The sequence below is a fragment of the Gaiella sp. genome (assembly GCF_039915195.1).
Classification (GTDB): Bacteria; Actinomycetota; Thermoleophilia; order Gaiellales; family Gaiellaceae; genus Gaiella.
This window is the reverse complement of record NZ_JBDSNT010000032.1, coordinates 1-56,800: the sequence shown is the minus strand read 5'-3', so window position 1 is coordinate 56,800 and position 56,800 is coordinate 1. Positions and strand designations below refer to the sequence as shown.

Annotated in this window: 55 protein-coding genes (1 of these 55 cut by a window edge); 26 read left to right on the top strand and 29 right to left on the bottom strand. The window is 67.5% G+C overall.

The features are described from left to right. From ABIR74_RS03225 to ABIR74_RS03215, 3 genes are all read right to left on the bottom strand, one after another. Positions 1-361 carry the beginning of a M20 family metallo-hydrolase gene (locus ABIR74_RS03225; RefSeq protein WP_348175173.1) on the bottom strand. Its footprint begins 881 nt before the window's first position, so the window shows 361 of its 1,242 coding nt (coding positions 1-361); it begins with the start codon at positions 359-361; the stop codon falls past the left edge of the window. A 176-nt stretch (positions 362-537) separates the two neighbouring features. After that, the gene (locus ABIR74_RS03220) at positions 538-1,047 is read right to left on the bottom strand and encodes a GNAT family protein (protein ID WP_348175172.1); all 510 of its coding nucleotides are present in this window, start codon (positions 1,045-1,047) and stop codon (positions 538-540) included. Then, a complete protein-coding gene (locus tag ABIR74_RS03215) occupies positions 1,044-2,396 on the bottom strand; it encodes a gamma-glutamyltransferase (protein ID WP_348175171.1) in 1,353 nt (450 codons plus the stop codon). Before ABIR74_RS03215 ends, ABIR74_RS03220 begins: the two co-directional genes overlap by 4 nt. A 223-nt stretch (positions 2,397-2,619) precedes the next feature. Here ABIR74_RS03215 and ABIR74_RS03210 point away from each other — a divergent pair, with 223 nt between their 5' ends. After that, a complete protein-coding gene (locus ABIR74_RS03210; RefSeq protein ID WP_348175170.1) occupies positions 2,620-3,648 on the top strand; it encodes a lysylphosphatidylglycerol synthase domain-containing protein in 1,029 nt (342 codons plus the stop codon). A gap of 16 nt (positions 3,649-3,664) precedes the next feature. On the opposite strand, the gene ftsZ is transcribed toward ABIR74_RS03210, so the two are convergent. The 7 genes from ftsZ to ABIR74_RS03175 form a co-directional block, all read right to left on the bottom strand. Further along, positions 3,665-4,735 carry a cell division protein FtsZ gene (gene ftsZ, locus ABIR74_RS03205; protein ID WP_348175183.1) on the bottom strand — a complete coding sequence of 357 codons (1,071 nt, stop codon included), beginning with the start codon at positions 4,733-4,735 and terminating at the stop codon, positions 3,665-3,667. A gap of 382 nt (positions 4,736-5,117) precedes the next feature. Then, positions 5,118-6,137, bottom strand: a complete 1,020-nt coding sequence (locus ABIR74_RS03200; protein WP_348175169.1) for a ParA family protein — start codon at positions 6,135-6,137, stop codon at positions 5,118-5,120. A gap of 37 nt (positions 6,138-6,174) precedes the next feature. Next, positions 6,175-7,134, bottom strand: coding sequence for a cupin domain-containing protein (locus ABIR74_RS03195; RefSeq protein WP_348175168.1), 960 nt, complete (start codon positions 7,132-7,134; stop codon positions 6,175-6,177). Positions 7,135-7,194: 60 nt separating this feature from the next. Next, a complete protein-coding gene (locus tag ABIR74_RS03190) occupies positions 7,195-7,401 on the bottom strand; it encodes a hypothetical protein (RefSeq protein WP_348175167.1) in 207 nt (68 codons plus the stop codon). A 49-nt stretch (positions 7,402-7,450) separates the two neighbouring features. Then, complete coding sequence (locus tag ABIR74_RS03185; RefSeq protein WP_348175166.1) at positions 7,451-8,836, bottom strand: SDR family oxidoreductase; 1,386 nt, start codon at positions 8,834-8,836, stop codon at positions 7,451-7,453. Positions 8,837-8,924: 88 nt separating this feature from the next. After that, complete coding sequence (locus tag ABIR74_RS03180; RefSeq protein ID WP_348175165.1) at positions 8,925-10,145, bottom strand: hypothetical protein; 1,221 nt, start codon at positions 10,143-10,145, stop codon at positions 8,925-8,927. Between the two features lie 34 nt (positions 10,146-10,179). Next, complete coding sequence (locus ABIR74_RS03175; protein ID WP_348175164.1) at positions 10,180-10,935, bottom strand: DNA-formamidopyrimidine glycosylase family protein; 756 nt, start codon at positions 10,933-10,935, stop codon at positions 10,180-10,182. A 176-nt stretch (positions 10,936-11,111) separates the two neighbouring features. On the opposite strand from ABIR74_RS03175, the gene ABIR74_RS03170 reads away from it, so the two are divergent. Further along, positions 11,112-11,972 (top strand): MerR family transcriptional regulator, encoded by an 861-nt coding sequence (locus ABIR74_RS03170; RefSeq protein WP_348175163.1) that lies wholly within the window; start codon positions 11,112-11,114, stop codon positions 11,970-11,972. Further along, complete coding sequence (locus ABIR74_RS03165; protein ID WP_348175162.1) at positions 11,969-12,400, top strand: hypothetical protein; 432 nt, start codon at positions 11,969-11,971, stop codon at positions 12,398-12,400. The genes ABIR74_RS03170 and ABIR74_RS03165 overlap by 4 nt, the downstream gene beginning before the upstream one ends. A 5-nt stretch (positions 12,401-12,405) precedes the next feature. Here ABIR74_RS03165 and ABIR74_RS03160 read toward each other — a convergent pair whose 3' ends face one another. After that, positions 12,406-16,692 (bottom strand): DEAD/DEAH box helicase, encoded by a 4,287-nt coding sequence (locus ABIR74_RS03160; protein ID WP_348175161.1) that lies wholly within the window; start codon positions 16,690-16,692, stop codon positions 12,406-12,408. Between the two features lie 55 nt (positions 16,693-16,747). Here ABIR74_RS03160 and ABIR74_RS03155 point away from each other — a divergent pair, with 55 nt between their 5' ends. From ABIR74_RS03155 to ABIR74_RS03130, 6 genes are all read left to right on the top strand, one after another. Next, complete coding sequence (locus ABIR74_RS03155) at positions 16,748-17,320, top strand: HhH-GPD-type base excision DNA repair protein (RefSeq protein WP_348175160.1); 573 nt, start codon at positions 16,748-16,750, stop codon at positions 17,318-17,320. 3 nt (positions 17,321-17,323) lie between these two features. Beyond that, complete coding sequence (locus ABIR74_RS03150) at positions 17,324-18,385, top strand: phospholipase D-like domain-containing protein (protein WP_348175159.1); 1,062 nt, start codon at positions 17,324-17,326, stop codon at positions 18,383-18,385. A gap of 31 nt (positions 18,386-18,416) precedes the next feature. Continuing rightward, positions 18,417-19,337 carry a hypothetical protein gene (locus ABIR74_RS03145; protein WP_348175158.1) on the top strand — a complete coding sequence of 307 codons (921 nt, stop codon included), beginning with the start codon at positions 18,417-18,419 and terminating at the stop codon, positions 19,335-19,337. Between the two features lie 19 nt (positions 19,338-19,356). Next, positions 19,357-19,716: a cupin domain-containing protein gene (locus ABIR74_RS03140; RefSeq protein WP_348175157.1), complete on the top strand. Its 360-nt coding sequence runs from the start codon at positions 19,357-19,359 to the stop codon at positions 19,714-19,716. Between the two features lie 70 nt (positions 19,717-19,786). After that, positions 19,787-21,313, top strand: coding sequence for an amidohydrolase (locus ABIR74_RS03135; RefSeq protein WP_348175156.1), 1,527 nt, complete (start codon positions 19,787-19,789; stop codon positions 21,311-21,313). A 26-nt stretch (positions 21,314-21,339) separates the two neighbouring features. Further along, complete coding sequence (locus ABIR74_RS03130) at positions 21,340-21,690, top strand: helix-turn-helix domain-containing protein (protein ID WP_348175155.1); 351 nt, start codon at positions 21,340-21,342, stop codon at positions 21,688-21,690. Positions 21,691-21,785: 95 nt separating this feature from the next. Here ABIR74_RS03130 and pepT read toward each other — a convergent pair whose 3' ends face one another. The 4 genes from pepT to ABIR74_RS03110 all read right to left on the bottom strand — a co-directional run bounded on the left by pepT (position 21,786) and on the right by ABIR74_RS03110 (position 26,653). Continuing rightward, positions 21,786-23,066 carry a peptidase T gene (gene pepT / locus ABIR74_RS03125; protein WP_348175154.1) on the bottom strand — a complete coding sequence of 427 codons (1,281 nt, stop codon included), beginning with the start codon at positions 23,064-23,066 and terminating at the stop codon, positions 21,786-21,788. Next, positions 23,059-24,390 carry a M20/M25/M40 family metallo-hydrolase gene (locus ABIR74_RS03120; protein WP_348175182.1) on the bottom strand — a complete coding sequence of 444 codons (1,332 nt, stop codon included), beginning with the start codon at positions 24,388-24,390 and terminating at the stop codon, positions 23,059-23,061. Before ABIR74_RS03120 ends, pepT begins: the two co-directional genes overlap by 8 nt. A 120-nt stretch (positions 24,391-24,510) precedes the next feature. Continuing rightward, positions 24,511-25,602: a sigma-70 family RNA polymerase sigma factor gene (locus ABIR74_RS03115; RefSeq protein ID WP_348175153.1), complete on the bottom strand. Its 1,092-nt coding sequence runs from the start codon at positions 25,600-25,602 to the stop codon at positions 24,511-24,513. A gap of 79 nt (positions 25,603-25,681) precedes the next feature. Then, a complete protein-coding gene (locus ABIR74_RS03110; protein WP_348175152.1) occupies positions 25,682-26,653 on the bottom strand; it encodes a hypothetical protein in 972 nt (323 codons plus the stop codon). A gap of 72 nt (positions 26,654-26,725) precedes the next feature. Between ABIR74_RS03110 and moeB the strand changes: the two genes are divergently transcribed. The 3 genes from moeB to ABIR74_RS03095 all read left to right on the top strand — a co-directional run bounded on the left by moeB (position 26,726) and on the right by ABIR74_RS03095 (position 29,595). Beyond that, a complete protein-coding gene (gene moeB, locus ABIR74_RS03105) occupies positions 26,726-27,898 on the top strand; it encodes a molybdopterin-synthase adenylyltransferase MoeB (RefSeq protein ID WP_348175151.1) in 1,173 nt (390 codons plus the stop codon). Beyond that, complete coding sequence (locus tag ABIR74_RS03100; RefSeq protein WP_348175150.1) at positions 27,895-29,118, top strand: pyridoxal-phosphate dependent enzyme; 1,224 nt, start codon at positions 27,895-27,897, stop codon at positions 29,116-29,118. The genes moeB and ABIR74_RS03100 overlap by 4 nt, the downstream gene beginning before the upstream one ends. A gap of 93 nt (positions 29,119-29,211) precedes the next feature. Beyond that, on the top strand, positions 29,212-29,595 hold the full coding sequence (locus tag ABIR74_RS03095; RefSeq protein ID WP_348175149.1) for a Mov34/MPN/PAD-1 family protein: 384 nt from the start codon (positions 29,212-29,214) through the stop codon (positions 29,593-29,595). A gap of 52 nt (positions 29,596-29,647) precedes the next feature. Here the strand turns inward: ABIR74_RS03095 and ABIR74_RS03090 are convergent, their stop codons facing one another. From ABIR74_RS03090 to xylB, 3 genes are all read right to left on the bottom strand, one after another. Then, positions 29,648-29,977 (bottom strand): plastocyanin/azurin family copper-binding protein, encoded by a 330-nt coding sequence (locus ABIR74_RS03090; RefSeq protein WP_348175148.1) that lies wholly within the window; start codon positions 29,975-29,977, stop codon positions 29,648-29,650. A 70-nt stretch (positions 29,978-30,047) separates the two neighbouring features. Beyond that, positions 30,048-31,022, bottom strand: coding sequence for a Gfo/Idh/MocA family oxidoreductase (locus ABIR74_RS03085; RefSeq protein ID WP_348175147.1), 975 nt, complete (start codon positions 31,020-31,022; stop codon positions 30,048-30,050). Continuing rightward, positions 31,019-32,488, bottom strand: coding sequence for a xylulokinase (xylB, locus tag ABIR74_RS03080; protein WP_348175146.1), 1,470 nt, complete (start codon positions 32,486-32,488; stop codon positions 31,019-31,021). Before xylB ends, ABIR74_RS03085 begins: the two co-directional genes overlap by 4 nt. On the opposite strand from xylB, the gene ABIR74_RS03075 reads away from it, so the two are divergent. Beyond that, positions 32,487-33,125, top strand: coding sequence for an MBL fold metallo-hydrolase (locus ABIR74_RS03075; RefSeq protein ID WP_348175145.1), 639 nt, complete (start codon positions 32,487-32,489; stop codon positions 33,123-33,125). The genes xylB and ABIR74_RS03075 overlap by 2 nt on opposite strands. A gap of 5 nt (positions 33,126-33,130) precedes the next feature. On the opposite strand, the gene ABIR74_RS03070 is transcribed toward ABIR74_RS03075, so the two are convergent. Next, the gene (locus ABIR74_RS03070; RefSeq protein WP_348175144.1) at positions 33,131-34,240 is read right to left on the bottom strand and encodes a M20/M25/M40 family metallo-hydrolase; all 1,110 of its coding nucleotides are present in this window, start codon (positions 34,238-34,240) and stop codon (positions 33,131-33,133) included. After that, positions 34,233-35,231, bottom strand: a complete 999-nt coding sequence (locus tag ABIR74_RS03065) for a TIM barrel protein (protein ID WP_348175143.1) — start codon at positions 35,229-35,231, stop codon at positions 34,233-34,235. Before ABIR74_RS03065 ends, ABIR74_RS03070 begins: the two co-directional genes overlap by 8 nt. 235 nt (positions 35,232-35,466) lie before the next feature. On the opposite strand from ABIR74_RS03065, the gene ABIR74_RS03060 reads away from it, so the two are divergent. After that, a complete protein-coding gene (locus tag ABIR74_RS03060) occupies positions 35,467-36,546 on the top strand; it encodes a Gfo/Idh/MocA family oxidoreductase (protein WP_348175181.1) in 1,080 nt (359 codons plus the stop codon). A 75-nt stretch (positions 36,547-36,621) separates the two neighbouring features. On the opposite strand, the gene ABIR74_RS03055 is transcribed toward ABIR74_RS03060, so the two are convergent. From ABIR74_RS03055 to ABIR74_RS03040, 4 genes are all read right to left on the bottom strand, one after another. Continuing rightward, on the bottom strand, positions 36,622-37,839 hold the full coding sequence (locus ABIR74_RS03055) for a sugar ABC transporter permease (protein WP_348175142.1): 1,218 nt from the start codon (positions 37,837-37,839) through the stop codon (positions 36,622-36,624). Then, positions 37,836-38,642 (bottom strand): ATP-binding cassette domain-containing protein, encoded by an 807-nt coding sequence (locus tag ABIR74_RS03050; RefSeq protein WP_348175141.1) that lies wholly within the window; start codon positions 38,640-38,642, stop codon positions 37,836-37,838. Before ABIR74_RS03050 ends, ABIR74_RS03055 begins: the two co-directional genes overlap by 4 nt. Positions 38,643-38,711: 69 nt before the next feature. Continuing rightward, positions 38,712-39,773 carry a substrate-binding domain-containing protein gene (locus ABIR74_RS03045; RefSeq protein ID WP_348175140.1) on the bottom strand — a complete coding sequence of 354 codons (1,062 nt, stop codon included), beginning with the start codon at positions 39,771-39,773 and terminating at the stop codon, positions 38,712-38,714. Positions 39,774-39,987: 214 nt separating this feature from the next. Next, positions 39,988-41,238, bottom strand: a complete 1,251-nt coding sequence (locus ABIR74_RS03040) for an ROK family protein (RefSeq protein WP_348175139.1) — start codon at positions 41,236-41,238, stop codon at positions 39,988-39,990. 290 nt (positions 41,239-41,528) lie between these two features. Here ABIR74_RS03040 and ABIR74_RS03035 point away from each other — a divergent pair, with 290 nt between their 5' ends. Continuing rightward, positions 41,529-42,536, top strand: coding sequence for a membrane dipeptidase (locus ABIR74_RS03035; protein WP_348175138.1), 1,008 nt, complete (start codon positions 41,529-41,531; stop codon positions 42,534-42,536). On the opposite strand, the gene ABIR74_RS03030 is transcribed toward ABIR74_RS03035, so the two are convergent. Next, positions 42,533-43,102, bottom strand: a complete 570-nt coding sequence (locus ABIR74_RS03030; RefSeq protein ID WP_348175137.1) for a TetR/AcrR family transcriptional regulator — start codon at positions 43,100-43,102, stop codon at positions 42,533-42,535. The two genes, ABIR74_RS03035 and ABIR74_RS03030, sit on opposite strands and share 4 nt — an antisense overlap. A gap of 85 nt (positions 43,103-43,187) precedes the next feature. Here ABIR74_RS03030 and ABIR74_RS03025 point away from each other — a divergent pair, with 85 nt between their 5' ends. Genes ABIR74_RS03025 through ABIR74_RS03015 form a run of 3 tightly spaced genes read left to right on the top strand, consistent with a single transcriptional unit; the run spans position 43,188 to position 45,690 of the window. Next, positions 43,188-43,934, top strand: a complete 747-nt coding sequence (locus tag ABIR74_RS03025; protein ID WP_348175136.1) for a type 1 glutamine amidotransferase domain-containing protein — start codon at positions 43,188-43,190, stop codon at positions 43,932-43,934. 53 nt (positions 43,935-43,987) lie between these two features. Further along, entirely contained in the window at positions 43,988-44,521 is a 534-nt protein-coding gene (locus ABIR74_RS03020; RefSeq protein ID WP_348175135.1) for an NAD(P)-binding domain-containing protein, read from the top strand. Then, complete coding sequence (locus tag ABIR74_RS03015; RefSeq protein ID WP_348175134.1) at positions 44,518-45,690, top strand: low temperature requirement protein A; 1,173 nt, start codon at positions 44,518-44,520, stop codon at positions 45,688-45,690. The genes ABIR74_RS03020 and ABIR74_RS03015 overlap by 4 nt, the downstream gene beginning before the upstream one ends. Positions 45,691-45,750: 60 nt before the next feature. On the opposite strand, the gene ABIR74_RS03010 is transcribed toward ABIR74_RS03015, so the two are convergent. From ABIR74_RS03010 to ABIR74_RS03000, 3 genes are read right to left on the bottom strand one after another with little or no spacing between them, the layout of a single operon-like run. Beyond that, positions 45,751-46,470 (bottom strand): SDR family oxidoreductase, encoded by a 720-nt coding sequence (locus ABIR74_RS03010; protein ID WP_348175133.1) that lies wholly within the window; start codon positions 46,468-46,470, stop codon positions 45,751-45,753. A gap of 19 nt (positions 46,471-46,489) precedes the next feature. After that, positions 46,490-47,440: an ROK family protein gene (locus ABIR74_RS03005; protein ID WP_348175180.1), complete on the bottom strand. Its 951-nt coding sequence runs from the start codon at positions 47,438-47,440 to the stop codon at positions 46,490-46,492. Continuing rightward, the gene (locus tag ABIR74_RS03000; RefSeq protein WP_348175132.1) at positions 47,437-47,952 is read right to left on the bottom strand and encodes a nitroreductase family protein; all 516 of its coding nucleotides are present in this window, start codon (positions 47,950-47,952) and stop codon (positions 47,437-47,439) included. The genes ABIR74_RS03005 and ABIR74_RS03000 overlap by 4 nt, the downstream gene beginning before the upstream one ends. A 154-nt stretch (positions 47,953-48,106) precedes the next feature. Between ABIR74_RS03000 and ABIR74_RS02995 the strand changes: the two genes are divergently transcribed. From ABIR74_RS02995 to ABIR74_RS02985, 3 genes are read left to right on the top strand one after another with little or no spacing between them, the layout of a single operon-like run. After that, positions 48,107-48,328: a hypothetical protein gene (locus tag ABIR74_RS02995; protein WP_348175131.1), complete on the top strand. Its 222-nt coding sequence runs from the start codon at positions 48,107-48,109 to the stop codon at positions 48,326-48,328. Then, complete coding sequence (locus tag ABIR74_RS02990; RefSeq protein ID WP_348175130.1) at positions 48,315-48,707, top strand: nuclear transport factor 2 family protein; 393 nt, start codon at positions 48,315-48,317, stop codon at positions 48,705-48,707. Before ABIR74_RS02995 ends, ABIR74_RS02990 begins: the two co-directional genes overlap by 14 nt. Next, positions 48,707-49,408, top strand: a complete 702-nt coding sequence (locus ABIR74_RS02985) for an HAD family hydrolase (RefSeq protein ID WP_348175129.1) — start codon at positions 48,707-48,709, stop codon at positions 49,406-49,408. The genes ABIR74_RS02990 and ABIR74_RS02985 overlap by 1 nt, the downstream gene beginning before the upstream one ends. A gap of 36 nt (positions 49,409-49,444) precedes the next feature. Here the strand turns inward: ABIR74_RS02985 and ABIR74_RS02980 are convergent, their stop codons facing one another. Further along, positions 49,445-50,173, bottom strand: coding sequence for a GntR family transcriptional regulator (locus ABIR74_RS02980; RefSeq protein WP_348175128.1), 729 nt, complete (start codon positions 50,171-50,173; stop codon positions 49,445-49,447). A gap of 141 nt (positions 50,174-50,314) precedes the next feature. On the opposite strand from ABIR74_RS02980, the gene aceA reads away from it, so the two are divergent. The 5 genes from aceA (at position 50,315) to ABIR74_RS02955 (ending at position 56,538) form a co-directional block, all read left to right on the top strand. Continuing rightward, positions 50,315-51,577, top strand: coding sequence for an isocitrate lyase (gene aceA, locus ABIR74_RS02975; protein ID WP_348175127.1), 1,263 nt, complete (start codon positions 50,315-50,317; stop codon positions 51,575-51,577). Beyond that, complete coding sequence (locus ABIR74_RS02970; RefSeq protein WP_348175126.1) at positions 51,574-51,723, top strand: hypothetical protein; 150 nt, start codon at positions 51,574-51,576, stop codon at positions 51,721-51,723. The genes aceA and ABIR74_RS02970 overlap by 4 nt, the downstream gene beginning before the upstream one ends. Positions 51,724-51,849: 126 nt before the next feature. Continuing rightward, complete coding sequence (locus ABIR74_RS02965; protein WP_348175125.1) at positions 51,850-54,150, top strand: aminotransferase class III-fold pyridoxal phosphate-dependent enzyme; 2,301 nt, start codon at positions 51,850-51,852, stop codon at positions 54,148-54,150. 7 nt (positions 54,151-54,157) lie between these two features. After that, positions 54,158-55,660: a malate synthase A gene (gene aceB / locus ABIR74_RS02960; RefSeq protein WP_348175124.1), complete on the top strand. Its 1,503-nt coding sequence runs from the start codon at positions 54,158-54,160 to the stop codon at positions 55,658-55,660. Positions 55,661-55,686: 26 nt separating this feature from the next. Beyond that, positions 55,687-56,538: a GNAT family N-acetyltransferase gene (locus ABIR74_RS02955; RefSeq protein ID WP_348175123.1), complete on the top strand. Its 852-nt coding sequence runs from the start codon at positions 55,687-55,689 to the stop codon at positions 56,536-56,538. Positions 56,539-56,800 lie beyond the last annotated feature (262 nt).

Below are 56,800 nucleotides of genomic sequence, written 5' to 3'. Positions count from 1 at the left end.
CCTCGAGGGCCACGGGCAGAGCGAGTTTCGCATCCTGTACGGCTCGGACGACCTCGAGCGCGCAGAGCACGCCGAGTGCGCCGTCGTAGCGGCCGGCCTCGCGAACGGAATCGAGGTGAGAACCAAGGAGGAGCGTTTTCGCGCCCGGCACGCGACTCGGCAAGATCGCAGAGTGGTTCGCCGCCGAATCGACGCTCGCCTCGAGCCCGGCCGCACGAGCTCGGTCGAGGAACCATGCGCGCGCGTCGAGGTGAGCCGCCGAGAACGTCGTCCTGCGGATCCCACCCTCGGGAGTCCCGCCAAAGCTTGCAAGAGCGTCGAAGTCGGCGCGAAGGCGATCTGCGTCCACACGAATCTGCATCGCGTCGATGCTACAGCGACACCGGCGCACGCCGGCCGCCGCGCCCCTGCTCGCGTACCGCCACCCGGATGACACAGAGTCGGCACACCCGGTGACGGCTGTGCAACCACACTGTCTTCATGGAAGACAACGCTCGCTCTATGGAAGACAACGCTCGCCGGAAACGAACGTCCGGGCTAGGAGGCCTCACCGAGCCAGAGCGCCATCAGGATCGCGTCGACGGGACATCCGTTGCGCAGGTACTGCCCGCGCCGCACGCCCTCACGCTGAAAGCCGTACGCGTCGTAGAGAGCTATCGCCGGCTCGTTCCACGGAAAGACGTGCAGCTCGAGTTTCTGCACTCCCGCGCTCGCCGCCCACGCGACGGCCTGGTCGAGCAGCGCCCTACCCATGCCGCGCCGACGGTGGTTCTCCGCAACCATGATTCCGAGGTCGGCGACGTGCCGGCTCGCCGGATGCACGTCCCGCGAGAGCGAGAGGCGGGCAATCGGGCCGCCGTCCTCCACGGCAACGAATACCGCGGCGTCCGGGTGGCGTCGCACGGCACGCAGGTAACGGCGCTCGTCGGCGATGTTCCGCCATTCCTCGGTCGTCAGGAGCCACGAGCCCTCCTCCCTACCGATCGTGCTCGCAAGCTCGACGAGCGCTTGCGCATCTCCCGGCTCGGCAGGTCGAATCGTGATCACGGAACGACGATCCCGTGACCGCCCCTGCGTGGATCACCTGCTGCACCGAGTCGGCCGTCGGCAAGGCGTTCGACGGCCGAAACTCCGCCAAAGTACAGGTTCCGGCTCGCCCAGCAGTTCACAGTCTGGCCCGTCTCCTCCAACGCCTCCATCACTTCATGCGGCCAGCCGCCTTCGATCTGGACGACATCATCCTCGACGTGCAGCCGGGCGTGGTCGATCGCCGACGCGACGGACTCGCCTCCCGCGACCACGTGGTGGATCACCTGCATGATCGCCCCCGAAAGCCTGACGGAGCCGGCGCTCCCGACAACGAGACGCGGCTCACCGTCGGCGAGGACGAGTGTCGGAGCCATCATGCTCGGCAGGCGCTCGCCCGCAGCCCGTTCGCCCTGGCCGATCACATCGAGCTCCCCGAGCATGTTGTTCAGCTGGAAGCCCCGCGAGAATCGACCCGAGCCGGAACCGAGCGTCGAGGAGAGCGCGGCCGCGTTACCCTCTTCGTCGATGACGGAGACGTGCGTCGTCCCGGTCAGCCCCGGGCCGGCCGACCCCCCGTATCCGCATCTGAGAGCGTCGACGAGAGCGACGGCAAGTGCTACGTCCTCCCCGGCGCCCAACCCGTCGAGCGCGCGAAGCCCGCCCGCGACGACGCCACCACCGAGCGACGGTGGAGGGCACGTAGCAACGCGCATTCCGCGAAAGCTCGCCTCCGTGGGCCTCCGTTCGATAACGCGGTACTCCTCGATATCGGATGCGAGATCCGGTTGGAACTCCGCCACCGCTGCCGGGCCGACGTCGCGCAACCGCTCGAGCCCGTCGACCATCACTCGTGTCTCGGCGCGAGCGCGCGAGCCGTAGATCGCCCGGCCCTCTTCGGTGCGCTCGAGAATCGGGACGAGGATCTCGAGCAGGAACCGCTGTGGGCCGGTCATCTCGACGCCCGTCTCGGCGAGGGCGATCGCGGGCGTGAAGAGGTCGGCCCACGGAACTCGACCGTGCTTCTCGTGCGCCTCCCACAATCCCGGAACGAGGCCGGGAACCGCGACCGACGGCGAGCCGACGTGGAAGACCTGTGTCGACGCGTCACCGAAGTCGATGAGCACCTCGTCCATCTCGCCCGCTCGTCGAGAGGGAACGGCGAAGAAGCAGTCGAGCACCGTGGGTTCCCGGCCAGAGTCACGCAGAAGGAGAAATCCACCTCCCGACGGGCCTGTGAGAGGCCCCTCGGCGACGAACGCTGCAACAGCGGCGGCGACAACCGCGTCCACGGAGTTGCCGCCGCGTGCGAGCGCCCACGCGCCCGCCTCCGCGGTGTGGCGGTTTCCGGCTGCAACGGCGCCGCGCATCCCGAGAGGGTAGTGCCTGTCGGCGCACCACGTCCCGTTCTTCCGGTTCCGACGGCGATGGACGTGGAGACAGCGGATGTGTGTGGGAGATGTTCGGATTCGGCGAGCACACCCGCCGGATCGGGCGGCCCGGCGTCTGAAGACGTATGAGCACGCTCCTGCCCGAGAATCGTCACCGCGATCGTGGCTCCTCGCTCGGACGAATCCTCTCAAGGCGCGATGCATGTGTGCCGACTTCTGGAGTGCAGCCTTGATACGAGATCACCTCACCCGGCGACGCATCACGACGACAGGGATCTCCCTCGTGCTCCTCGCGATTCTCTGCCTTAGCCCATCGCTCCTCGGTGATCGCGTCAGCGAGGCTGTCGGCGGTCTCAACGCGGCCGACCCGGCGAGCCTCTGGATCGCAGCGCTCGCCTTTACGGGAACGAGCCTGTGCGGCGCGCTCGCCTGGCGCGCGGCCCTCACCGCGAGCGGGTCGCCGCTTCCCGCCGTCGACGCGTCAGCGCGCTACGCGGTCGGCTGCGGACTCAACGCCGTTGCCCCGGCACACGTCGGATCAGCCGTGCGCGTGGCGCTCTTCGGGCGTGTCACGAAAGGCGGCTGCTGGACTGTCGGCGGCGCGGCAGCCGCTGTCGGCGCCACACGCACCGTCTGGCTCGGCGTACTCATCGCAATCGGCAGCATGGGCGGAGTTCTTCCCCGTTGGCCACTTCTCGTCATAGCCGCAATCGTCGGCGGCTCGGCCTTCCTCGCGTACGGCGCGCAGCGGTTCACGCTTCCGAGCAAGCTCGACCAGCTGGTCGCCGCGTTCCGGTCGCTCGCTTCCTCGCCCCGTGACCTCGCGATCGTCGCAGGGTGGACGCTGGCGGGAGCGGTCGCGAAGGTCGCAGCGGCCACAGCCATAGGGTTGGCCTTCGGGATCGACAACCCCTTGAAGGCAGCACTGATCGTCGTGCCCGCCGTCGAGCTCGCGGCCTTTCTCCCCTTGACGCCGGGGAACGTGGGTCTCGCAAGCGCAGCCGTTGCGCTTGCGCTCTCCTCGCACGGCGTCGACTCGCAGACCGCGCTGTCAGCGGGGATCGCGTTCGGTGGTGTCGAGCTCCTCACCGGGATGGCGATCGGCGCAGCCGGCGCCCTGGCTCTCGCAGGACCGTGGGTCAGGCCATACGTTCGCGTTGCGGTCGCGAGCGGCGCGACCCTCCTGGCCGCGATTGCCTTCGGCGCGACCGTCGTGTTGCCCGCGGTCTAGCCGCGCGCCGACGCCCCTACTGCAGGAAGCTCGGCAGCTCCGAGTCGTTGTTCGCGCTCCGCGGGGCTGCGGCTGCGGTCGCACCGAACGACGGAGTGAAGGAGCGACGGTGCCCACCACCGAGGCCCGTGGCGATCACGGTCACCCACACCTGCCCGTTGAGGCGCTCGTCGACGGTGGCGCCGAAGATGATGTTCGTATCGTCGGTCGCGGCGCCTCGTACGACCTCGGCTGCCTCGTTCACCTCGAGCAGCGTGAGGTCCTCACCGCCTGCGATCGACAGCAGGATTCCCTTCGCACCGACGATCTCCGTATCGATCAGTGGCGACTTGAGCGCGCGCTCGGCCGCCTCACGCGCGCGGTTTGCGCTCTCCGAGTAGCCGATTCCCATCAACGCCGACCCGGCGCCGGACATGATCGTGCGGACATCGGCGAAGTCGAGGTTGATCAGCCCGGGCATCGTGATGAGGTCGCAGATGCCCTGGACGCCCTGGCGCAGCACGTCGTCTGCGACCTTGAAGGCATCGACCATCGACGTCGTGCGATCGAGCACCTCGAGCAGCCGGTCGTTCGGGATCACGATCACGGTGTCACAGGCGGCGCGTAGCGCCTCGACGCCGGCGTCCGCCGATTGGCGCCGCTTCGTGCCTTCGAACCTGAAAGGCGTCGTCACGATGCCGACGGTGAGCGCGCCGAGATCGCGAGCGATCTTCGCGACGACGGGCGCCGCACCCGTGCCCGTTCCTCCACCTTCGCCGGCGGTGACGAAGACCATGTCCGATCCACGCAGTGCCGAGCGAACCTGGTCGTACGCCTCCTCGGCGGCCATGCGTCCGGTCTCCGGGTCGGCGCCCGAGCCGAGGCCCTGCGTCAACTCCTCGCCGATGTGGATCTTGACGGGAGCGTCGGAGAGGTTCAGCTGCTGCATGTCGGTGTTGACGGCGATGAAATCGACCTGAGCGATGCCTGCATCCATCATGCGGTTGACGGCGTTGAGTCCACCGCCACCGACACCGACGACGCGGATCACGGCGAGGTAGGAGGCGGCATCGCCTCCTACGTTCAGCCTCGGCGCGCCTTCGGGCATCGATGCGATGAACCTGCTTGCTGGAGGCTCATACGGCGGTTCGGGCTTCGCTGCCGGAGGAGAGGCTGCGGCCTTCGCGGCGACCGGCGCGCGAGCGGGCTTGGCCGGCGCTGCGACCGCTTCGGGCGGATCAGATGCCTCGGCCGAATCGTTCTCGCCCGGGCCGGCGCCTGTGACGAAGTCATGGACGTGCTCGACCGTCTCCTCGAGAGCGGCCTCATCTCGACGGCTCCTCGGAGGGGTCTCGGGCGCAGCGGGAGGCTGCAGAATCATGGTCTGCTCGTCGTCGGCCTCTGCGGCAGGCGGAAGCGGCTCCTCGGCGTCGTCGCCCTCCTGGCGCTGAGCAGCCTCGGTCGCGCGGAACAGCTCGGCGAGCGGCCCCTCACGCATGCTCGCGCGCTTCCGCGCCATGCAGCACCTCCTTCGCAAGCTCTCGATACGCCTCGGCCGCTGCCCCTGTCGGGTCGTAACCGAGCACGGAGCTGCCCTTGACCGGCGCCTCCGCGTACCGAACGGTCTTCCTGATTCGTGTCTTGAAGACGAGATCACCGAAGTTCTCCTCGAGAATCTCGACCGCCTCGCGTGCGTGCAGCGTGCGGCCGTCGTACATCGTGGGCACGATCCCCTCGACGCCGACGCGCGGGTTGAGGTTCTCGCGCACCATGGCAAGCGTGTTCTCGAGCTGCACGAGCCCACGCAGAGCGAGGTACTCGCACTGCACAGGCACGATCACGCCGGTAGCCGCGACGAACGCGTTGATCGTCAGCAGGCCGAGGGACGGGGGGGTGTCGATGAGAATGAAGTCGTACCGGTCGCGCACTTCGAGCAGCGCCTTCTCGAGCGATCGCTCGCGTCCGATCAGCGCAGCGAGAGCAAGCTCGGCGCCGGCGAGGTCGATCGACGCCACGGCCAGGTCGACCTCTCGCCGCTCGATCACGTCCGAGATCGGGATCTTGCGGACGAGGACATCGAACATCGAGGTCTCGATCGTGTCCGGGTTGAGACCCTGGCTCATTGTCAAGTTGCCCTGCGGATCGAGATCGACGAGGAGAACGCGGTAGCCCATCTCCTTGAAGGCAACGCCGAGATTCAGCGTTGTCGTCGTCTTGGCGACGCCGCCCTTCTGGTTCGCGAGGGCGATCACCCTCGTGCCAGTGGCGCCCGGCATCGATGCCTTCGGAACGATTGCGGGCGCAGCCGCCGCAATCGGAGCCGTCGGGATCTCGGCAAGCGGCTCGTCGACAGCCACGGGTGCCTCGGGAAGGGGGAGGTCGTCCGCGAAGGTTTCGGGCTCGTCCGAAGGTACGGAATCGGGGCCGCTCATGGCGACATCGAGCTCGTGGTCGACCGTGGCGCTCTGACCGCGCGACGAGGAACGTGGAAGCAAGCGGACAAATCCCATTGCGCCTCGTTCACCGCGGTCCCCCGCTCTCCTTCAATCAATCCTCGCCATCCCAGTAGTCGACTTGCTCGAGTCTTCCGATCACGCCGACGCCACGGAAGCTGATCTTCCCCGACCGCGGGTAGTAACAGATGTCGTTCGGGTCGGAGGTTCCGAAGGCCAGCAGAGTCGCTCCGCGAGCACCCGCGCGAATCGCGTGCGGCCGCTGCGACCCCGCCGGACGCGCGATCGTGCACCCGGCGTGCACCGGGAACTCCTCGATCTCGCCCCCGTCGCGCGGGCTCGGGTAGAGCATCACCGTTCCGTCGCCTTCGAGGACGACGAAGAGCTCCTCCTCGGAGGAGTGCACGTGGGGCGGATTCATCAGCATCCCCGGCTCCACGACGTAGTGCGAGAGACCAACGCGCTCCGAGCCTGCGGCGGCCCCGAGCCCACGGACCTCGCTCGACACAGTTCCCCCCGCTCTCTGCCGCTGCCGTGGCCGGACGTCGTTCACGTTGACGATGCGCGGCGGTCGCTCGGAGAGCTCCTCCCACACCGGAGGCCCGGCTGCGGCCTCCCGCGCCCAGGGATGATCCTCTGGAGCGCCCTGGAGAACCCATGTCGGCCCGAGCCAGGAGACGCCGGCCCGCGGTAGCAGCGTGTTCGCGGGGTAGTGGCGCTGGCCGAACGCAAGCACGACGAGGCCCTCATCCCCGGCGCCGATCGTGTGCGCGTACTCGCAGGCGAGGTGCGAGAGGCAATCCCCTGGGCCGACCGCGAAGGCCTCCTCTTTCTCTCCGTCCCACTGCAGGGAGATGCCGCTCCCCGAGAGCACGTAGAAGATCTCCTCCTCCGAGCCCTCGAGATGCAGAGGTGTAGCCCACTTCCCGGGATCGACGGAAATCCGCCGTACACCGGCCATCACCGAATGGGTGCCAGCCAGATCCTGCCAGGTAGCCGCGATGTGACCGCGTTCCCTCTGGCTGCCCTCGATCTCATGCCAGTCGGTGATCACCCCTCCCAGTCTAGGTGACCGGCGGTCGCCTGGAGGGTCCGCCCTCCGAGAGGCCGGGGATCAGACCGCCACGGGATCGCGCGCGAGCGCCGCGCGGAGCCGGACGACGGCGTCGTCGGCGGAATCACCTCCTTCGACCCGAACCCATGCCTCGGCATCGCGGAGCAATCCTCGTACCTCCTCGAGGAGTTGTGCCGGACTCGCCGCTGAGCGATCGAGAGCTTCGATCCGCTCGAGCCGTTCGATCACTCTGCGCGCCTCTTCCATGTCGAAGAGGCTACGGGGGAACCTGTGCCGTGACTGTTTCGCCTGTGTGTCAGTCCTGTGCCGCGTCGGCGGCGGCGGCGATGTTCTTCAGCATCCCTCCGAAGATGTACCCGTGGAATGGCCAGAGCGCGTACCAGTAGGCGAGACCAAAAAGCCCGGCCGGATCGAAGATCGCGGTCTGGGAGATGATGGACCCAGAACCGTCCTCGGTCGGCGAGACCTCGAACTGCAGCCAGGCGCGCCCGGGCACCTTCATCTCTGCGCTCAGGCGAAGCAGCCTGTCCGGCTCGATCGCGTCGACCCGCCAGAAATCGACGGTATCCCCGACCCGAAGGCCGACCGGGTCGCGTCGTCCACGGCGCAAGCCCGGACCTCCGACAAGGACATCGAGCAGCCCCCGCAGCCGCCAGAGAAGCGCGCCCTTGTACCAGCCCGTCCGTCCTCCGATCGCCTGGATCGGGGAGAACGCTGCCGACGTTGTCGTGCCGACCACAACCGAGCGCGAATCGATGAGACGCGATCCGCGACGCACACCTCCGTAAGGCGGCCTCTCGGCGAACACCTCGTCGGACCAGCGCGTTTCGGCGATCGCCTGATCCTCGAAGACGAGCGCGCGCGCGATCGCGTCGCGCACACCGCGGGGAATCACGGGGAACACGTCGAGCGCACGAGCGTCCTTTACAACAGTCTCGTTCCGGAGTGAATCCACGAGCTTGCGACCAACTCCGGCGTACACCGGTGTGACGAGCCACAGCCACAGGCTCGACAGGCGCGGGGTCAGAACCGGCACCGGGATCATCGTGCGATGAAGATCCCGCTGCGCGGCATACTCTCGCATCAGCTCGAGGTACGTCACGCGATCCGCGCCACCGATCTCGAAAACCTCGGCCCCCTCTGGATCGAAGTCGAGAGCAGCGAGCAGGTACGCGAGCACGTCTTCGATCGCGATCGGTTGCGCCCTGACGCGAACCCAGCGCGGAGTCACCATCACCGGCAACTTCTCCACGAGTGCGCGGATCATCTCGAACGACGCGCTACCCGAGCCGATCACGATCGAAGCGCGAAACTCGATCGTGGGAACGCCCGACGAGCGGAGGATCTCTCCGACCTCCTGGCGCGAGGCGAGGTGCGGCGAGAGGTCGCCGTGGCCAAGTCCGCCCAGGTAGATCACCTTCCGGACGCCTGCCGCCCGCGCCGCCTCGCCGAACGACCCGGCGGCGACGCGATCCTCCTCCGCGAAGGGGCGACTCGAGCTCATCGAGTGCACGAGGTAGTAGACGGTGTCGACGCCTTCGAGAGCGGCAACGATGGTCTCCGGCTTCAAGACGTCACCCTTCACGACCTCGGTTGTGGCCGCGACACTCGGTCTCAGGTACTCCGGTCGCCTAGAGACGCAGCGCACGCGCTCGCCGCGTGCCTCGAGCGCATGGAGCAAGCGGCCGCCGACATAGCCGGTGGCACCCGTGAGAAGTACAAGTCGCCCGGTTGCGATGGCCTCAGTCTAGTCGCAGGGTGTCAGGCGATCAGACGGCGAGGCGGAGGCCACGCCGGTCGCGCACGCCGAGGAGTGCCTCGTCGAGCTCCCGCAGCAGCCCGCAACGATCACCGTGTTGCAGTGTTGCGACGAGCACGCAGCGGGCGGCATCGGCGACCGCGTGAGTGCAGTCGTTTCCGGCAGCGAGATTCGTGAGATCGGCATGCATGAGCGAGCGCTCGGTCGGATCCGACTCGAGCAGGACGGCGGCGCGCAGCGGCCACGTTTCGCCGAGCGCAGCAGCAAACGTCGCACGCAGCTGCTCGGATCGGAAGGGCTCCTGCTGGAAGAGCGACAGCTCCCAGCGGTCGAGCGCCTCGGCAAGAGCGCTGTCGGTATCGGCCAGCGTGAGCCGCAGGAGGAGCTCGCCGGCGAGCGCTCCACGGAACGAGTCGAGGCGTGTAGCTTCGCCGGGGGGTTGGGTCGCAGCGATCGGAAGCACGGGCCTGATCCCGAACGGGCGTCCGTCGAGTGTCTCGAACAGCACGGGGCCCGCCGAGAGCGGCGCCGCGGTGGCAAGGCGGATTGCACTGACGGCGTCGGCGATCTCGGCTGGAGCGTCCGGCGGATCCTCGTCGGCGCCGAGAGCGGCTCGGAGCTCGAGCACGCAGAAGCGATCGGTCTCCCTCCCGAAGTCCTTCGGCATCATCGAGGCGGCCTCCGGCCAGTGGCGGGCGAGCTCACCGTCAGCGACGGGCCGAGCCCGCAAGCCCGGTGCGAGCTCGAACTGCGCCGACATCGAAAGCCCGACGAGAGGTGCAATCGCGGCGTACGTCCGCCGCTCGCCGTAGAGGGAGCGTTCGAGCTCCGCATAGGCCCGATCGAACGCGTCGTCGTCCCAGTCGAATCCACCGCAGGCCTCGGCAGTCGAGACGAGCAACCCCACCAGAATCGTACGGAACAGCGCCTCGTCCTCGGAAGGCTTCCGGCCCACGTGGGCGCGCGCATAGATCGCGGCAGCGGGCTCGCGCTGTAGCTCCTCGAGCGCGATGAGCGCGTCATCACGTCCGCGCAGCTGCGGCACTCGTTCCTCGACGAACGAGCGAACAAGCGGGCGGTACTCGTAGAGGGCAGGCCCGGCTCCGTGTTCGTGCTCGACGAAGGCGATCGGGAGGTCGGCGCCGTCGTCGAGCTCGCGGAGCAGGTACGCGAACGCTCCCAGAACGAAGCCGCGCAGTGACGAGTAGAGCTGAGGAGCTCGAGGAGCCATGCAACGGTCTACGCCTTCCGACGGTGAACTCCTGTTATCTCGCCACCGGCGACGGTCCCCGCTGGCATCCTGGACACCAGTACGCCGTCCGGTTCTCGTCGCCCTGGCCGCGGGCGCGGATGGCCTCACCGCAGCGCGAGCAAGGACGTCCGGTACGGCGATACACCGCGCGTTGCGGCCGCGCGTCGACGACAGCCGCCCGCATCGAGTCTCGAGCCCAGGTCAGCGCGGCAACGAGCTCCCCGTCGTCGACGGACTCGACCGACAGCCATGGAGAAAGACCGGCCTGCCAGAGGGTCTCCGACATCCACATGTTCCCGATCCCCGCCACGAGTCGTTGATCCTGGAGGGCTTCGCCGAGTAATCGACCAGAGGATCCGCGCCGGAGACGAGCTACGAGCGCCACCGGCTCCGTTGCGTCGGCGAGGAGGTCCGAGCCCAGGGTTCGGACGACACGCGCCTCGAGCGTGAGCACGGGCCCGTTCCACTGAGCCGCCTCGACCGCACCGACGCGCAGGACGAGCCACGGCGAACCTCGCCGCGTCTGGGCGGCCGGGCCGATCGTCCACCGCCCGGTCATCCTCAGGTGGCTGCGGAGAAGCACGCGGCCGTCGAACCGGAGGATCAGATGCTTGCCGACGGCCTCGACCGACTCGAGTCGTCGGCCGTCGATCGCGGCGGCGACCCCCGTCACGCGCCCGCGCGGGTTCGGGGACGACGCGCTGACGACATGGCCGACAAGCGGCTGGAGCCGTGCCGCGATCCGGTGGAGAGAGTCACCCTCGGGCATCGGCAACCTAGCCTAATGGCCGCTGAAGCGAGGTTGCACGTGCAAGCTTCGTTCGCTTTGAACCGCTTCAGGGACATGCACCTCGTGTGCTCGCGTCCTGCCGATCATGCAGGGTCCCGCGTTCCAACGAGCCCGACGACCCGGTGATCATCTACCATTCGTCCAGGATTCGTCCAATGACCGACCTCCTCCTCAACATCGCAGCGATCTCAAGGCGAACCGGCGTCGCCCCGGACACGCTCCGGAAGTGGGAGAGCCGCTACGGCGCCCTCCGCCCGAGCCGCACCGCGGGTGGCCAGCGCCGGTACGACGAGGCGGACGTCCAGCGCGTCGAGTGGCTCCGAGACCGCATCGCCGAGGGGTGGCGGATCGGTGAAGCAGCACGAATGCTCGATGCCGAGTCGTCCGCCCTCGACGACCCCGTGGCGTTGCGCGATACGCTGATCGCAGCGATCCGTGGAGTCGATCTGGGTTCGATCACCGCAACACTCGACCAGACATTCGCGGTGCTGCCGCTCGAACGAGCCCTCAACGACGTGGTTACGCCGGCTCTCCACTGGATCGGCGAGGCGTGGCATCGCGGCGAGATCTCGATCGCGCAGGAGCATGCAATCAGCGCGAAGGTTCGCGCGCATCTCACGAGCCTGATGGCGGACGCTCGAGCCGATGTGCGCGGTCTCGCCGTACTCGCGTGTGGTCCGGGCGAGTTCCACGATCTCGGGCTACTGATGCTCGCGGTTGCGCTCCGGGCAGACTGTTGGAGGGTCGAGTACCTCGGTGCCGACACTCCGGCCGATACGGCGATCGAGTTCGCAGAGAAGATCGGCGCGACGATCCTCTGCTTCAGCGCGGCGCGGGACGCGTCGCTCGAAGCGTTGCGCGTCTCTCTCGTCACGCCGACGAGTAGGTCGAACGTCCCGATCGTGATCGGAGGAGGTGCATCCACTCCCGAGCTCGCGCGGGAGCTCGGTGCGACCCACGTCAGCGGCGACCTCGGTGCCGCCGTGACCCGGCTCCGCCGCCTGGCCCGCGCGTGAGTCCCTGGATCCAGGCCGGCCTCGCAGGCGCCGTAGCTGCCACAGCCTGGGGTCTGGTCGAGCCGCTCGATCAGAAGTGGTTCCGATTCCCGTACTCGGACATCGCGATCCTCGGCAAGTTCGCTACTCGGGGGGAGCACTGGCGCGCGGCCGGCTGGGCGATGCACATCGTCAACGGCGCGGTCGCAGGACTCGTGTTCTGGGCACTATTCGAGTGGATCGGGACGAATGCCTTCTGGTTCGCGGTCGCGTTCGCAATGGTCGAGCATCTCGTCACGTATCCCCTGACCGTGCTCACCGACCGTTTCCATCCGGCCCGGGGAGCTCCGGAGCTGCCGGCGATGTCGAGATCGGGCCGGGCGTTCGCGCAGGCAACGTTCCGGCATCTCCTTTTCGGCGTCGTGCTCGGCGTCCTCGTCTCGATCTAGCCGCACTAGGGCCTGAGGACCGCGCGCCGCGGCCCTGCCAGGAATCCGGCCTCGACGAGCAACGCCATGGCCTCTGTCTCCGCAACCGGGAGACCGTCGAAGCGCTCGACCGCAAGGCGCTTCGCATGCCCATCGCGCACCCAGTCCGCGAGTGCACCGAGGGCCGGACGCAGCCACGCCTCCTCGGGCTCACGGAGCGGCACGAGCGTGCGTCCGCCCCGCTCGACGAACAGCGCGGCCGACCCACCGAGCAGGACGACGTGTGCGCCCGCAACCCTGGCTGCTCGCGCACCCGCCCGACGTGGCCACGGCAAAGCGGCGCCGTATGGCTGAGCCGGATCGGCCGCCGCGAGGACGAGCGCGTCCTCGTTCCCACCCGAGCGGAGCTCGCGGAGTCGCTCGACGGCGCCGGCGAGCGCGAACTGGGCACCACCGAGGCCCTCGACGAAGTAGCCGCGGCGACAACCGCCGATCGTCTCGAGGGCACGGAGCTCGCCGTAGACGGCACCGTAGCCTCCGGCGTGGCCCTCCGCGCGGACGCCGTCGCGCACGATAATGCCCTGCCGCTCGAGCAACAGCTCGGCGAGAGCGCGGCGATCGACCGTGGTCGGGAAGAGTCGCGACGTCAGCGACCAGCGGCCCTGAGTCGACGTCGACCCGGCAGCTCGCGTACGCGCAAACCGCCGCGGCCGCCGGTCTGCGACTGGTGTCCCGTACCGGCGCGCTGCCCGCAGTGGCGTCCATGCATCGTTCGTCACCTCCCCGGCCCAGACGAGCTCCCAGAGCGCCGGTAGCGCCACCTCGGCGTCGAGTCCGGTGCCCGCCAGGAGATCGGGCCAGAACTCGGCGGAGCGCTCGAGGGCCTCACGCAGATCCTGCGCCGCCTCGCCCTCGGGCGGCGGGGCGCCCGCAGGCGCACCGAGGAGTGAGGCGTCGGACCTGAAGTAGAGAGCAACCCGGTCGAGCCCCGCTCCCACCCACACCACCTCGCCCGTGGCACAGAGCGCGTCGAGCGACGCCGGCAGGTAGTCGGGAACGCGGCGACGCAGCACCTCGCTCTCCCACAGCGAGACTGGTAGAGGCAGGCCCTGGAGCGGGACGAGCGCCTCGCGGAGGCTCGCGCGGCGGTCGATCCCGTGCCAGGCGGGAAGGAAGCGTCCGAACGCCACCTGCTCCGCCGGCTCGACCTCGCGACGCAACGCGGCGAGTGAGGCTCGGCGGAGCCTTCGAAGCACGTCGGGGTCGCACCACTCCCGCTCGCTGCCGCCGGGGCGGAGCTCGCCACGCACGAGCCTGTCGGCCTGCTCGAGCGATGTGAGGCAGCCTTCGACAGCAGCGAGCTCGAGGCCGTAGCGATCGGCCGCCTCCGCCGTCGTGAACGGGCCGCGCGCCCTCGCAAAGCGCCCGAGGAGGACGCCGAGCGCGTCGGGCACGGTGCCGAGGAACGCCTCGGGGAGACCGCCTGGTGGCATCACACCGAGTGCGTCCCGAAACAGGCCCGCGTCCTCGATCGCGATCAACCGCTCCTCCCCCGCTAGGCGAACGCGTAGCGCTCGACGCTCGGCTTCCAGCACGGCCGCGTGCGCGGCGTCGACCTCGGTGTCACGGAGATCGCCCCGACGACGAAGGAGATCGTGCAGCTCGTCGGGGGATCGTGGGTCGCCCGCCAGTTGCGTCTCGACGTCGGCGAGCGCCGCGGGGTCGAGCAGGTCGCGCAGCTCCTCCTGGCCGAGCAGCTCCCGCAGCAGGTCACGGTCGAGCGACAGTGCCTGGGCGCGCCGCTCCGCGGCAGGCGTGTCGTCCTCGTACATGTAGGTCGCGACGTAGGCGAAGATCAGCGACGAGGCGAACGGCGAGGCCGACGCCGTCTCGACCTCGACGAGGTCGAGCTCACGGGTCTGGAGCCCACGCAGGACTCCCTTCAGCGCGGGCAGGTCGAAGACGTCCTGCAGGCACTCCCGGTACGTCTCGAGGACGATCGGAAAGGACCCGTAGTTGCGGGCGACCTGGAGGAGGCTCTGGGCCTTCAGGCGTTGCTGCCAGAGCGGCGTTCGCTGCCCCGGGCGGCGGCGCGGGATGAGCAGGGCGCGTCCCGCATTCTCCCGGAAGCGAGCGCCGAACAACGCCGTCTGCCCCAGCTCCTGGACGACGAGATCCTCGATCTCCTCGGGCGTCAGGAGGAGGTCGGCGATCGGCGGGGGAAGATCGGCCTCGGGGAGATGGAAGGCGATCCCGTCGTCCGACCAGATCGACTGCACTTCGAGCCCGAGCGAGTCCCGCAGGCGCGCACCGAGAGCCATCGCCCACGGCGCGTGAACCCTGGCGCCGAACGGAGTCAGGATGCAGAGACGCCAGTCACCGATCTCGTCCCGGAAGCGCTCGATCACGATCGTCCGATCGGAGGGGACGACGCCGCCGTTCGCCGCAGCTTGGTCTCTGAGATACGTGAGCAGGTTCTTCGCGGCGAGCTGGTCGAGGTGATAGTCGGTGCCGAGGCTCGCGAGCGCCTTTGCGTCGCTCAGGGCCACGATCTCGCGTGAGGCGCGGCCGATCTTCTCGCCGAGCTCGAACGGCCTCCCCACGCCCTCGCCCTTCCAGAACGGCACGGCGCCGGGTGCGCCCGGCGCGGGCGAGACCAGCACGCGATCGCGGGTGATCTCCTCGATCCGCCAGGTCGAGGCGCCGAGCATGAACGTCTGGCCCTGCCGTGCCTCATAGACCATCTCCTCGTCGAGCTCGCCGACGCGCCCGCCGCCCTCGACCTGAAACACGCCAAACAGCCCCCGATCGGGAATCGTGCCCGCATTCGTCACTGCCAGCCGTCGTGCCCCCTGGCGCCCCTTGACGACGCCCGCGGTACGGTCCCAGACGATCCGTGGCCGGAGCTCCGCGAACTCGTCCGAGGGGTAGCGGCCCGCCAGCATGTCGAGCACGTTCTCGAGCTGCGCACGGGCGAGGTCGGCGAATGGATACGCCCCACGCACGAGCTGGTGGAGGTCGTCGACGGAGATCTCGTCATCGGCGCAGATCGCCACGATCTGCTGGGCGAGGACGTCGAGGGGATTGCGTGGGATATGCGTCTCCTCGATCAGCCCCTCGCGCATCGCCTTCGCGACAACCGCGCACTCGAGGAGGTCGCCACGGAACTTCGGAAAGATCCGGCCCTTCGAGATCGCGCCGAGATCGTGACCCGCGCGACCCACGCGCTGCAGTCCGCGCGCAACCGACTTCGGGCTCTCGACCTGGATCACTAGGTCCACCGCGCCCATGTCGATCCCGAGCTCGAGGGAGGAGGTCGCGACGAGGCAAGGAATCTGGCCCGCCTTCAGCAACTCCTCGATTTCGATGCGCTGCTCCCTCGCGAGCGAGCCGTGATGCGCGCGCGCGATGTTCGCTTCAGCGAGCTCGTTGAGCCGAACCGCGAGCCGCTCGGCAAGGCGCCGGTTGTTCACGAAGACGATCGTCGACCGGTGCTGCTGCACGAGGTCGAGAACCGCGGGATAGATCGACGGCCAGATCGACCGCGCCGTAGCCTCGTAGCCCGCGGCCATCGCGACGTCGTCCTCGACGACATGCTGGCTGAGAGCCGGATTCGAGCCAGGCTCGCGCATGTCCTCGAGCGCGACGACGACCTCGAGGTCGAGCTCCTTGCGGGACCCGGCGTCGACGAGCTGAATCGGACGCCCCCCACCCACGAATCGTCCGATCTCCTCGAGCGGCCGCTGCGTCGCCGAGAGGCCGATGCGCTGGAACGGCTGCGTCGTCACGTGCTCCAGTCGTTCGAGCGAGAGGGCCAGGTGTGCCCCGCGCTTCGTCCCGGCGACCGCGTGCACCTCGTCGATGATCACCGTCTCGACTCCGCGCAGCATCTCGCGTGCCTGCGACGTGAGGAGGAGGAACAGCGACTCCGGCGTGGTGATCAGAATGTCGGGTGGGTTGCGCACCATCTGGCGCCGCTCGCGCTGGTCTGTGTCGCCGGTTCGGACGCCGACGCTCAGCGTCGAGGCGAGACCGACGAGTGGAGCTCGCAGATTGCGCTCGACGTCGTAGTTGAGCGCCTTGAGCGGCGAGATGTAGAGCAGTCGCAGCCCTTCACCCGGGCTCGCGTTGAGCCGGTCGATCCCTGTGAGGAACGCGGCGAGGGTCTTGCCGGAGCCGGTCGGCGCCTGCACGAGGACGTTCGCGCCGGTCGCGATCACCGGCCACGCTGCCTGCTGGGCGGGAGTCGGCCCGGCGAAGACGCGCTCGAACCAGGCTCTCGTCGCGGGCGTGAAGGCGGCGAGCGGATCCATCCAACAAGCGTAACGGGCCGCTCTCATGCCGGGCTGGCCGGGATAGGATCGAGGGATGCCGCAAGCCGAGGCACTCCACTTCACGGGCGACCCAGAGGCAGATGCGTTCCTCGCAGCAAGCCCACTCGCACTTCTGATCGGTTTCGTGCTCGATCAGCAGATCACGGTACAGAAGGCGTTCTCGTCCCCTCTCGAGCTGTCGAAGCGCCTCGGCGGCGCGCTCGATGCGACGGCGATTGCGGCCATGGATCCAGACGCTCTCGTGGAGGCCTTCCGCGAGAAGCCTGCGCTTCATCGCTTCCCCGCCAACATGGCGCGTCGCGTCCAGGAGCACTGTGCGTTCCTGGTCAGCGACTACGGCGGTGACCCCGCAGCGGTCTGGAAGGGAGCGAGGGACGGCGCGGAACTCGAGCGCCGACTGCTCGAGCTGCCGGGCATTGGCGAGATGAAGGCAAGAACGATGATGGGCGTGCTCGCGAAGCGCCTCGGCGTGCGGCCGGAGGGATGGGAAGCCTTCGCCCCGACGCATGAGAGCCTCGGCGATGTCGACTCGCCGGAGGCACTCGCCGAGTACCAGGCTGCAAAGCGTGCGCGCAAAGCGGCGTATCGCGCGAAGGAATCGACCTGACCGATGCCGATCGAGCTTCGAACGCTCACGGACGGCGGCCAGACTGCGACAGAGATAGCCCGTGAGGTCGCCGGCTTCATCGCCGGGGCACACGAGAGCCTCGACCTCGCCTTGTACGACGTCCGCTTCGAGACCGATGCCGGCGCACTCGTGCTGGCGACGCTCCTGGCCGCGAAGCAGCGCGGGATCACGATTCGTCTCGTCTACAACGTCGACCACCCCGGCCCGATCCCGGTGCCGCCGCCGCCCGAGATGACCCCCGCCGCGATCGAAGCGCTTCCTGTACCCACGCGCGGGATCGCCGGCATTCCCGACCTGATGCACCACAAGTACGTCGTGCGAGACGGCACCGACGTGTGGTCGGGATCGACCAACTGGACTGACGACTCCTGGAGCCGACAGGAGAACGTGATCGTGCGCGTGCTCGGCGCGCCTGCGCTCGCCCGGGCGTTCGCTCTCAACCTCGACGAGCTCTGGAGCACGGGCAAGGTCGAGAACACGGGCCGTGTCGAGCCGCGGCCCGTGACCGTCGACGGAGGGACGGAGGTTCGCGCCTGGTTCACCCCGGAGTACGGGGACACTCTCTCGCACCGCGTGGCGAAGTTCCTCGGCCGAGCGAGGAGGCGAATCCGGATCGCTTCCCCCGTGGTGACGTCCGGCCCGATCCTCGGCACGCTCGTCGAGGTCGTGAACGAGGGCCGATGTGACATCGCCGGTGTGATCGACGAAACGCAGGTCGATGAGGTGTTCCGGCAGTGGGCGACGAACGGCGTCAGCGCGTGGAAGATCCCGCTGCTGCGCACGATCCTGACGGGAGCTCCATTCTCGGGTAAACCCTCGACGCGCTGGACGCCGGAGTCACTTCACGACTTCATGCACGCGAAGGTCGTCGTCGCCGACGACGTCACCTTCGTGGGATCGTTCAACTTCTCGCGCTCGGGGGAGCGCAATGCCGAGAACGTACTCGAGATCCACGACTCCACGATCGCGGATCTTCTCGCTGCGTTCGTCGACGAGGTGCGGAATCGCTACCCCGCGACGACGCCCCCTCCGTACGAGGGATGAGCAGCCGCCGCCCGATGCCGAGACCTTCTCGGTGAGGGTCATCGCCGTGGGCGCAGCCGTCGTCGCAACGATCGCTGCCACTGCCGCGTGGGGGTCGCCGCTCCCTCCCGCTAAGGCGTGCCCCCTCTTCCCCGCGGACAACGTGTGGAACCGCCGTGTCGACACCCTTCTCGTGAGGTCGGGTTCGAGTGCGACGGTGGCGGCGATCGGCGGAACGAAGACGATGCATGCCGACTTCGGTGCGGGTCTCTGGAATGGTGGCCCCATCGGCATCCCGATCACCGTCGTCGGCAAGGCCCAACGCAAGAGCAGGGTGACGTTCGAGTATGCGGGCGAGTCCGACAAGGGGCCATATCCGATCCCGCCCGACGTTCGCATCGAAGGCGGACCTTCCTCGAGAGGCGATCGACACGCCCTGATCGTCGACCGCGATGCGTGTCGGCTGTACGAGCTCTACAACCTCCGTCGCCGGGGCGCGCGCTGGACGGCCGGCTCGGGAGCGATCTGGAACCTGCGCTCCAACAAGCTTCGCCCCGCCGGTTGGACATCTGCCGACGCGGCGGGACTGCCGATCCTGCCCGGCCTCGCTCGATACGACGAGGTGGCCCGAGGGCGGATCGACCACGCGCTGCGCTTCACGGTCTCGAGGACTCGCCGTGCCTACGAGTGGCCTGCACGGCATCACGCGAGCTCGCTCACGGATCCCGCGCTGCCGGCGATGGGCGCCCGCGTCCGCCTCAAGCGCGACTTCGACATCTCGGGGTTTCCGCGGCAGTCACGTGTCATCCTCCGGGCCCTCAAGGAGTACGGGATGATCGTCGCCGACAATGGCTCGGACTGGTACGTCTCGGGCGCGCCCGACCAGCGCTGGTCGAACGACGATCTTCACTCCCTCGGCAGCGTTCCCGGGTCGGCCTTCGAGGTCGTCGACACCTCGTCACTGCGTTCCTGACTCGTCTACGATTGGCCCCATGAGCGTCGTCGTCGCCGGAATCAGCGTTCCCGACCCGCTTGGAATCTCACTCACCGCCGTTGGCCCGAAGCCGAACACGCTCGAGGGCAACCCCATCGAATCGGTGCACGAGATCTACACCGAGGATGCGCTCCAGGTCGGAGTCTGGGAGATCACGCCCGGTTCGTTCACGACCGTTAAGGACGGCATCTCCGAGCTGATGCACTTCATCTCGGGCAGCGGCACGATCGTCGGAAACGACGGCACGACGACGGTAATCGCACCCGGCGTCGTCCTGATCACACCCGACGGCTGGTCGGGTACCTGGCACATCAGCGAGACCGCACGCAAGGTCTACGCCATCGTTCCCACACGCTGATCTCCCGACGGAGCTCCCGAGCGAGCCGCCGCGGGGGCTCGGGAGGTTCTCGTCGCAGTAAGCTGCCCCCGTGATCCTCGACAACGGCGTCATCCGGACTCTCGACCCGTCGCTGCCGAGGGCCGGGGCGCTCGCGATCGCCGGGCCGATCGTCGCTGGAGGCGTCGGAACCCACGAGTGGATGCTGCCGACTCCCGAGCGGGTCGACCTCGCAGGGCGCTGCGTCCTCCCGGCGTTCACGGACTCCCACGTGCACTTCCCGACGTGGGCGCTCGCGCGCCATGACGTACGACTCGAGCAGGCTGCGTCCGTTGGGGCGGCACTCGCACTCGTCGCCGCGCATCCTCGCCGCGGCAGCTGGATCCGGGGTACCGGCTGGCGGGATGCAGCCTGGCCCGATCGGCCCACCGCTGCAGCACTCGACACGGTGACAGGGTCGACGCCGACCGCGCTGTGGTCGAAGGACTACCACTCCCTCTGGCTCAACTCGGCCGCGCTCGCCGTCGCTGGCGGCGACCTGGACGTGCGCGGGGGCGTCGTGGAACGGGATTCCCAGGGAATCCCAACCGGAGTTCTCCGCGAGGAGTCGGCGTGGCGCTTCCGCGAACGGTTCGTCGAGATCACCGAGGATGAGTGGGTCGAGGCGACGCGCGAGGGGATCCGCGTCGCGAACGCCCGCGGGGTCGGCGCGATTCACGACAAGGACGGCTGGCTCGGAGCAGCGTCCTTCTTTTCCCGGATCCACGAGCGCGAGGGCCTCTCAATCCGCGTATGGCAGTCGATCCCGGCCGACCGGCTCGACGAGGTCGCAGGGCTTCCACTACCGGCGCGGATCGGCGACGACTTCCTCCGCCTCGGCTATCTCAAGACCTTCATGGACGGCACGCTCGGCTCCCAGACTGCGCTGATGCTCGACGGATCCGGGGTCGAGATCACAACCCGAGCGGAGCTCGAGGAGATCATCCTCCGCGGCACCGAGGCCGGATGGCCGGTCGCAGTGCACGCGATCGGCGACAGGGCGAACCGGAACGCGCTCGACGCGTTCGAGGCGACGCGACACGCCTGGGCGCCGCGCGGACTCCGGCATCGCATCGAGCATGCGCAGTGCCTCGATGCGGCCGATCTGCCGCGCTTCGCGGAGCTCGGGATCGCGTGCTCCGTGCAACTCTCCCACGCCGCCTCCGACCGTGACCTCGCCGACCTCTACTGGGGCGACCGCGCCGAGGGTGCGTACGCGTTCCGCAGCCTCTGGGACTCGGGTGCCGTCGTCGTCAATGGCTCGGACGCGCCCGTCGAGGAACTCGACCCTCTCGCAGGGATCCGCGCCGGCGTCCTTCGCACGATCGACGAGAGACCTGGTTGGCATCCGGAGCAGGCGCTCACCGTCGAGCAGGCGATCCTCGCATCGACCGTGACCCCCGCCTGGCTCGCAGGCGATGAACGCCGCCGTGGCAAGCTCCTGCCCGGCTTCCTCGCCGATCTCGTCGTCCTTTCACGCGACCCCTTCCTCTGCGAAGCGGACGAGCTCGAATCGGTCGAGGTCGTCGCGACGATGGTCGGGGGCCGCTGGGTCCACAATCCGCCGCCCTGGGATTGACCGACTCTGCCGGTATGCTTGGTCTCGTGGCTACTCGAACGATGCTCCAGGTGCACCAGTCCGAGACGTGCTCGGTGGCTGCGACTGCAGAGATCATCGGGGCCAAATGGACTGTCCTCATCGTTCACGAGCTTTCCGAGGGGGCGCGGCGGTTCACGCAGATCGAGCACTCATGCGCCGGCATCAGCCCGCGAACGCTCGCCGAGCGGCTGCGCTGGCTCGAGGCGGAAGGGATCGTCGTCCGCCGCAGCTTCGCCGAATCACCTCCCCGCGTCGAGTACGAGCTCACAGAGAAGGGAGCTGCCCTTCTCCCGCTGATTGCGGAGATGCGCCACTTCGGCCACGACTGGCTCGGCTGCGGGGTGCACGGTGCGTGAGGTGCTCCTGCCTGCACGCTTCGCGTGATCCTGAGGGCGGGAACCTAGGTCCCCCGTGACCCATCGCTCCAAGCGATGGTCAGGTCTGGCGAGCGTCAGCCCGTCGTCCGGGTCTCCGGTTCTCCCCAGACCCTGACGAGTTCAACGACCGTGGCGGCTGCAGCGGCCATGTCCTGCACGCTCGCCCACTCGCGGGTGGAGTGGTAGTTCTGCCCGCCGGTGAAGATGTTCGGCGTCGGTAGGCCCATCGCCGACAGACGGGCACCGTCGGTCCCGCCGCGAATGAGCGCGCGCACGGGCTCGACTCCCGCCCGCCGGATCGCGTCCTCTGCCGCCGCGATGACGCGAGGGTGCGTGTCGATCACCGGGCGCATGTTGCGATAGGTCTCCTGCACTTCGACCGTCACGCGCGCCCGCGGCTCGCGCTCCCCGACAGCCTCGGCAAGTCGACGGACGAGCGCAGTGTGCTCGTCGAGTAGAGCGTCATCGTGATCACGGACGATCAGCACCACCGTGGTCTCCTCCACACCGCCGCTGATCCGCGAGGGATGGATGAAGCCCTCCCGGTCATCCGTCGTCTCCGGTGACAACGCAACAAGGGGAAGCGAGGCGATGAACTGGGCTGCGAGCTTCACGGCGTTCACGAGTTTCCCCTTCGCCGAGCCGGGATGCGCGCCGCGACCACGGAACGTGACGCGCACCTGGAAGGCAGAGAACGTCTCGATCTCGAGCTCGCCGAGGCCTGACCCATCGAGCGTGTACGCCGCTTCCGCTCCGAACTTCTCGAGGTCGAAGTGATCGGTGCCGCGCCCAACCTCCTCGTCGACCGTGAACGCGACACGCACGGTGGCGCGCGGCTCGGGCGTGCCGATCAGATGTGCCATCGCCGCCATGATCTCGGCGACACCGGCCTTGTCGTCGGCCCCGAGCAGCGTCGTGCCGTCACTCGTGACGATGTCGTGGCCGACGCGTTCGGCGAGCGCGAGCTCCTCGGCCGGGTCGATGACCTGGCTCGGATCGCCGGGCAGCGTGAGAGCCTGACCGTTGTAGTTCTCGTGCACGATCGGCGAGACTCCCGTCCCGGGCGACTCCGGTGTCGTGTCGACGTGTGCGATCAGGCCGATCACGGGCGCGCCCTCGGTTCCCGGCAGAGTCGCGAAGACGTAGCCGTGCTCCGTCAGCTCGATGTCGTCGAGTCCGATCTCGGTGAGCTCGCTGACGAGGAGACGGGAGAGGTCGAGCTGCTTCGCGGTACTCGGATAGGTCGTGGAGTCCTCCTGCGCCTGCGTGTCGATCCGGACGTAGCGAAGAAAGCGCTGTAGGACGTCGTCCGAGAGCCTCGCGGCGAGCGGCGAGGAGAACGGGGCGCTAGCCAAGGTCAGCTAGATGCCGGTAGAGGGCGGCGGCAGCCTCGATCCCGAGCGGAAGGTACGACGTCGGGATGCGCTCGTTCGGGGAGTGGACGTTGGACTCGTTGAGAGAAAACCCCGTCAGCACCGTCGCAACGCCGCGCGACGCGAGCGCCGAGACGAGCGGAATCGCTCCGCCGGATCGAATCAGCAGAGGTCGGACGCCGAGAACCTCCTCGAACGCGTCGAGGCCGAGGACGATGGCACGCGCGTCCGATGGGATCAGTCCGGGCGGCGCAGCAGACAGGCGGGTGATCTCGAGCTCCGAACCTGCGGGAGCCGCTTCGCGAAGGAGGGTCTCGAAGGCGTCTGTGATGACGGCCGGGTCCTGGTCGCCGACGAGCCGGATCGAGACGTTGGCCTCGGCCGAAACCGCGATGACGGTCTTTTGCAGCACGGGCGAGCCGCCCTGGACGCCGTGCACGTCGACCGAGGGCTCGCCCCAGGTGCGGAGGTAGAACTCATCGGCAGCCCCGGGGTCAGCAGGCACCGAACCGGCGGCGGCGATCTCCGCTCGGCCGGCTGGAAGGGCCGCCCACCCCGCCACCTCGGCGTCGGAAGGTGGCACGACGCCGACTCGCAGTTCCTCGGGCACGCGTCCGTCTCGAGGGAGAACCGCCGAGAGCGTTTGCATCAGCGCATGCATCGCATTCAGGGAGGCACCTCCGTACATGCCCGAATGGAGGTCGCGCGTTCCGGTGCGAACAGTGACGTGGAAGTAACAGAGGCCTCGCACTGCGACGTTGAAGGCCGGGACGCCTCGCTCGATCATGCCGCTATCGAAGACGATCGCCGCGTCTGCCCCGCGCTCGTCGGCCGCAACCCAGTCGACGATCGAGTGCCCACCGATCTCCTCCTCCCCGTCGCAGGCGATCCGCAGGTTGACGGGGAGCTCACCCGCCGCTGCGAGAAGCCCCGCAGCTTTCAGGAGCATGTAGAGCTGTCCCTTGTCGTCTGCGATTCCGCGGGCGTACAGCCAGCCGTCGCGGTCGACGAGATCGAACGGCGGCGACGACCAGAGATCGAGGGGGTCGGGCGGCTGTACGTCGAAGTGGCCGTAGCAGAGGATCGTCGGCGCGGAGTCGGCGTTGTGAGAGGCCCGGACCTCCCCGATGACGAGCGGTCGCTTGCCCCAAGGGATCACGTCGGCGGCGCCACCTGCGCGCCGCACGCGCTCGGCCACCCATTCCGCCGCCGCGGCAACGTCGCCCTGGTGCGCCGGGTCGGCGCTGACAGAGGGGATCGCGATGAACTCGGAAAGCTCAGCGATCAATGCGTCGAGGGGCGGCATCTCCACGGCGAGGGCAGTCTAGCCACGCCGCGTCAACAGCCACGAGAAGGGAGGGGTTACGCGGAACCGTAGGTTCCCGGCTTCGGGTTCCACCCGAGGCGTGGACAGATGAACGAGTCGCTACGCGACGTCGCGCACGTTGCCGGCCTCGGCGAGCGCGCGCAGTTTCTTCAGGCTCTGATGCTCGATCTGGCGGATCCGCTCACGCGTCACGTTGAACGCACGGCCGACCTCGTCGAGCGTCTGGGGCTGCTGGCCGTTGAGGCCGTAACGAAGCTCGAGCACCTCCCGCTCTCGCGGCGAGAGTGACCCGAGAATCGAGCGTAGCGCCTCGCGCCGCAGGGTCACTTCCGCCGCCTCGTCGGGCAGCTGCGCGGTCACGTCGGTGAGGAAGTGGCCGAACTCCGATTCATCATCGTCACCGACAGGCTTCTCGAGCGACACCGGGGTCTGGGCCGAGCGCAGGATCTGCTCGACCTCGTCCACCGTGAAGTCGAGATCGTGCGCGATCTCCGCGATCGTCGGGTCGCGCGCCAACTCGGAGCGGAGCTTGCGCTCGCTGCGATGGATCTTGTTGAGCTTCTCGACGACGTGCACCGGCATCCGGATCGTGCGCCCCTTGTCGGCAATCGCGCGTGCGACGGCCTGCCGGATCCACCACGTGGCGTAGGTGGAGAACTTGAAGCCCTTTCGATAGTCGAACTTCTCGGCGGCCCGCACGAGCCCGATCGTCCCCTCCTGGATCAGGTCGAGGAACGGAAGCCCCTGGTTGCGGTAGCGCTTCGCGATCGAGACGACGAGCCGGAGATTCGCCTCGACCATCGCCTGCTTCGCACTGTGATCGCCGAGCTCGATCCGCTTTGCGAGCTCCACCTCTTGAGCGGCCGTGAGGAGCGAGACCCTGCCGATGTCCTTGAGGAACAGCTGCAGCGTATCCGTGGAGATCTCGGCCTCGGCAGCCCACTCCTTCTCGGCCTCGGCCTCGCTTTGCTCGGTGCCGACGACGTCGACCTGCGCCTCCTCGAGAGCCGTGTAGAACTCGTCGAGCTGGGCGGTATCGAGATCGAGTTCGTCGAGCGCGAGGGCTATCTCCTCGGCATCGAGCTTGCCGGCACCCCGGCCGGCCTCGTAGAGCGTCCGGACTTCGAGCAGGTCGAGGACTCCTGCGTTGACAGGGGCTGCTGCCGTACCGCTCGAATCAGCTGCACTCAAGAACATCCCCCTTGGCGACCGAACAGCCCTGACGGTAGCCGTCGGACAGCCTCCAAGTCAAAGATTACGTCCGTTCCGCTCAAATGCCAGCGGCGCGCAGCTGCTCGAGATACTGCTTCGCAACCGCGACGAGCCGCGAGTCCGGCTCGACTCTGGCAACGAGCTCGAGCTGCCGGCGGGCCTCTTTCACCTGCCCCGACCAGAGGAGCAGGAGCCCGAGATGGAAGCGAACCGTTCCGGCTCGAGGAAACCTCCGCGAGAGCGGCCCGAGGCGGGAAAACGCGTCGACGGGGCGAGCCTTGTCGAACAGACCGACTGCCGCAGCGACGCGCGCCTCGGGATTGCTCGGATCGAGCCGCGCCGCCTGGGCGAAGATGCGTTGCGCGGAGCGCTGCCTCCCGAGCCGTTGCAATGCGACACCGTAGAAGAGCTGGTCAGCAACGGAACCTCCTCTTGCACGACGCTCGAGGGCGGCGAACTGGGACGCCGCCGGAAGCGCTCGGACGGCCCGAGGCACGTTCTCGACCGGAACGAAGAGCGGCAGGTTCCGGGCAAACTCGGGGTGGAGTAGATTCCCGGCGGTCACGGCGTACGCCGTGTCCGGCTCGAGCTCGGCAGCGGACTGCCACGCCGCCTTGGCGTCGGCCTCACCTGTCCAGTACCGTGCGATCCCGAGGTTGAGCTGGACGGCCGCACTCGTCGGATGCAGGCCCGAGAGCTCGGTCAGCCGTGCCAATGTGTCTTTCGGCCAATCGCTGACTGCCCGACCGATGCGCGCCTCGAGCGAGTCGTGGCGGGCGAACTGCTCCCCGGCCTCGGCCTTGCTCCCCGCCCCGTAGAGGCGCAGCGCCTCGCGGAGGTCGCGGGCCTCCCGGTCGACGCGAACTCCCAGGTCGAGTGACAGCGGCGGATTGCCCTCCCGGAGCTTGGGCCTCTCGCCAGCCGCGCCCGTGGGCTCGCTACCCGAGGCGGCGGTGATTCCGGCAACGGCACCACCGACGACGAGCGCCAGGGCGGCAACGACGAGGGTTGTTCTCCTGCGCACGGTCACGACCGAACGGTAGCCGCGCGGCGCTCGGGGCCGGTTTCCAGAAGTGGCCTGCACGCTATACTCTTGGAAGTAATGGCAACCTACCGCGAGCTCCTCAACCAGGTGAAGTCCGAGATCGACGAGATCGGCTCGCCGGATCTCCATGACCGGCTTGCGGCCGGCGACCGACCCCTGCTCCTCGATTGCCGGGAGCAGGACGAGTGGGACGAGGGGCACCTCCCTGGCGCCATCCACATTTCTCGCGGGAACCTCGAAGCTCGGATCGAATCCGTGATTCCGGACAAGTCTCGCGAGGTGATCGTCTATTGCGCCGCCGGGGCCAGGTCGGCGTTCGTCGCCAAATCGCTCCACGAGCTCGGCTATGCCGACGTCACCTCGATGTCCGGCGGCTTCTCGGAGTGGAAGCACAACGGCTATACGTTCGAGACCCCGCGCGCCCTCAGCCCGGAGCAGCGCGCGCGCTACTCACGTCACATCCTGATTCCGGAGGTTGGCGAGGTCGGGCAGCAGAAGCTCCTCGACGCCCGTGTCCTCCTGATCGGTGCGGGTGGCCTCGGTTCCCCTTCTTCCCTCTACCTCGCCGCGGCAGGCGTCGGAACGCTCGGAATCATCGACGCCGACATCGTCGATGACTCGAACCTTCAGCGCCAGATCGTCCACTCGACGAACACGCTCGGCGAGCCGAAGGTGCTGTCTGCAAAGAAGGCGATCGAGGCGCTCAATCCCGATGTCACTGTCGTCCCCTACGAGGAGCGTCTGACCTCGGAGAACGTCGAGCGCATCCTCGCCGACGGGTGGGACGTGATCGTCGACGGGGCGGACAACTTTCCGACGCGGTACCTCGTCAACGACGCCTCGGTGTGGCACGACATCCCGGTCGTCCACGGCTCGATTTATCGCTTCGAAGGGCAGGTCACCGTCTTCCGTCCTCATGTCGGTCCCTGTTATCGCTGCCTCTACCCCACCCCACCGCCGCCGGAGCTAGCACCGAGCTGCGCCGAGGGCGGCGTCCTCGGAGTCCTGCCCGGAATCGTCGGGTCGCTTCAGGCGAGCGAGGCGTTGAAGCTGATCCTCGGTGCCGGCGAGACCCTGACGGGCCGGCTGCTGCTCTTCGATGCGCTCTACACGACCTTCGACGAGGTCGCAGTAAAGAAGGATCCTGGTTGCCCCGTCTGCGGCGACTCGCCGACGATCTCGGAGTACATCGATTACGTCGAGTTCTGTCAGGGCCCGGTACACGTATGACCCCGGTTCGCATTCCTCCCACGCTGCGGGGCGAGGTTGGCGGCGAGCGTCAGGTCGAGGCCGACGGCGCGACGGTTCGTGCCGTGCTCGAAGATCTCGTCGCCAGGTTCCCCGCGCTCCGCTCGCAGATCTTCAGCGACGGTGAGATCGCGACCTTCGTCAACGTCTACCTCGGCGGCGAGGACGTGCGGACGCTCGACGGCCTCGACACCGACGTCACGCCGGGCCAGACCGTGATCCTCTTGCCGGCGATGGCCGGCGGCTCGACGCCCCCACGCTCGCGGCCGGTCGTCCCCTCGCTGCTCGACCTCGTCGGCAACACGCCGCTCGTCGAGCTGCCGCGGATCTCCCCGAAGCCGTCGGTGCAAATCTACGCGAAGCTCGAAGGTCAGAACCCGACCGGCTCGATCAAGGATCGGGTTGCCAAGTCGATGATCGAGGCCGCCGAGGCCTCCGGCGAGCTCAAGCCGGGCCGTCACCTCCTCGAGCCGACCTCCGGCAACACCGGGCATTCGCTCGCAATGATCGCGAAGCTCAAGGGGTATCCACTGACGGTCGTGATGCCCGAGAACGCAACCGAGGAGCGCAAGCGCTTGCTGCGCCTCTTCGGCGCAGAGGTCGTCCTCTCGCCCGGAGGCGAAGGCTCGAACGGGGCTGTTCGGCTCGCCCTCGAGCTCGCGGAGCATGACCCGAAGTACTTCATGCCGTTCCAGTACGCGAACCCGGCGAACCCGCGTGCTCACTACGAGGGGACGGGCGCCGAGATCGCAGAGGCGCTCGAGCACATCGACGTGCTCGTCGCGGGGCTCGGAACAGGCGGCACGCTGATGGGAGCCGGCGAGCGGCTGCGCGAGTCGTTCCCGAACATCGTGATCGCCGCAGCCGAGCCGCTGCCGGGCGACTCGGTGATGGGGCTTCGCTCGCTCGAGGACGGCTACGTCCCTCCGATCCTCGACGTCTCGAAGCTCGACCGGAAAGTGCTCGTCTCGAATGCCGAGTCGGTGCGGGCCGTACGCGCGCTGCTCGAACTCGAGGGGATCTTTGCCGGCGTCTCGTGCGGAGCGGCCATCCACGTCGCGCGCAAGATCGCCGAGGAGATGGCCGGGGGCGTGATCGTCACGATTCTCGCCGACGCCGGCTGGAAGTACCTCTCCGCGGACTTCTGGGAGGCCTCCGACGGAGACCTCGAGGAGTCCATGGAACGCACGATCTGGTGGTAGCTGCTTCCCCCGAGCAAAGGTTGGTGCGGGCCGCGGGCGTGCCGTCGGGGGAAGCAGCATAGAAATGGGAGTTTTCACGGTGAGGGTGTCCCGATGATGGTTCCCGCCTCGGTGCGCGCTGCGCTAGTTGCCCACGCCACGGCTGAGTTGCCCAACGAGGCATGCGGACTCGTACTGTTCGAAGGCGACGTTGCGGTCGAGTACGTTCCTGGCCGCAACGCATCTCCCTCGCCCTATCACTTCGAGCTCGAGATCGACCCGCTCGCTTGGGCCGATCTGAACGACCGCAACGTCACGCAGGCCGTCTTCCACTCGCACATCTCCTCGCCCCCGCGCCCCTCCCGAACCGACGTGCAGAACATCGGCCTGTGGGCAGGTCAGCCGTATCTGATTTACACCGTGCGCACCGACGAGCTCGCGGCATGGCGCATCCTCGACGGTGGGGCGATCGCCCCGGTCCTTCTCACGGGTTCCTGAAGGCGCCGTGTGTGTCGGGACGAACGTTCGCCCCGACACACGAGAGCCACGACTACCTGATGGTGAACGAGCCCTTCATGAAGAGGTGGGGATCGCACACGAACTTGTAGGTGCCCTTCTTCAGCCTGACGATGAACGCCTTCGTCCCGATCGCCGAGACGCTCGTCTTGACGTTGACGCCCGGCCCCGTCAGGTGAAAGTTATGGTTATTCGCCTTGTCATTGATCACGATCTTGGTCAGGCCCGCGACCTTCGGCTTCGAAACCATCGAGATCGTAAATCCCGGGCCGACAGTACCCTTGAAAACCGGCGTCGCGGCGACGGCCGGCAGAGCGGCTGCTAGCGCAGTCGCGAGTGCCCCTATGACGACAATCCGCTTCATCGTTCTCCTCGGTCTGTAGGTGATTGCATACGACTACTACGAGCGTAGCCGTCGGACGGTTTGCCAGGCTTCACAGCGCGATGACCTGATTCTCGGCCGCGGAGCGAAACAGCGCCTCGATCGTGCGTACCTGTCCCAGCGCATCCGCCCGGCCGAGCAGCGGCTCGCGTTCGCCCCGGATCGCAGCGTTCATGTCTTCGAGCTCGAGCCGGTACGGGTTCGCCCTTTCCACCTCGATGAGCTCGTCCGCGCCGTCCCGCCGCAGCTCGATCACCGGGTTCTGGCAGTGCCACGGGTCGTCGAGGAAGATGGATCCTTCCGTCCCAATCGCCTCTAGCTCGTCTCGGTTCGGGAGTGACGTTCCGCAATCGAATAGTGCGGTGACGTTGTTCGAGAATCGCAGCTGGCCGCTGAAGACCCAGTCGGTGCCACTCGTGCCGATGAAGGCGGAACCAACGACGGACTCGGGCTCACCGCCGAGCAGACGAGCACCACTGATGCAGTAACACCCGACATCCATCAACGCGCCACCGTCGACATCGGTGCGCAGCCTGATGTTCTCGGCGTCGTAGAGGGAGTAGCTGAACGCCGTCCGGATGACGCGAAGATCACCGATCGCGCCGGAGGCTACGAGCTCGACGAGTCGTGCAGCCTGCGGGTGGTGGCGGTACATGAACGCCTCGGCGAGGTGAAGCCCTGTCCGGTCGGCGGCATCGAACGCCGCCTCGACATCGCCGATATGACGGCTGAACGGCTTCTCGCAGAGCACGTGCTTCCCGGCCTCGAGGGCCCGGATCGACCACTCGGTGTGCATCGTGTTCGGCAGCGGGTTGTAGATCGCCTCGACGTCTGGATCCGCGAGAAGCTCGTCGTACGTTCCGTAGGCACGTTCGATGCCCCGCTCGCGCGCATACTCCTCGGCGCGCCCGAGCGTGCGGCTCGCGACGGCGATGATCTCCACTTCGTCCGACTCCGCGGCGCCCGCGAGCAGCTTGCCGTTGATGTCAGCGGTCGAGAGAAGTCCCCACTTCACTGGTCGTTTCATCGTGCGTTCTCCTTCACTGCGTCGAGGGCCGGGTACAGCGCACGGAAGCGCGCGTAGGTGTTCTCGTAGACTGCCTGCCAGGCGGGATCGGGCTCGACGGTCTCCCGCACGTGGACGCACCGGCGCACCGCATCGGGCACGTCGTCGAAGAAGCCGCCCGCCACTCCTCCGAGCAGAGCGGCTCCGAACGCCGAGCCCTCCTCGACCGCCGTCAGCTCGATCGGTAGCCCGAGCGCAGAGGCGACGATGCGAAGCCACAGCCCACGCGCGCCACCGCCCGAGACCCTTGCCCGGTCGCACGGCCCACCGAGAGCACGAACGAGCTCGAGCGAGTCACGGAGGCCGAATGCTACGCCCTCGAGCACGGCGCGCACGAGGGCGCCGCGGTCGTGCCGGAGCTCGAGACCGGTGAAGGCCGCACGTGCAGACGGATCGGCGTGCGGCGTCCGTTCCCCCGCGAGGTACGGAGCGAACAGCAGCCCGTCGGCTCCGGGCCCCCACGCCTCCGCCTCCGCAACAAGGTCGCCGAAGGGCGTGTCGGGCGCGAGCCGGTCGCGCAGCCACTGCAGTGAGCCTGCGGCCGAGAGCATGACGCCCATCGCGTGCCACTGGCCCGGCACGGCATGGCAAAAAGAGTGCACGCGCGCCTGTGGATCGCTGGCGAATGCGGGGAGTGCCGCGAAGACGACGCCGGACGTGCCCATCACGATCGAGAGCGGCCCAGGACGATCGATCCCGACGCCAAGGGCAGCCGCAGCGCAATCCCCCGCGCCGGCCGCGACCGGAATGCCTCGTGGCACGATTCCACAACCAATCGTCATGCCCGAGACCTCGGGCGACTCGAGCAGTGGCGGCAGGATCGCGGGATCGAGGTCGAGACCGTCGAGCACGTCGGTCGACCAGCGACGTCGAGCGACGTCGAGCAGGAGCGTTCCCGACGCATCGGCGACGTCGGTCGCCCACTCTCCGGTGAGCCGAAGCCGGATGTAGTCCTTGGGGAGCATGATTCGCGCGATCCGGGCGTAGGCGTCAGGCTCGTGGCGGCGGAGCCAGAGGAGCTTCGGCGCCGTGAACCCCGTCAATGCACGGTTACCCGTGAGGGAGATCAGGCGCTCGAGCCCGATGCGCTCCTCGATCTCCGCGCATTCGGCGGCTGTTCGCTGGTCGTTCCAGAGGATTGCGGGTCGGATCACCTGGCCGGCCTCATCGAGCGCCACAAGGCCGTGCATCTGCCCCGAGAGGCCGATGCTCGCGATCTCGAGCGACCCGAGATCGGCGATCGCGGCTCGCGTTGCACCCCACCAGTCCTCGGGGTTCTGCTCCGACCAGCCCGGCCTCGGAGTCGAAAGCGGATACCCGTGCTCCGCCCGCGCGACGATTTCGCCGTCCCGGCCGACGGCGATCGCCTTCACACCGGTCGTGCCGATGTCGAGGCCGACGATCACGGTGATAGCGTCAGCCGACATGGAAGTGACCCGTTTCGCCGACGGTCTCTGGCGCTGGACCACGTACCACGAGGAATGGCGCGACGAGGTCGGTTGCGTCTACTACGAAGGCCCCGGCGCGATCGTCCTGATCGATCCGCTCGTGCCGGCCGATCCGTCCGAGGCGACGCGTTTCTGGGAGGCGCTCGACCGCGACGTCTCGCGCGTGAACACGGCCGTCCACGTGTACATCACGGTCTTCTGGCACGCGCGCAGCGCGGGAGAGATCGTCCGGCGCTATCGCGGCACACTGCACGCGCCGAGCCGGGCGCGCTCGGCCAACGAGAAACGCACCGGGGTCGCCCCCTCGGTGTTCAGGCCGGGTGACCGGCTGCCGGGCGGGATCGAGGCCCTTGCAACAGGCCGCTCCACCGAGGTTGCGTACTGGATTCCCGAACATCGAGCAATCGTGCCGGGAGACGTTCTGGTCGGTGCCGACAACGGCGGCCTCCGGCTCTGTCCCGCCTCGTGGCTGCCTGCGAGCGTCACTCCCGGCAGGGTGCGGGAGGCGCTGAAGCCGCTGCTCGACTTGCCCGTCGAGCGCGTGCTCGTCTCGCACGGTGAGCCGGTGACTGCCGAGGCGGGGGCGCGACTCGGCGAAGCACTCCAGCTCGAGTAGCGCTCTCACGCGCACAGCTCCCGCGCGACCGCGAGATAGGCGTCGTGGCAACGCTCGAGCGAAGCAAGGTCGACCCACTCGTCGACACCGTGAATGTCGCCGACGATCGGGCCGAAGAGGAGCGTGGGAATGCCCGCGTCCGCGAGCAGGGCGGAGTCAGCCCAGAAGGCGACGCCCCCCACCGCCTCATGACCGAGATGCCGGTGCAGCGCGGCGACGACCGGAGAATCGACGGCAGTCTCGAACGGGCCGCGGTGGAATGGGACACGGACGATCGCTCCCGTTCCCGCCGCGAGCTCCTCGAGGTCGGCAAGCACGTCGGCCCGCGTCTCGCCCGGAACGGTCCGCCGCTCGCCCTTCAGCAGGCAACCCGCCGGGTAGCTCGAGTACTCCTGCCCTCCCTCGATCACCGAGGCATGAACGGAGCCTGTTCCGAGGAGTCTGTGACCGCCCGCACCGCGCAGCCGTGCGTCGAGTGCCGCGATGCCTGTGAGCACTGGGCCCATGGCCGCGATCGCATCGACTCCGAGGTCGGGGCGCGATCCATGCGCTGCACGCCCGACCGTCTCGACCTCGAAGGCGACAAAACCCTTGTGAGCGATTGCGACGACCTCGTCCGTCGGCTCAGTGACGATCGCGGCGTCGGCGGAGGTTTGTCGAACGAGCGCTTCCGTGCCGAGGCTGCCCACCTCCTCATCGGCTACGGCCGCGACGATCACGTCACCTCGCAATCCCTCCGAAACGACGGCGGCTCCGACGAGCATGCTCGCCGCGAGAGAGCCCTTCATATCCCCGGCACCACGCCCGTGCAGGCGACCGCCACGGACGACCGGAGTGAACGGGTTCGCGACGCCCGCGACCCCCACGGTATCCATGTGCGCGTTCAGCAGCAGCGAGCGCCCGCCGCCCCTCCCCCGGGCAACCCCGACGACATTGGGTCGACCTGGAGCCGCCTCGTAGAGCTCGACCTCGAGACCCGCAGCTTCGAGCCATGAGGCGACGAACGCTGCAATCTTCGCCTCACCGACGCCGTCGACCACGAGATCGGGGTTCGTCGACTCGATTGCGACGAGTCGTCCCGTCAACTCCGCCAGGTCGTCGAGGACGCTACGCACCGAGCGCGGCGTACACGATCTCATAGGCACGAACCGCGTCCTTCGTGCTCTGGGCCTCTCGGAGGGCCACATCGTCGATCTTCGCTGCCACGGAGTCGATGAAGTTCCACTGCAGCACCGATCGCTTCACGGCGGCGACGGCGTCCTCGGTGTACGGGTAGAGGTCGAAGCCGAGGTACTCGCCGTTCGCGCCATAGTTCGCGCGGCGCAGCTCGAGTGCCAACTCGATCGTCTCCATGAAGGCAGTTGCACCGACCATGTTGTCGTCGTCGAAGGTGCCCCAGCCCGAGTTCGCATGCTGGTGACCGAGCAGGCCCTCCGCGGCGAGCATCGCGGCGTACTCGCCGAGCGACTCGCCGTTCATGATCAGGTGCTGCCAATCCATGTTGACCTGGACGTTCGTGATCCCCTGTGCCCGCAGCGTGTGAATCACGTGCAGCGTCATGCCGATGTTGCGCATGAAGATCTTCATCGCCGGCTCGGAGTTCTTGTGCTCGAGGAACAACTTCACACCATGCTTTGCGCACGTCTCGGCTGCCTCGGCGATGCCCTCGATGAACCACTCCCACGCCTGCGCGTAGGACGTCTGGAACGGGTAGTTGTAGCCCTCGATGCCAGGCCAGCAGATCATGTTCGCGCCCACGGCGCCAGCGAGGTCGGCGGTCTCGCGGGTCAATCGTCGTGCCTCAGCGCGCGTCGCAGCGTCCGGTGCCGTCAACCCACCACGCCCGAAGCGTGAATCCGTGTGGAGCCCCGTGCAGACCGCCGCGATCCCGTGCCCGCCGAGCGCCTCGCGCACCTCGTCGAGGTTGTCGGGGTTGAGCTCGCCCGGATAGTGAAACTCGTAGTCGTCCATCAGGTCGCCGAGACCCTGGACCGCGCGACGCACCTTGGTCGCCGTCGACTCGTTCGTATGCTCGGGCTGGTAGCCCATCGGCACGAAACGAGTGATCATCGGACCGAGCGCCCAGATACCTAGGGAAGTCTTCATCTGCTGGTTCTCCTCGCGGTCAGGGGGTGACTCGTAGTATCTCCGAAATACACGGGGCGTTGCGCCGCCGCCGAATGACGGAAAATCGTGTCACACGGCTTTGGCGCCCACCCGAGAACAGACCGGATACCGCGTACTAGATGGAAGGAGCGAACGCGTGAGCGAAAACGCAAGGGGGATCGGCGCGAAGGTGAGCGATGCGGCGATCGGAGAGATCGACGAGATCGGGATCGGGATGCTCGGCTACGCCTTCATGGGCAAGGCCCATTCCAATGCGTTCCGGAAGATCGCGTACATGACGTGGCCACCGCCGCTCAAGCCGAGGCTCGTAGCGATCGCCGGCCGAGACGAGGCCGCAGTCGCGGGAGCCGCGCAACGCTACGGCTACGAGCGCTGGACGACCGACTGGCGCGACATCGTCAGCGACCCGTCGATCGGGCTCTTCGACAACGGCGGTCCGAACTCGCTCCATGCCGAACCGACGATCGCTGCAGCAGAGGCAGGCAAGCACGTCCTCTGCGAGAAGCCGCTCGGCCGCGACGCCGACGAGAGCTACGACATCTGGCAGCGCGTCGCAGCGACCGGCGTGAAGCATCTCTGCGCCTTCAACTACCGCTTCGTACCTGCGGTGCGCCTCGCGCGGGACATGATCGATGCAGGCGACCTCGGCGAGATACGCCACTTCCGCGGCCGCTACCTGCAGGACTGGGGCGACGACCCGAGCCTCGACACGTGGCGATTCGACGCGACCGCCGCGGGATCCGGGGCACTCGGTGACCTCGGCGCGCACGTGATCGACCTCGCGCGCTTCCTCGTCGGCGAGATCTCCACGGTCTCGGCGCTCGTGCAGACGTTCCTCCCCGGGCGCAGCGTCGACGATGCCGTCGAGGCAGCGGTCGCGTTCGAGAACGGCGCCGTCGGGACGATCGAGGCGACGCGATTCGCGCTCGGTCGCCGGAACGCCTTCCAGTGGGAGATCAACGGCTCAAAGGGCTCACTGGCCTTCGACATGGAGAATCTGAACGAGCTCCACGTCTTCCGCGCCGACGGCGATCGGGCCCGTGGCTTCAAGAAGGTGCTCGTCTCGGAGGCCGACCACCCGTTCTGGGAGTTCTGGTGGCCGCCGGGGCACATCATCGGCTGGGGAGAGACATTCGTCCACGAGATTCACCATCTCCTCGGAGCGATCAAGAACGGCACGGATGTCGCGCCTTACGGGGCGACGTTCGAGGACGGTTACCGGGCCGCCGAGGTGTGCGACGCGATCGTGCGCTCGGGGGCGAACGGGCAGCGCGAGACGGTCACCTACCGTTAGGGAAAAAGGGTGTCAGGTCTTGCGATCTCGCATCCTCGTGCGTGATCGCAAGACCTGACACCGGTACTACGAACGTCAGCGCCCGGCCTTCTTCTGGCGGCGCCGCAGGATGGTGTCGAGTGTGACCGCGAGAAGCAGGATGGAACCGGTGACGATGTAGATCGTGCCCTGCGTCAGGTTGAGCGTGTTGAGGCCGTTTGCGATCGTCGCGATCACGAGCGAGCCGAAGAGTGCGTCTCGCACCTCACCGCGGCCGCCGAAGAGACTGACGCCGCCGATCACGGCCGCGGCGATCGCGTCGATCAACAGCGTGCCGCCTCCCGCGTTGAGGTCGACGCTGCTCAGCCTGGCTGCGAGCACGACTCCGCCGAGGCCAGCCATACCGCTCGAGATCATGAAGACGATGATGCGCACTCGGGGAACGTTGATTCCCGACCGGCGAGCGGCCTCCGCATTGCCGCCAACCGCGTAGACGTGACGGCCGAAGGTGGTGCGCTTTGCGACGAAAGTCCAGAGCAGGAGCATCGCGACGATGAGAAGCAGAACGAACGGCACGCCGCGATCCTTGTTGCAGATCGCCACCACGATGAACGACGCGCCGACGATCCCGACGAGCTTGAGAACGACCATGACCGGATTCCGGATCGCAACGCCGTGGCGACGTCGCGAGACGATGCCCGCGACGGTGCTCGCGACGTAGACTGCCGACACTACGATCGCCATCGCCCAGCCTGCCTTCTCAGAGAAGAAGTAGTTCGCCACGTTGTTGACGGTGTTGTCCTGGATCGAGAGGACACCTTGTGGGATCGACTTCTGAATCACGCCCTGCCAGATTTGGAACCCTGCCAGCGTGACGACGAACGCGGGCACTCCTATCAGCGCGACAATCGAGCCCTGGAACAACCCGATGAGCGCGCAGACGCCGATTGCAGCCGCGATCGCAAGGATCCCCGGGATCGCATGGGAGCTCCCCGCAAGCGTGAGCTGCGCGACGACAACCCCGGCGATCCCGCTCACGTAGCTGATCGAGAGGTCGATCTCGCCGATTAGAAGGACGAAGACGACGCCGTAAGCCAGCATCGTCACGCCCGCCATCTGCGTGAGGATGTTGGTGAAGTTACCCGGCGTGAAGAAGTTGTCGGCCTTGAGGGAGAAAAACAGCACGATGATGATCAGGCCGATGACTACCGGCCAGCTGCCGAGATTGCCAGCGCTGATATTGGCCCTGATGCGCTGGACGAAGCCTTCGTCGGAGGCCGGGCCGGGTGTCGACGTGTCGGCGCCGGTCGTCACAGGGCCTCCTCAGGTGCGGTCATCTCAATACCCGAGACCTTTGTCAGTACGCCGGCCGTGATCGCGCCGACGACCTCCTGCTGGGTCGTTTCGCGCCGATTGTAAATCGTGATATTTCGGCCGAGTCGGAGAACCGTGATCCGGTCTGCGACGGCAAAAATGTCGTGGAGGTTGTGAGAGATCAGCACGACGGCGAGTCCCTGTTCGGCGAGTCGCGCAACGAGCGCGAGCACCTGCTCTGTCTGGGCAACGCCGAGCGCCGCCGTCGGCTCGTCGAGAATGACCAGGCGCGAGTTCCACATCACCGCGCGCGCAACGGCGACAGATTGCCGCTGCCCGCCGGAGAGAGTTGCGACGGGCTGCCGGATCGAGCGAATCGTCGTGACGGAAAGACCCTTCATCGTCTCGGCGGTGCGCCGCTCCATCTCGGGCTCCTTGAGCCGCTGGAAGACATCGTGGGCCTCGCGACCGAGGTACATGTTCTGAACGACGTCGAGGTTGTCGCACAACGCAAGATCCTGGTAAACGACCTCGATGCCGAGCGCGGCCGAATCCTTTGGACTACTGATCGTGACCAGCTCGCCGTCGAAGAAAATCTCGCCGCCATCCGCAACGTGGATGCCTGACACGCACTTGATCAGTGTCGACTTGCCGGCGCCGTTGTCGCCGACGAGCGCCATCACCTCCCCGGCGCGCACCTCGAAGTCGACATCGGTGAGCGCCTGTACCGAACCAAAGTTCTTCGAGACTCCGCGGAGTTCGAGAAGAGGCTCGGTGGTGGGTGTCGTAGTGTCCGTCGTCATGGTGGTCGGGCTCGCAAGTGTACTCGGGAGCCGCCTGTCCTGCAGGCGGCTCCCGAGTCACGTGGCTACTTACGCAGGCTTGACGCAGTATTTGGCGTACACGCCCACGCACACTTCGCTCTTCTTCAGGTAGCCGTTGAACAGCTGCCTGAAGTTCGCCTTCGTGATCGCAACTGGCGGGTAGATGTATGCCGCCTGCTTCGCTGAGCCGTTCTTGACGACCGTGTTGGTCTTCGGTGTCTGGCCCTTCGAGAGCGCGATCGCGAACGCCGCAGCCTTGGCTGCGAGAAGACGGGTGTCCTTCCAGACCGTCATCGTCTGCCAGCCCGAGATGATGTTCTGGACACCGGGGCCTGTCGCGTCCTGCCCGGAGAGCGGGATCGGCTTGAGTTTCTTCGCCTTGAGGGCGGTGACGACCGCGTTCGCGAGGCCGTCGTTGGCCGCGGCGACAGCGTCGATCTTGTTGCTCGTCTTCGCGAGCATCTGATCGAAGATCAGGCGCGCTTTCTGGTTATCCCAACCCGGCGTGAACTGATCCGGACCCTTGACGAAAACACCCTTCTTGTAGAGCGGCTTCAGGATCGAGTCGTACCCGCTCTTGAAGAGGAACGCGTTCGGGTCGGTCTGGCCACCGTTGAGCTCGGCGACGACCGGCTTCTGGCTGTACTTGCCGTTCTTCTTCAGCCCCGCAACGACACCGTTGCCCTGGAGCACACCGACCTTCGCTCCATCGAACGAGACGTAAACGACGCCCTTGCTGCCGTTGACCTGGCGGTCGTACTCGATGACCTTTGCGCCCTTTGCGGCGGCAGCCTTCTCGATCGCAAGCCCAGAACCGGAGTCGAGCGGCGCGAGAATCACGACCTTTGCACCGTTCGCGAGACACTGGTCAGCTTGCGTCTTCTGCTTCTGCGCGTCGTTGTCCGCGTTGGTGATGACGTACGAGACCTTTGCGGCGTTGAACGCCTTGACAAGCGAGGGGCGATCCTGGGTCTCCCAGCGGATCGACGACTTCGAGTCCGGCAACAGGACACAGAAGTCCTTGTTGGCGGAGCCTTGCGCAAACGCTGCCGTCACTGCCACGCTGACTGCGGCGAGAGCGACGACGAGCATGATCACAATCTTCTTCACGATTCTTCTCCTCCTGGTGAATATGTCTACTTGCGGCGGGGCAACACTACAAGACCGAGCGGCCCTGTACCACTACTCCGTCAGGGAAGGTGATTCACGAACGGTCGTGCGCTGTTGACACCTCCTTCGTCGTTCGTTCCGGCGCTGACCAGCCGCTCTTCCAGCCGAGTGCTGGACGGGCGGCAGACCCCTGGCCGATGCCGGACTCGCATGATCAGGAAACCCTTTCGCGGACAGAGATGCTCCGCTCGGCAACGAGCCACGGCTCGGCGAGCACCGACCGGAGAGTCAGGGCAGCGGCACCGCGAACCGCGGCGCCCTCTCCGAATTCCGACACGAGGACCTCGCACCCGGACCAGCCGGCCGAGAGGACACGCACGCCGAGCGCCTCCCGCACATCAGCGACGAGCCAGGGGGCAAGCGGCCCGAGGCACCCACCGAGCACGACGGCGTCGACATCGAAAAGATTCACAGCCGACGCGAGGCCGATGCCGAGAGCGTGGCCAGCTTCGGCGACGCTCGCGATGACCGCTTCATCGCCCTGCTCGGCGCGACGCACGAGCTCGCGGGTCACGTTGCGAGCACGACGCTTGTCGTCCTCGCAGATGCCGGCGCGACGTGCGATCGCTTCCTGCCCGACGATCGTCTCGAGACAGCCGACAGCACCGCACTGGCACGGCAGTCCGCCTGGCGCGACCGTGATGTGGCCGAGTTCGGCTCCGAAGCCGTGTGAGCCACGAAACAGATCGCCACCGATGAAGATCCCCGCGCCCACGCCGACCTCGGCGAAGACGCAGATGAAGTTATCGAGGCCGCGCGCGACTCCCTGCCAGTGCTCGGCAAGCGCGGCGAGGTTCGCCTCGTTGTCGGCCCGGACAGGGACGCCGCCGAGCCGCGATGAGACTTCATCCGCAACGGGGATGTCTGACCACCCGAGATTCGGTGCGCGGAGGAGCCTTCCGGACTCGGCCGCGACGAGCCCGGGGAGCGCGACGGCGATGCCGGCGGAGATGAGACCCTCGGCTGCGATCACCTTTTCGGCTCCGCGTGCAAGTCGCGCGAGTCGGTTGAGCACAGGCCCGAACGCGCTACGCCGGTTGTCCGCGTGGACGTGCTTCTGGTAGCGAACGTTGCCAGCGAGATCCTCCACGCAGACTGCGAGATAGTCGACGTTCACCTCCAGTCCGACTGCGACAACCCGGTCGCTGACCTCCAGGGCAAGGCCCGGACGGCCGGCGCGACCCGAGCGCTGATCCTCGCCCGTCTCGCGGAGCAGGTCGAGCTCGATCAGCTCGCCGACGAGGCTCGAAACGGTTCCGCGAGTGAGGCCGGTCTCGGCTGCGACACGAGCGCGGGAGCGCGGCTCGCCGCCCGCGATCTGCTGCAGAACCACGCCGAGGTTCGCCCGTCGGACGGTGGTCTGGTCGGAACGCGAGGGAGCGTTTCCAGCGCGCTCGAAACTCATGCGCGGGTTCCTGAAGGGGAGGATGTCAGCAGAGAAGTGTTCAACCCAGCGGCGGGTTTTGTATGGCCGTCGCACAAACTAAACTGGCGCGCGACGAATGTCAAGATCTGGAGACACGAAATGCGCCCCGTTTCCCTTCCGCTTCCCGGCTGGGGTCAGGCAGCCGGTTCGACGCCCGCGCCCCGAACGCCGGTGCCGACTTCAACCGGACGCCGGCGCCACCATCACGATGGTGCCTGACTTCGGCCAGCACCTGATCCACCCCCCGGTCACGTCGTAGACTGCAGCCCGTGATCGCCGACGCCCACGTCGACCTGCTCCTCGAGCTCGGCTACCGCGAGCTCCGCTTCGGCGAGTCGAACACGTTTGCCCGCACCTGGCTACCGCTTCTCGAGGCCGGGGGCGTCGGACTGCAGGTGTGCCCGGTCTTCGTCGAGCTCGAGCGGCAGCCCGAGGGAACGCTCCGTGAGGCCCTCGGCCAGGCGACGTGCCTGCTCCGCGCCGTCCGCGAGAACCCGGACCGAGTGCTGCAGGTCCGATCGGTCGCCGACCTCGACGCCGTCGTGCGCGGCGAGCGACTCGGGCTGATGCTCTCCCTCGAAGGTGTGGAGCAGTTCGGCTACGAGCTCTGGCCGGCAGAGACGTTCTGGGAGCTGGGAGTCCGGATGGCGGGGCTGACGTGGAACCGACGCAATCCGTACTCCGACGGAGCCGCTGAGGACGGTGGCCTTTCCCGCCTCGGGCGCGCGCTCGTCGACAGGCTCGTCGAGCTCGGCGTCATCCTCGACCTCGCGCACGCCTCTCCCGCCGCGTTTGCCGAGATCGTCTCGCGACTGAAGGGCGCTCCCGTGATCTGTTCGCACGCGGCGTGCCGGTCGGTCTACGATCACCCACGCAACCTCACAGACGACCAGCTGCGCTCGCTCGCCGCCGCCGACGGCGTCTTCGGGTTGATGCTCCATCCGCTCGCCATCGGGCACGACGTCCGCACTCTCGATCGGGTCGTCGACCACCTGGAGCACGCGATCGGCGTGATTGGCATCGACCGAGTCTGCTTCGGCGGCGACTTCACGACCCGACTCAGCGAGGTGCTTCCGACCTTCCCCGAATCGGCTGACGGCCTGATGCCCGTCGGTCTCGCTCCGGGAGCGGGGATCGAAGGGCTGCAGGGGCCGGAGGACTACCCGGCGCTTCTCGCCAGGATGAAGGCGCAGGGGTGGGGAGACGCCGACATTGCCGCAATCAGCAGCGGCAACCTGCTCGCGTTTCTCCGTCGCTCGCTCCCGAAAGAGCTCTAGGACGGCGTACCGCCGAGGCCGCGCCAGATGACGGCAGCGGTTCGCTCCGCCCACCGGGGCAGGGGCGGAACGCCCTGGAGCGACCGCGCGTACCAGCTCCCCGTGAACATGCCGAGCGCCGCATCGATGTCGGCGTCGGGTGAGAGCAGTCCGTGATCTCTCGCACGCTCGAGGATCTCGCGCAGCGCCGCTCTCCGGGGCGCAACGATCCGCTCGCGGTAGAACGTGACGAGCTCGGGGTCGGTGGAGGTCGCGAGCATCGTCCCCACCATCGAAACGCCGTCCGGCCGGCCAATGCCGCGCCGGAAGGCGTCGAGCTCCCGCACGAGATCGGCGTACGGGTCCTCGGTAGGGGCCCGCTCGGCGGTTCGTGACATCGCCGCAACGGCGGCGGTCGCGAGATCGGCCTTCGTAGGCCAGCGACGGTAGAGCGCCTGACGCGTGGTGCCGGCGTCGTCGGCGATCGCGGTGAGCGACATCCCGTCGTACCCGTACTGCGCCAGGTGGCGGCGTGCGACCTCCATCACACGCTCGTCGATCTCCGGATCACGTGGGCGTCCGAGCACGAGCCAAGCGTAACACGATAATTGATACGGTACTGTATCGTATTGTATTATTCCCGAGTTCCCTCACGCACGAAAGGACTACGCCGTGTCTCGAGCCGTTGATGTTCTGCACCCCGAGAGCCCGAAGCGCATCCTGATCGTCGCCTCGAACCCTTCGGTCTCGACACTGACCGGCTGGCCCGTCGGTTTCTGGTGGGCCGAGCTGACGCATCCCTACTGGCAGTTCGTCGAACGTGGCTACGAGGTGACAATCGCAAGCCCGGAGGGTGGTGCGCTCGTCGCCGATGGCTTCAGCGATCCCGAAGACGCATCAGGCTACTCCGCCCATGACCTGATCAGCCTTGGTTTCAAGAAGAGCCCGACCCACGCGCAGTTGATCGAGAACACCGCCCGACTCGCGGATCTCTCCGTCGACGACTTCGATGCCGTCTTCCTCGTGGGCGGGCAGGCACCAATGGTCACGTTTGTCGACAACGACCAGGTTCACGCCCTCGTCGTTGCCTTCTTCGAGTCGGGAAAGCCGACCGCCGTCGTCTGTCACGCGACCTGCGTGCTCCTGAAGGCAAGGACATCCTCGAGCGCACTCGTCGTCGACGGGAAGACCTGGACCGGGTTCGCCACCTCCGAGGAGAAGTTCGCGGACGAGTTCGTGGGCCAGAAGATCCAGCCGTTCTGGATCGAGGACGAGGCACGCGAACTCGACAACACGAACTTCGTCGTCAACTCCATGTTCAAGCCCTTCGCTGTCCGAGACGGGAATCTGATCACGGGCCAGCAGCAGTATTCGGGGGCAGCGGCTGCCCGGTTCGTGATCGAGGCGCTCGGGGTCTGAGCGATCTCGCTCACACGGTTCGTCCTCCACAACCAGTAGAAAAGAGAGACCTCATGAACATCGGAATCCTCGGTGGCGGCCGTGTAGGCGGCGCCCTTGCGCAAAGCTGGAAGAACGCCGGTCACGATGTCACCATCTCGACCCGTGAAACGATCCTCGAGACCGCCGCGAGCGCCGATGTGTTGCTGCTCGCTGTCCCCTGCACCGCAGCAGCCGAGGTGATCGCGGCCGCCGGGGACATCGACGGCAAAGTGCTGATCGACGCGACCAACAACCTCTCGGGCGGCCCGGACGGGGCCGAGATCGCGGCCATGGCGCCAGGCGCAGACACCGTCAAGGCGTTCAACACGGTGTTTGCACAATTCTTCGCCCACCCACCGGCAACCGCGCCGACGCTCGTGTTCGCTGGTGACGATCAGGCGGCGAAGGACACCGTCGCGGGACTGATCCGGGACGCGGGCTTCGACCCCCTCGACGCTGGCGGCCACGTGGAGGCCACAGATCTCGAGGCGTTCGCCCGCCTCGTGATCGGCATCGCCTACCGACAGGGTAAGGGGCCGTTCGTCTACCGATTCGAGGCTTCTTGAGCGTCGCGGACCTACCGGCAGAAAGCGGCCCGAGCGAATCCGAGGAGGAGCGCCGAACGAGCTACCTCGAGCTGTTCTTCGATCTCGTCTTCGTCTTCGCGATTACCCAGGTCACACTCCTCCTTCTTTCGAATACGAGCGCTGCCGGGTTTGCCCGAGCGGCGCTCGTCCTCGCACTGGTCTGGTGGGCGTGGTCCGGATTCACGTGGATGACGAACGCGATCGACATCGAGAGCCAGGTGACGAAGCTGCTCTTTCTTGCAGGGATGGCCGGTGCGTTCTTCATGGCGCTCGCCGTCCCACACGCGTACTCCGACCAGGGAGTCTGGTTCGGCTGCGCGTACCTGTTCATCGGCGTGCTCAACATCTCGCTCTACGGCTGGGGGCTCAAGGATCGTCCGGCCGAGTTCGCTGCGCTCAAGCGACTCGTGCCGTTCTTCCTCCTCTCCCCCGCGCTCGTTGTCGTAGGGGGCCTCGTGGACGGCCTTCCGCTCCGCAGCGGTTTGTGGGTCGCCGCGTTGGTCGTTGCCGTCGGAGGTGTCCTCGCTACGGGGAACGACAACGACTGGCGCGTGTCGCCGGCACACTTCGCCGAGCGCTACGCGCTGATCGTGATCATCGCGCTCGGCGAGTCGATTGTCGCCATCGGAACGAGCGTCGAGGAGATCCCCCGTGATGCAGCGTTCGCACTCTCCGTCCTGATCGCGTTCGCGGGTGTCGCCGCGCTGTGGTTCGCCTACTTCGGCTTCGTCTCGGGGGCAGTCGAGCGCGCGCTGCAGAGGGCGCTCCCGAACAAGCGTGGGGCGCTCGCGCGTGACGTCTTCACGATCTTCCACTACCCGATCGTGCTCGGGATCGTCTACTTCGCCGTGGCTGCGAAGAAGATGGTCGCCCATCCGGAGGACGCTCTCTCGCGTCCGGGCCGGGCCGCCCTCGGGTTCGGCGTTGCGCTGTACTTCGCAGGGTTTCTCCTCTCTCGCTACCGCATCGTTCGCACCATCGGCTGGGAGCGAGCCATTGCAGCGGCTGCAACGCTCGCGGCCGTCGCCGTCCTCCCGTCGATCCCCGGCGTTGCGTTGTTTGCGACCGTGACGGCGATCGTCGTACTCGCGGTGATCGCCGAGCGAATCCGCTACCGGCAGGCGCCAAGCGAGCTGATGCAGAGCTGATCAGGGCGAAGCATCGACAAGGGCGACGCCCCCGCGCTACCGCGCGGGTGCGCATCGCCCCTACAGCGCTGCGCCGCCGTCGACGAGCATCGTCGCACCGTTGACATACGCCGCCTCGTCCGACAGGAGCCAGGCGACGAGCGCCGCGATCTCCTCCGGTCGACCGAGCCGCCCGGCCGGAACATCGCTTGCCAGCTCCTCGATCCGCTCTCCCGCGAGCTCCCGAACGGTTTCGCCGTCGATCGTTCCGGGCGCGACGGCATTCACCGTGACACCACTCGGTGCGAGTGCCGCGGCCGCGCGTCGTGTCAGAGCGAGAAGGCCGGCCTTCGACGTGGCGTAGTGCGTTCCCGTGACGCCACGCCCGCGGAATGCCGAGTCGGATGCGATGTTGACGATCCGCCCGTCGCCACGCTCGCGGAGGAACGGCCCGACGACTCGGATGCCGAGAAACGGGCCGCGAAGGTTCGTTGCGAGCACGTCGTCCCACTCCTCCGGAGTGATCTCGAAGAGATCGCGGATGTCGGTGCGGGCTGCGACATTCACGAGCGCCGCAAGATCGCCCACCTCCCTCGCAATCGCTACAGCATGATCCCATGCTGCCGGATCGCGGACGTCGAGCAGGACGGGAGCGGCATCGCGCCCGAGTTCCGCCGCGAGCAGGGTGACGGCGTCGCAGTCGATGTCCCCGAGTACGAGTGACCAGCCGTCGGCGTGGAGCCGTCGCGCGACGGCAGCTCCGATCCCGCGCCCGGCACCGGTGACGACGGCGACTCTCATGTGAGGGCGTTGACCCACATCAAACCCCTAGGAGACTGGCGCCGATCGCCCCGCCAAGATCGCCGAGCTTTGCGAGACGGTAGACCGGAGGCTTGGTAAAAAATGTGTGGCGACCCGCTGCGACCTCGATCCGATCCAGCCAGTCGGGCCCGAGGCGCTCACCGAGCCCTCCGCCGATGATCACCGCTTCGACGTCGAGCAGCGTCACAGCCGAGCCAATCCCGACACCGAGCGCCTCGACCGCCCGCAGGATGAGTTCCTCCGCAACCTCGTCACCCGCCTGAAGTGCCCGCAACCAGACACCGCTCGTGAGACGATCGCGGCCTCGCTTCTCCATCAGCTCGAAGAGCACGGTCGGACGATCCTTCGCGAGGTCGCGTGCGCGCGCCTCGAGCGCGCCGCGCCCCGCGTATGCCTCGACGCATCCGTCGAGCCCGCAGTTGCAGCGGCGACCGCCGGGCTTCGCGCAAACATGACCGATCTCGCCCGCCGAACCGCGCCCGTGCACCGGTCTTCCGTCCATCACAATTCCGCCGCCGACACCCGTTCCCCAGAAGACACCGAGGAACGAGTCGAAACCGTGGCCGGCGCCAAACCGGCGCTCGGCCTCGACGGCGACGTTCACGTCATTGCCGATCTTTACGGGTCGACCGAGCTCCTCGGTGAGCGCCGGGCCGAGCGGGAACGGCGCCTTCAGCCCGTCGATGTTTGCAACCTGGATGACGGTACCCGTCTCGGTGTCGATCGCACCCGGCGCGCCAACCCCGACTCCAGCGAGACCCATCGGCTCGACGCGCGCGTCGAGGAGGGCCTCGCGGAGCGTCTCCGCGAGCTCGAGCACGACCGCCTCGGGCCCGCCCCGTTGCGGGGTCTCGCGCCGCGCCTTGCCGAGAACCGTTGCCTCGCCGTCGGTCACGACCGCCTGGATCTTCGTGCCGCCAAGGTCGAGTCCGCCCCGCATCCGCGTCACTCCAGCCAACGAACGACCTCCTCGATCGTCTTCCGGTTCGCTCTCTCGCTCCACTCGGCCGCGGATCGCGCGGTCGGGTCGCGCGGCTTTGCAGGGAGCCCGAACGAGAGAACGATGACGGGAGTTTCGTCCTCGGACGCCTCGAGCGCACGTCGGGCTGCATCGATATCCGCGATGCCGTTCGGGCACGACGCAAGCCCCTCGGCCCACGCCGCAAGAAGGATGCTCTGGGCAGCGCGACCGGCGTCGAAGGAGACGGGGCCTTTGCCCGCGACGAGGATCGCGACGACGAGGCCCGCGTTGAGGACGTTGTCCGGGACGAACACAGCGGTCGCGAGCTCCTCGATCCGGGCGCGGCTGTCCGGGACGACGAACACCCAGGGCTGCCCGTTCTTGGACGACCCGGAAAGTCTCCCGGCATCGAGCAGCCGGAGCACAATCTCGTTCGGTAACGGATCCCGGAGTGTCCCGCGCTCGTCCCGACGGCTGGCGATAGCGAGGAGAAGATCCACGAATCAAGCCTAGAGGTTTAATGTGGGTCAGGAGTGCGGCTGGGACGGTTCTGCACCGAGGAGCGCCGCGTGCAGGGCCGCATCCAGACGTGCTTCCAACCCACATCAAGCCTGTGACGCCGCTCCTGCTGTGGAGACGGCGTAAGCTCAAGGCATGGTGCAACCGGCCGACCAGGAGACCGTCAGCCTACTCCGCTGGCTCCGGCGACAGTTGCGCCAGCCGACACCCGAGCGCGAGCGGCTCGAGGCCGCTGTGGCTAACGACGACCCCGCCGAGGCGCGTCGACTCCTCGCGCGGTACCCCTTCGGCGAAGCTCAGCGACGGCATGTCGAGGGACTCATCGACCGCTGGGAGGCAAGCCGTGGCGCGAGCTGAGAACGAGGCGCTCGTCCGGCGGATCTTCGCCGCATTCGCAGAGAAGCGCGGGTTCGCGCTCCGCGATGCGTTCGCCGACGACGCGACCTGGATCGTGCCGGGTAGCGGCACGATGGCGGGAACGTTCCGCGGGCGCGAGGAGATCTTCGGCTTCCTCGGGCGGCTGCCGAAAGAGACCGACGGCACGTACTCGTCATCGCTGATCGACGTTCTCGCGTCCGATGACAGAGCGGCCGCGCTGTATCGGGCAAGCGGCGACCGCAACGACCGGCACCTCGAGCTCGATCAGGTGCTGTTGTTTCGGATCGAGGACGGGCTCGTCCACGAGGTCCTCGCACTGCCGAGCGACCCGGCCGCATTCGAGGCGTTCTGGGCCTGATGGAGGCGATCGACTTCAGCCGCTTCGACGCGATCACGTTTGATTGCTACGGCACGCTGATCGACTGGGAGCGCGGGATCCTGAATGCGCTCCAGCCGGTACTCGCGACGCGAGGGATCGACCTGACGGAGGACGAGTTGCTCGAGCGCTACGCGCGGCACGAGGCGGCGCTCGAGGCGAGCGAGTACCAGCCCTACCGCCAGGTGCTGGGCGCGTCGCTACGCGGGCTCGGTAAGGACCTCGGCTTCGCCATAGCCGACGACGAGGCGAGCGTGTTCGCGGAGAATCTCGGCGCCTGGCCGGCTTTCCATGACACCGCGCCCGCGTTGCGACGTCTGCAGGCGCGGTTCAAGCTCGGCGTGATCACGAACTGCGACCGGGATCTCTTTGCTCTCTCGAACCGCCGCCTCGGCGTCACGTTCGATTGGATCGTCACCGCGGAGGACGCCCGTGCCTACAAGCCGAGCCTCCCGCCGTTCGAGCTCGCGTTCGAGACGATCGCCGTGCCCCGCGACCGAATCCTCCACGCAGCCCAGAGCCTGTTCCACGACCACGTTCCCGGCAAGCAACTCGGGCTAACGACCGCGTGGGTCGACCGCCGCCACGACCGACCTGGATTCGGAGCGACACCCGTGGCCTCGGCGACGCCGGATCTCATCGTGCCCGACATGACGACGCTCGCTGACGTCGCGCTTCGGTAAGAGAGGAACGAGCGCCGGGCGGGACAGGTCCCGCCCCTACGAGCCCCAGCCGGGATCGCGGCTGCCGCCGCTGCCGAGGGCCTCGATCACGACCTCGATCAACCGGCCGGACGAGAGCACGTGCTCACGTGCCAGGAGCCTCGCTCCCGCGGCGCTCCCCGCCGAGATCGCCTCACGGATCGCCCGGTGCTGCAGATCGTTCTTGGCGTAGAGCTCGTCGAGCTCGGCGCGGGCACTCCAGACGCGGTCTCCGATGAATGTCCTACGCGCGCTCTTCGCGAGACGCTCGACGAGTGGCATCGCGGCGGCGGTGTAGATCACGTCGTGGAAGGCGTAGTTCGCCTGCATCCACTCGACGAAGAGCGACGAATCCCTCGCCTCCCCACGCCTGGCCTGGTCGCGGAGCTCGAGCGTTAGCTCCGAGAACCGCTGCTCCGCTTCATCGAGCAAGACGAGATCGGCCGCGGTCATGCGTGGCGTTGCAACCTCGGTCGCGAGTGCCTCGAGCTCCGCGCGCACGAGATGCGCCTCGCGCAGCTCCCCCGGCGAGATCGAGCGAACGCGCACGCCGCGGTTGGGCTCGAACGTGACGAGCCCGAGCGCCGCCAGGCGGCGAAGTGCCTCCCGCACGGGCGTCCGGGACACCTCGAAGCGTTCGGAGAGCTGCTCCTGGCGCATGACCGTGCCGGGCGCGATCGCTCCGCCCACGATCTCGTCCTCGAGGACGCGGGCGATGTCGTCGGCCTTCGTGGAGAGCGTGGCCATCGTTTTCGCAGTGTACGGAACGCGATGCGCACACAAAGTGGTTTCGTCTGGGATCCGAAATGCGTATATTCATCCCCGGAGATGACATTGCTGGGTAATATAGGATCCGAGATAGCCTATTATGGATCCAAAGGAGCCCGCATGACCCCGACTGACACCATCGAGCGCCCCTACAGCCAGGCCGACGTCGAACGCCTCCGTGGCACCGTCACGGTCGAGCACACACTCGCCCGCCTCGGTGCGGAGCGTCTTCGTAAGCTGCTCGTCGAGGACGAGTGGGTGCCTGCACTCGGTGCGATGACCGGCGGCCAGGCGGTGCAGATGGTGAAGGCGGGCCTGAAGGCGATCTATCTCTCCGGCTGGCAGGTCGCGGCCGATGCGAACCTCTCCGGGAACACCTATCCGGATCAGAGCCTGTACCCGGCAAACAGTGCGCCGGCGCTCGTGAAGCGAATCAACAGTGCACTCCTACGCGCCGACCAGATCGCCCACGCGGAGGGCGACGACTCGACGCACTGGCTTGCGCCGATCGTCGCAGACGCCGAGGCCGGCTTCGGTGGCCCCCTGAACGCCTACGAGATGATGAAGTCGTTCATCGAGGCCGGTGCAGCCGCAGTGCATTTCGAGGATCAGCTCTCCTCGGAGAAGAAGTGCGGCCACCTCGGGGGCAAGGTGCTCGTGCCAACGGCCCAGCACGTGCGCACGCTGATCTCGGCCCGACTCGCCGCCGACGTTGCCGACGTACCGACGCTGGTCGTCGCGCGCACCGACGCACTCTCAGCATCGCTCCTGACGAGCGACATCGACGAGATCGACCGCGATTTCTGCACGGGTGAGCGAACTCCCGAAGGGTTCTTCCGGGTCCGGGACGGCATCGATGCCGCGATTGCACGCGGCCTCGCCTATGCCCCCTACGCCGACCTGATCTGGTGCGAGACCTCGACGCCGGACATGGCCGAGGCGGAGCAGTTCGCGGCCGCAATTCACGAGAAGCACCCGGATCAGCTGCTCGCCTACAACTGCTCGCCCTCGTTCAACTGGCGCAAGCACCTGAGCGACGAGCAGATCGCCACTTTTCAAAGCGACCTCGCGAAGCTCGGTTACCGCTTCCAGTTCATCACCCTTGCCGGCTTCCACGCTGTCAACCTCTCGATGTTCGAGCTCGCCCGGGGCTACGGCGACGAGGCGATGCCCGCCTACGTGCGGCTTCAGGAACGCGAGTTCGAACTCGAGGCAGAGGGCTACACGGCGACCCGCCATCAGCGCGAAGTCGGCGCGGGCTACTTCGACCAGGTCTTGCAAACGATCACCGGCGGCAACGCATCCACGTTGGCGCTCCATGGCTCGACCGAGGAAGAGCAGTTCGAGACGGACACCCCCGAGATCGAGAGGAGCGCAGCATGACACCCGTTCAGACGACCGAGGTCCTCTCGCGGAGCCCCGAAGCGACGCGGGCCTGCTCGACCGAGCGCCCCGTCCTCCTGACGCGTTCGGAGACCGTGGAGTGCAACTGCCCGGAGCACTGCGAGCGCGATCACGAGGTGGACTAGGACGGTGTCTCACACCGTTCCGCCCGTCTGTCCCTGAGGCGGGTCATCACCGTTCTCGTTCCCGGGAGAGGCTGCGCCGTCTCCCCTACGGGATCCGACGGCGCCCAACCGTTATCGTGATGCGCGGTGAGCGACAACGTCCTCGAAGCGCGCCCCCCTGAAGTCCCGGTGGCGCTCGCCGTCGACATCGCTCGCAGCGTGTTCGATGTCGACGGCGATGCGACGCCACTCGACGGCGAGCGAGACCGAAACTTCCGGATCGACGGAGCCGAGGGTTCCTTCGTCCTCAAGGTCGGGAACCCGGCCGACCCGGCCGACGTCGTCGAGATGCAGGTGCTCGCCATGGAGCACGCGATTCGGGCCGACCCGACGGTTCCGATTCCCCGACCGCGACGCACGATCGATCGCAGGCCGACGGGCGCCGTCGACATCGGCGGCGTCGACCACGCGGTTCAACTCGTCAGCCTGGTCGACGGCACGGCGTTCCCACCCGGCCCGCTCCCCCCCACCGCCAGACGTGCGATCGGCGCCGCGGTCGCACACATCGACCTGGCGCTGGCTGGATTCATCCACCCACTCGCGCACCGGAAGATCGCCTGGGACGTCACCCGACTCCCAGAGCTCCGACCCAGGCTGGATCACATTCCTGCCGAGCACCGCACCCTCGTGGAGCGCTGGCTCGACCGCTTCGATGCCGTGATCGCGCCGGCGCTCGAGCTCGTTGGAGCCTCGACGATCCACGGCGACGTCAATCCCGACAATCTCCTCGCCGATCGTGACGACCCCGATCGCGTCGCGGGAGTCGTCGACTTCGGCGATCTCGTCCACGCGCGGTCGGTGATCGATCCCGCAATCGCCGCCGCGTACCAGGCGTTCGGTGCCGACGATCCGCTCGATCCGCTCGTCGACGTCATCACCGCCTATCACGCCGTTCGCCCTCTGACCCGCGCCGAGGTACTGCTGGTTCCCGAACTCGCGGCCGCCCGCATGACGCAGTCCGTGCTCATCTCCGCGTGGCGGGCAGAGCTTCACCCGGACAACATCACCTACGTCCTCGCCGACCAGGTGGACTGCTTCGCAACCCTCGCCCGGATCGACGACCGCGGCCCGGCGACACTCGCGTCGGAGCTCGCGGCCGCGTGCGGCATGTCTCGACGCGGAACCTCCTCGCTCGACGCCAGCCTCTCTCTCCGTCGTGCGCGCCTCGGCCCCGCCCTGAGCCTCAGCTACGACAAACCTGTCCGCCTCGAGTCCGGCACCGGTGTCTGGCTCACGGACGTCGACGGCAACCGCCTGCTCGACGCCTACAACAACGTGCCGCAGGTCGGACACGCCCATCCTCGCGTCACCACCGCCCTCGCGGCCCAGGCGCGCCGGCTGACGACAAACACGCGCTACCTCGTGGATGAGGTCGCCGTGTATGCCGACCGCCTCGCGGCACTCCTCCCCGAGGAACTCTCGGTCGTGATGTTCGTCAACTCGGGAAGCGAGGCGAACGACGTCGCGATCCAGATCGCCCGTGCAGTCACCGGCAACCGAGGGGTCGCGATCACCGAGCACGCCTACCACGGCACGACGGCCGCGACGGCCGCCCTGTCGCCGGAGGAGCTTGGCCCAGACGCGCTCGAGCCGTGGGTGGCGCGGATCGGGGGCGCGGCGACGCTCGGGTCGGCGGATGCTGCAGGCCGCGTGGTCGGAGAGGTCGACGGCGCTTTCGGGCGTCTGCGCGGCCGCGGCCACGATCCAGCGCTGCTCGTGTTCGACGACGTCTTCGCGAGCGACGGGATCTTCGCGGTGCCTCCGGGCTACCTCCGCGCTGCCTACGAGCGGGCGCGCGCGGTCGGCGCGCTCTGCCTCGCCGACGAGGTGCAGGCCGGCTTCGGTCGGGTCGGCGAGGCGTTCTGGGGCTTCGCCCAGGACGGGGTGCGGCCGGACATCGTCACGCTCGGTAAGCCGATGGGGAACGGACACCCGATGGGAGCGGTCGTCACGACCCCCGAGATCGCCGTGCAGTTCGCCGAGCGCTGGCATTTCTTCTCGACGTTCGCAGGATCACCCGTGGCCGCCGCAGTAGGCACGGCGGTACTCGACGTGATCGAACGCGAACGGCTGGCCGAGCAGGCCGAGCGCGTCGGCGCCTATCTGAGAGCGCGCCTCGAGGAGGTCGCTGTCTCGCATTCCGTGATCACGAACGTACGCGGGCCTGGCCTCTTCATCGGAGTCGAGCTCGACCACGAGTCAACGGGCCGCTCCGACATCGGGAAAGCGGTTACGAACGGGCTTCGCCGTCGCGGAGTGCTCGTGGGCGCGACCGGCCCCCGCGGCAACGTGATCAAGATCCGGCCCCCGCTCGTGTTCTCCGAGAGACACGCCGACCGGGTCGCGGCGGAACTCGATGCAACGCTCGCAGCCGAACAACTGCGATGATCGCGCCATGATCGACACGACAGACGTCCTCACCCCGGAGGCCCGGACGTTCCTGACCGATCTGGAGCGCCAATTCGGCGAGCGGCGGATCGACCTTCTGGCACAGCGGGCTGCGCGCCTCGAGCGCCTGCACGCCGGCGAGCTGCCTGACTTCCTGCCCGAGACGGCCGCCGTTCGCGCAGGAGACTGGCGCGTCGCCCCCACGCCTGACGAGATTGCGGACAGGCGGGTCGAGATCACGGGGCCGGTCGACCGCAAGATGGTGATCAACGCGCTCAACTCGGGCGCGAGGGTGTTCATGGCCGACTTCGAGGATTCCAACTCGCCGACGTGGTTCAACTGCATCGACGGGCAGCGCAACCTGACCGATGCGCTCGAGCGAACGATCTCACTCGACACGGGCGAGAAGCAGTACACGCTGGGTGACAACCCCGCCGTCCTCTTTGTGCGCCCACGCGGCTGGCACCTGGAAGAGCGGCACTTCGAGGTCGACGGTGCGCCGATGTCCGGCTCTCTGTTCGACTTCGGCCTGTACTTCTTCCGCAACCACGGCCGCAACGGCCGCTACTTCTACCTGCCCAAGCTCGAGTCGCACCTCGAGGCGCGGCTCTGGAACGACGTCTTCGTGTGGTCGCAGGAGTGCCTGGGAGTGCCGCAGGGAACGATCAAGGCGACCGTGTTGATCGAGACGATTCTCGCCGCCTTCGAGATGGACGAGATCCTCTACGAGTTGCGCGACCACTCAGCGGGCCTCAATGCAGGCCGCTGGGATTACATCTTCAGCGTGATCAAGAAGCTGGGGCACCGGTCTGAGATGGTGCTGCCCGATCGAGGCGCTGTGACCATGGCGGTGCCTTTCATGCGCTCCTACTGCGAGCTACTCGTGAAGACGTGTCACCGCCGCGGCGCGTTCGCCATGGGTGGCATGGCCGCCTTCATCCCCTCACGACGCGATGCCGACGTCAACGCGGTCGCGCTTGCGAAAGTGCGCGAGGACAAAGAGCGCGAGGCTTCACAGGGCTTCGACGGCACGTGGGTCGCGCATCCGGATCTCGTCCCGACAGCGTACGAGGCGTTCGACGCGGTGCTCGGCGACCGGCCGAACCAGATCGAACGTCAGCGAGACGACGTGTCGGTCGGCGTATCCGATCTCCTGAACGTCGCCGCCACACCCGGGGAGGCGACGGAGGACGGTCTGCGCAACAACGTCTCGGTGGGCATCCAGTATCTCGCTGCGTGGCTCCATGGTTCGGGAGCAGTCGCGATCAACAACCTCATGGAGGACGCCGCGACGGCGGAGATCAGCCGTTCGCAGATCTGGCAGTGGCTGCACCACGGCCGGTTTACGGCCGACGATGTGCTCCGGATCACGGACGAGGAGATGAAGTCGCTCGGTGAGGGCTACAGCGAAGCGCGCGTTATCTTCGAGAGCATCGCCACGCGACCCGACTATGTGGAGTTCCTCACGTTGCCCGCGTACGACCAACTGGTCGCCGACGAGGCCGGCTAGCGGCACGGCCGACCGCCGCGACAGCGATGCCGCAGCTACGCCGAATCGACACTGCAGAGGGGTTTCTCGCCCGAGCCGGTCCGTTCCTCAGCGCGCATGAACCCGAGCACAACCTGCCGCTCGGCCTGCTCGGCCGTCTGCTCGACGAGCCGCGGCTCTACGGCTTCGACCCGGCCTTCGTCATCGCGGAGGACGCGGGAAGTGTCGTTGGCTGCCTTCTCCGCACGCCTCCCTACGGCGTCATCCTGAGTCGGTTCGAATCACTCGAGGCCGTGGATCGCGTCGCCGACGCCGTCCTCGACATGCACCCCGGGCTCCCCGGTGCAGTAGGCCCGGCCGATGTCGTCGGCCGATTCGCATCGGCATGGTCCGAGCTGACAGGCGTGCGAGCGCACCTCAAAGTCAGGCAGCGTGTCCACGCGGCCTCCGCTGTGTACGAGACTGCCCGCGCGCCAGGCACCATGCGAGAAGCCGGTCCGGACGATGTTCCGACGGTGCTCGACTGGCTCGACGGCTTCGCGGAGGAGGCACTCGGAGAGGCGCCGCACCGTGAAGAGGCCGAAGCCGCATACCGGCGCCGTGAGGCGGACCCGGACGGCGCCTGGCTCCTCTGGGACGACAACGGGCCTGTATCTCTCGCTGGCTACGGGAATCCGACCCCGACCGGAACCAGGGTCGGGCCCGTCTACACGCCACCGGAGCATCGCGGTCACGGCTACGCCACGTCTCTCGTCGCGGATCTCACGGTCGAGCGACTCGCAACCGGCCTCGCGTTCTGCTTCCTCTTCACCGACCTCGCGAACCCGACATCGAACGCGATCTACGCCAGGATCGGCTACGAAGCGGTGGCCGACTGGGATCAGTGGGAATTCAGCTGACTTCTGCCTGACACCGGTTGTTGTTGACGAGCTCGACGCTCGAGCCATCGGGATACCACAGGAAGGTTGATACGTTCTCGCTGCCTCGCGTACTGGCTGCGGTATGCCTCCACGAGCAAGTCGCCGACGGGTCCGTCGTCATCAGGCTTCGCGTAACGGATCACGAAATCCACAGTGTGCAGAATGCTACTCGGCCCCTTGGAATGGGGTCGCTCGTGAGCCTCACCCGGAAGCGAGACCGGTCGCCTGCGCCAGTGAGTGC

Coding starts and splice junctions, on each gene's coding strand:
- ABIR74_RS03190 (WP_348175167.1), bottom strand. CDS start 7,401: ATGGAAGAGGCGCGCAGAGTGATCGAACGGCTCGAGCGGATCGAAGCT.
- ftsZ (WP_348175183.1), bottom strand. CDS start 4,735: ATGCCCGAAGGCGCGCCGAGGCTGAACGTAGGAGGCGATGCCGCCTCC.
- ABIR74_RS02980 (WP_348175128.1), bottom strand. CDS start 50,173: ATGGCCACGCTCTCCACGAAGGCCGACGACATCGCCCGCGTCCTCGAG.
- ABIR74_RS03010 (WP_348175133.1), bottom strand. CDS start 46,470: ATGAGAGTCGCCGTCGTCACCGGTGCCGGGCGCGGGATCGGAGCTGCC.
- ABIR74_RS03090 (WP_348175148.1), bottom strand. CDS start 29,977: ATGAAGCGGATTGTCGTCATAGGGGCACTCGCGACTGCGCTAGCAGCC.
- ABIR74_RS03065 (WP_348175143.1), bottom strand. CDS start 35,231: ATGAAGACTTCCCTAGGTATCTGGGCGCTCGGTCCGATGATCACTCGT.
- ABIR74_RS03140 (WP_348175157.1), top strand. CDS start 19,357: ATGAGCGTCGTCGTCGCCGGAATCAGCGTTCCCGACCCGCTTGGAATC.
- ABIR74_RS03020 (WP_348175135.1), top strand. CDS start 43,988: ATGAACATCGGAATCCTCGGTGGCGGCCGTGTAGGCGGCGCCCTTGCG.
- ABIR74_RS03040 (WP_348175139.1), bottom strand. CDS start 41,238: ATGAGTTTCGAGCGCGCTGGAAACGCTCCCTCGCGTTCCGACCAGACC.
- aceB (WP_348175124.1), top strand. CDS start 54,158: ATGATCGACACGACAGACGTCCTCACCCCGGAGGCCCGGACGTTCCTG.
- ABIR74_RS03180 (WP_348175165.1), bottom strand. CDS start 10,145: ATGGCTCCTCGAGCTCCTCAGCTCTACTCGTCACTGCGCGGCTTCGTT.
- ABIR74_RS03085 (WP_348175147.1), bottom strand. CDS start 31,022: ATGAAACGACCAGTGAAGTGGGGACTTCTCTCGACCGCTGACATCAAC.
- ABIR74_RS03170 (WP_348175163.1), top strand. CDS start 11,112: ATGACCGACCTCCTCCTCAACATCGCAGCGATCTCAAGGCGAACCGGC.
- ABIR74_RS02955 (WP_348175123.1), top strand. CDS start 55,687: ATGCCGCAGCTACGCCGAATCGACACTGCAGAGGGGTTTCTCGCCCGA.
- ABIR74_RS02985 (WP_348175129.1), top strand. CDS start 48,707: ATGGAGGCGATCGACTTCAGCCGCTTCGACGCGATCACGTTTGATTGC.
- ABIR74_RS03175 (WP_348175164.1), bottom strand. CDS start 10,935: ATGCCCGAGGGTGACTCTCTCCACCGGATCGCGGCACGGCTCCAGCCG.
- ABIR74_RS02995 (WP_348175131.1), top strand. CDS start 48,107: ATGGTGCAACCGGCCGACCAGGAGACCGTCAGCCTACTCCGCTGGCTC.
- xylB (WP_348175146.1), bottom strand. CDS start 32,488: ATGTCGGCTGACGCTATCACCGTGATCGTCGGCCTCGACATCGGCACG.
- ABIR74_RS03075 (WP_348175145.1), top strand. CDS start 32,487: ATGGAAGTGACCCGTTTCGCCGACGGTCTCTGGCGCTGGACCACGTAC.
- ABIR74_RS03210 (WP_348175170.1), top strand. CDS start 2,620: ATGTGTGCCGACTTCTGGAGTGCAGCCTTGATACGAGATCACCTCACC.
- ABIR74_RS03050 (WP_348175141.1), bottom strand. CDS start 38,642: ATGACGACGGACACTACGACACCCACCACCGAGCCTCTTCTCGAACTC.
- ABIR74_RS02970 (WP_348175126.1), top strand. CDS start 51,574: ATGACACCCGTTCAGACGACCGAGGTCCTCTCGCGGAGCCCCGAAGCG.
- ABIR74_RS03155 (WP_348175160.1), top strand. CDS start 16,748: ATGCCGCAAGCCGAGGCACTCCACTTCACGGGCGACCCAGAGGCAGAT.
- aceA (WP_348175127.1), top strand. CDS start 50,315: ATGACCCCGACTGACACCATCGAGCGCCCCTACAGCCAGGCCGACGTC.
- ABIR74_RS03095 (WP_348175149.1), top strand. CDS start 29,212: ATGATGGTTCCCGCCTCGGTGCGCGCTGCGCTAGTTGCCCACGCCACG.
- ABIR74_RS03120 (WP_348175182.1), bottom strand. CDS start 24,390: ATGCCGCCCCTCGACGCATTGATCGCTGAGCTTTCCGAGTTCATCGCG.
- ABIR74_RS03150 (WP_348175159.1), top strand. CDS start 17,324: ATGCCGATCGAGCTTCGAACGCTCACGGACGGCGGCCAGACTGCGACA.
- ABIR74_RS03160 (WP_348175161.1), bottom strand. CDS start 16,692: ATGGATCCGCTCGCCGCCTTCACGCCCGCGACGAGAGCCTGGTTCGAG.
- ABIR74_RS03060 (WP_348175181.1), top strand. CDS start 35,467: ATGCTCGGCTACGCCTTCATGGGCAAGGCCCATTCCAATGCGTTCCGG.
- ABIR74_RS03200 (WP_348175169.1), bottom strand. CDS start 6,137: ATGGGATTTGTCCGCTTGCTTCCACGTTCCTCGTCGCGCGGTCAGAGC.
- moeB (WP_348175151.1), top strand. CDS start 26,726: ATGGCAACCTACCGCGAGCTCCTCAACCAGGTGAAGTCCGAGATCGAC.
- ABIR74_RS03100 (WP_348175150.1), top strand. CDS start 27,895: ATGACCCCGGTTCGCATTCCTCCCACGCTGCGGGGCGAGGTTGGCGGC.
- ABIR74_RS03215 (WP_348175171.1), bottom strand. CDS start 2,396: ATGCGCGGCGCCGTTGCAGCCGGAAACCGCCACACCGCGGAGGCGGGC.